Origin of the sequence: Microcoleus sp. EPA2 (assembly GCA_020882975.1) — a bacterium.
Taxonomy (GTDB): Bacteria; Cyanobacteriota; Cyanobacteriia; order Cyanobacteriales; family Microcoleaceae; genus Microcoleus.
Window position 1 is genome coordinate 1 of the sequence record JAHRFD010000005.1, and the last position, 53,170, is coordinate 53,170.

Annotated in this window: 45 protein-coding genes, 1 pseudogene and 1 riboswitch; of the genes and pseudogenes, 22 read left to right on the forward strand and 24 right to left on the reverse strand. The window is 44.9% G+C overall.

Annotated elements, in window-relative coordinates:
• Positions 1-458 (reverse strand): annotated as a pseudogene (locus AAFP14_RS06895) (ATP-binding protein); the annotation flags it as partial.
• 239 nt (positions 459-697) lie between these two features.
• Complete coding sequence (locus AAFP14_RS06900; protein WP_341731556.1) at positions 698-1,777, reverse strand: ATP-binding protein; 1,080 nt, start codon at positions 1,775-1,777, stop codon at positions 698-700.
• Positions 1,778-1,935: 158 nt separating this feature from the next.
• Between AAFP14_RS06900 and AAFP14_RS06905 the strand changes: the two genes are divergently transcribed.
• Complete coding sequence (locus AAFP14_RS06905; protein ID WP_341731557.1) at positions 1,936-2,205, forward strand: hypothetical protein; 270 nt, start codon at positions 1,936-1,938, stop codon at positions 2,203-2,205.
• Between the two features lie 172 nt (positions 2,206-2,377).
• On the opposite strand, the gene AAFP14_RS06910 is transcribed toward AAFP14_RS06905, so the two are convergent.
• The 3 genes from AAFP14_RS06910 to lepA form a co-directional block, all read right to left on the reverse strand.
• A complete protein-coding gene (locus AAFP14_RS06910; RefSeq protein ID WP_341731558.1) occupies positions 2,378-3,001 on the reverse strand; it encodes a hypothetical protein in 624 nt (207 codons plus the stop codon).
• An 82-nt stretch (positions 3,002-3,083) separates the two neighbouring features.
• On the reverse strand, positions 3,084-3,323 hold the full coding sequence (locus AAFP14_RS06915; protein ID WP_341731559.1) for a type II toxin-antitoxin system VapC family toxin: 240 nt from the start codon (positions 3,321-3,323) through the stop codon (positions 3,084-3,086).
• A gap of 135 nt (positions 3,324-3,458) precedes the next feature.
• Complete coding sequence (lepA, locus tag AAFP14_RS06920; RefSeq protein WP_341731560.1) at positions 3,459-5,273, reverse strand: translation elongation factor 4; 1,815 nt, start codon at positions 5,271-5,273, stop codon at positions 3,459-3,461.
• 405 nt (positions 5,274-5,678) lie between these two features.
• Between lepA and AAFP14_RS06925 the strand changes: the two genes are divergently transcribed.
• From AAFP14_RS06925 to AAFP14_RS06935, 3 genes are all read left to right on the forward strand, one after another.
• The gene (locus AAFP14_RS06925) at positions 5,679-5,906 is read left to right on the forward strand and encodes a hypothetical protein (protein WP_341731561.1); all 228 of its coding nucleotides are present in this window, start codon (positions 5,679-5,681) and stop codon (positions 5,904-5,906) included.
• Between the two features lie 523 nt (positions 5,907-6,429).
• Entirely contained in the window at positions 6,430-8,307 is a 1,878-nt protein-coding gene (locus AAFP14_RS06930; protein WP_341731562.1) for a GAF domain-containing sensor histidine kinase, read from the forward strand.
• A 555-nt stretch (positions 8,308-8,862) separates the two neighbouring features.
• Positions 8,863-9,672 carry a GAF domain-containing protein gene (locus AAFP14_RS06935; protein WP_341731563.1) on the forward strand — a complete coding sequence of 270 codons (810 nt, stop codon included), beginning with the start codon at positions 8,863-8,865 and terminating at the stop codon, positions 9,670-9,672.
• Positions 9,673-9,829: 157 nt separating this feature from the next.
• On the opposite strand, the gene AAFP14_RS06940 is transcribed toward AAFP14_RS06935, so the two are convergent.
• Positions 9,830-11,362: a PAS domain S-box protein gene (locus tag AAFP14_RS06940; protein ID WP_341731564.1), complete on the reverse strand. Its 1,533-nt coding sequence runs from the start codon at positions 11,360-11,362 to the stop codon at positions 9,830-9,832.
• Between the two features lie 305 nt (positions 11,363-11,667).
• Here AAFP14_RS06940 and AAFP14_RS06945 point away from each other — a divergent pair, with 305 nt between their 5' ends.
• From AAFP14_RS06945 to AAFP14_RS06975, 7 genes are all read left to right on the forward strand, one after another.
• Positions 11,668-12,318: a DUF3386 domain-containing protein gene (locus AAFP14_RS06945; protein ID WP_341731565.1), complete on the forward strand. Its 651-nt coding sequence runs from the start codon at positions 11,668-11,670 to the stop codon at positions 12,316-12,318.
• A gap of 134 nt (positions 12,319-12,452) precedes the next feature.
• Positions 12,453-12,689: a NifU family protein gene (locus AAFP14_RS06950; RefSeq protein ID WP_333069956.1), complete on the forward strand. Its 237-nt coding sequence runs from the start codon at positions 12,453-12,455 to the stop codon at positions 12,687-12,689.
• A 410-nt stretch (positions 12,690-13,099) separates the two neighbouring features.
• Positions 13,100-15,346 carry a glycoside hydrolase family 57 protein gene (locus tag AAFP14_RS06955; RefSeq protein WP_341731566.1) on the forward strand — a complete coding sequence of 749 codons (2,247 nt, stop codon included), beginning with the start codon at positions 13,100-13,102 and terminating at the stop codon, positions 15,344-15,346.
• Positions 15,347-15,499: 153 nt separating this feature from the next.
• Complete coding sequence (locus AAFP14_RS06960) at positions 15,500-18,025, forward strand: PAS domain S-box protein (RefSeq protein WP_341731567.1); 2,526 nt, start codon at positions 15,500-15,502, stop codon at positions 18,023-18,025.
• Between the two features lie 170 nt (positions 18,026-18,195).
• Positions 18,196-18,588, forward strand: a complete 393-nt coding sequence (locus AAFP14_RS06965) for a response regulator (RefSeq protein ID WP_341731568.1) — start codon at positions 18,196-18,198, stop codon at positions 18,586-18,588.
• Between the two features lie 201 nt (positions 18,589-18,789).
• Positions 18,790-19,008, forward strand: a complete 219-nt coding sequence (locus tag AAFP14_RS06970) for a hypothetical protein (protein WP_341731569.1) — start codon at positions 18,790-18,792, stop codon at positions 19,006-19,008.
• Between the two features lie 208 nt (positions 19,009-19,216).
• Positions 19,217-19,339 carry a hypothetical protein gene (locus tag AAFP14_RS06975; RefSeq protein ID WP_341731570.1) on the forward strand — a complete coding sequence of 41 codons (123 nt, stop codon included), beginning with the start codon at positions 19,217-19,219 and terminating at the stop codon, positions 19,337-19,339.
• 159 nt (positions 19,340-19,498) lie between these two features.
• Here the strand turns inward: AAFP14_RS06975 and AAFP14_RS06980 are convergent, their stop codons facing one another.
• Positions 19,499-19,642: a chlorophyll a/b-binding protein gene (locus AAFP14_RS06980; protein WP_332960203.1), complete on the reverse strand. Its 144-nt coding sequence runs from the start codon at positions 19,640-19,642 to the stop codon at positions 19,499-19,501.
• 658 nt (positions 19,643-20,300) lie between these two features.
• On the opposite strand from AAFP14_RS06980, the gene AAFP14_RS06985 reads away from it, so the two are divergent.
• Together AAFP14_RS06985 and rnc are read left to right on the forward strand one after the other, a co-directional pair.
• Positions 20,301-20,831 carry an NYN domain-containing protein gene (locus tag AAFP14_RS06985; RefSeq protein WP_341731571.1) on the forward strand — a complete coding sequence of 177 codons (531 nt, stop codon included), beginning with the start codon at positions 20,301-20,303 and terminating at the stop codon, positions 20,829-20,831.
• A gap of 236 nt (positions 20,832-21,067) precedes the next feature.
• Positions 21,068-21,748, forward strand: coding sequence for a ribonuclease III (gene rnc / locus AAFP14_RS06990; protein ID WP_341731572.1), 681 nt, complete (start codon positions 21,068-21,070; stop codon positions 21,746-21,748).
• 19 nt (positions 21,749-21,767) lie between these two features.
• Here rnc and AAFP14_RS06995 read toward each other — a convergent pair whose 3' ends face one another.
• Positions 21,768-22,703: a polysaccharide deacetylase family protein gene (locus AAFP14_RS06995; RefSeq protein WP_341731573.1), complete on the reverse strand. Its 936-nt coding sequence runs from the start codon at positions 22,701-22,703 to the stop codon at positions 21,768-21,770.
• A 277-nt stretch (positions 22,704-22,980) separates the two neighbouring features.
• Here AAFP14_RS06995 and AAFP14_RS07000 point away from each other — a divergent pair, with 277 nt between their 5' ends.
• Positions 22,981-23,406, forward strand: a complete 426-nt coding sequence (locus AAFP14_RS07000; RefSeq protein WP_341731574.1) for a DUF1824 family protein — start codon at positions 22,981-22,983, stop codon at positions 23,404-23,406.
• Between the two features lie 87 nt (positions 23,407-23,493).
• Here AAFP14_RS07000 and glgA read toward each other — a convergent pair whose 3' ends face one another.
• Positions 23,494-24,918, reverse strand: coding sequence for a glycogen synthase GlgA (gene glgA, locus AAFP14_RS07005; protein WP_341731575.1), 1,425 nt, complete (start codon positions 24,916-24,918; stop codon positions 23,494-23,496).
• Between the two features lie 259 nt (positions 24,919-25,177).
• Here glgA and AAFP14_RS07010 point away from each other — a divergent pair, with 259 nt between their 5' ends.
• Both AAFP14_RS07010 and AAFP14_RS07015 read left to right on the forward strand, forming a co-directional pair.
• The gene (locus AAFP14_RS07010) at positions 25,178-27,445 is read left to right on the forward strand and encodes a S9 family peptidase (protein ID WP_341731576.1); all 2,268 of its coding nucleotides are present in this window, start codon (positions 25,178-25,180) and stop codon (positions 27,443-27,445) included.
• Between the two features lie 425 nt (positions 27,446-27,870).
• The gene (locus AAFP14_RS07015; protein ID WP_341731743.1) at positions 27,871-28,095 is read left to right on the forward strand and encodes a hypothetical protein; all 225 of its coding nucleotides are present in this window, start codon (positions 27,871-27,873) and stop codon (positions 28,093-28,095) included.
• An 80-nt stretch (positions 28,096-28,175) separates the two neighbouring features.
• On the opposite strand, the gene AAFP14_RS07020 is transcribed toward AAFP14_RS07015, so the two are convergent.
• The 4 genes from AAFP14_RS07020 to AAFP14_RS07035 all read right to left on the reverse strand — a co-directional run bounded on the left by AAFP14_RS07020 (position 28,176) and on the right by AAFP14_RS07035 (position 33,436).
• Positions 28,176-29,015 carry an ABC transporter ATP-binding protein gene (locus tag AAFP14_RS07020; protein ID WP_341731577.1) on the reverse strand — a complete coding sequence of 280 codons (840 nt, stop codon included), beginning with the start codon at positions 29,013-29,015 and terminating at the stop codon, positions 28,176-28,178.
• A gap of 153 nt (positions 29,016-29,168) precedes the next feature.
• A complete protein-coding gene (locus AAFP14_RS07025) occupies positions 29,169-30,599 on the reverse strand; it encodes an ABC transporter substrate-binding protein (RefSeq protein WP_341731578.1) in 1,431 nt (476 codons plus the stop codon).
• 142 nt (positions 30,600-30,741) lie between these two features.
• Positions 30,742-31,587, reverse strand: coding sequence for a nitrate ABC transporter permease (gene ntrB / locus AAFP14_RS07030; protein ID WP_341731579.1), 846 nt, complete (start codon positions 31,585-31,587; stop codon positions 30,742-30,744).
• Positions 31,588-31,689: 102 nt separating this feature from the next.
• Positions 31,690-31,874: riboswitch (cyclic di-AMP (ydaO/yuaA leader) on the reverse strand.
• Between the two features lie 224 nt (positions 31,875-32,098).
• A complete protein-coding gene (locus AAFP14_RS07035) occupies positions 32,099-33,436 on the reverse strand; it encodes an ArsB/NhaD family transporter (RefSeq protein WP_341731580.1) in 1,338 nt (445 codons plus the stop codon).
• Positions 33,437-33,543: 107 nt separating this feature from the next.
• Between AAFP14_RS07035 and AAFP14_RS07040 the strand changes: the two genes are divergently transcribed.
• Both AAFP14_RS07040 and bchD read left to right on the forward strand, forming a co-directional pair.
• Entirely contained in the window at positions 33,544-34,929 is a 1,386-nt protein-coding gene (locus AAFP14_RS07040) for a sensor histidine kinase (RefSeq protein ID WP_341731581.1), read from the forward strand.
• 52 nt (positions 34,930-34,981) lie between these two features.
• Positions 34,982-37,135 (forward strand): magnesium chelatase ATPase subunit D, encoded by a 2,154-nt coding sequence (bchD, locus tag AAFP14_RS07045; protein WP_341731582.1) that lies wholly within the window; start codon positions 34,982-34,984, stop codon positions 37,133-37,135.
• Between the two features lie 46 nt (positions 37,136-37,181).
• Here bchD and AAFP14_RS07050 read toward each other — a convergent pair whose 3' ends face one another.
• Complete coding sequence (locus tag AAFP14_RS07050; RefSeq protein ID WP_341731583.1) at positions 37,182-37,481, reverse strand: PEP-CTERM sorting domain-containing protein; 300 nt, start codon at positions 37,479-37,481, stop codon at positions 37,182-37,184.
• Positions 37,482-37,865: 384 nt separating this feature from the next.
• Here AAFP14_RS07050 and AAFP14_RS07055 point away from each other — a divergent pair, with 384 nt between their 5' ends.
• Positions 37,866-38,594, forward strand: coding sequence for a Bax inhibitor-1/YccA family protein (locus tag AAFP14_RS07055; protein WP_341731584.1), 729 nt, complete (start codon positions 37,866-37,868; stop codon positions 38,592-38,594).
• A gap of 134 nt (positions 38,595-38,728) precedes the next feature.
• Positions 38,729-40,312: a tetratricopeptide repeat protein gene (locus AAFP14_RS07060; RefSeq protein WP_341731585.1), complete on the forward strand. Its 1,584-nt coding sequence runs from the start codon at positions 38,729-38,731 to the stop codon at positions 40,310-40,312.
• 179 nt (positions 40,313-40,491) lie between these two features.
• Here AAFP14_RS07060 and AAFP14_RS07065 read toward each other — a convergent pair whose 3' ends face one another.
• On the reverse strand, positions 40,492-41,217 hold the full coding sequence (locus AAFP14_RS07065) for a Uma2 family endonuclease (RefSeq protein WP_341731586.1): 726 nt from the start codon (positions 41,215-41,217) through the stop codon (positions 40,492-40,494).
• 247 nt (positions 41,218-41,464) lie between these two features.
• Here AAFP14_RS07065 and prfB point away from each other — a divergent pair.
• Positions 41,465-42,578 (forward strand): peptide chain release factor 2 gene (prfB, locus tag AAFP14_RS07070; RefSeq protein ID WP_341731587.1). Its coding sequence is split into 2 segments (ribosomal slippage): positions 41,465-41,536 and positions 41,538-42,578, totalling 1,113 coding nucleotides; the frame shifts between segments, so codons are not numbered across the junction.
• 159 nt (positions 42,579-42,737) lie between these two features.
• Complete coding sequence (rpsU, locus tag AAFP14_RS07075) at positions 42,738-42,932, forward strand: 30S ribosomal protein S21 (protein ID WP_006632476.1); 195 nt, start codon at positions 42,738-42,740, stop codon at positions 42,930-42,932.
• Between the two features lie 2 nt (positions 42,933-42,934).
• Here the strand turns inward: rpsU and AAFP14_RS07080 are convergent, their stop codons facing one another.
• The 9 genes from AAFP14_RS07080 to AAFP14_RS07120 form a co-directional block, all read right to left on the reverse strand.
• Positions 42,935-44,398, reverse strand: a complete 1,464-nt coding sequence (locus AAFP14_RS07080; protein ID WP_341731588.1) for an AtzE family amidohydrolase — start codon at positions 44,396-44,398, stop codon at positions 42,935-42,937.
• A gap of 14 nt (positions 44,399-44,412) precedes the next feature.
• Positions 44,413-44,589 carry a DUF4089 domain-containing protein gene (locus AAFP14_RS07085; protein WP_341731589.1) on the reverse strand — a complete coding sequence of 59 codons (177 nt, stop codon included), beginning with the start codon at positions 44,587-44,589 and terminating at the stop codon, positions 44,413-44,415.
• A gap of 117 nt (positions 44,590-44,706) precedes the next feature.
• A complete protein-coding gene (locus tag AAFP14_RS07090) occupies positions 44,707-45,165 on the reverse strand; it encodes a KGK domain-containing protein (protein WP_341731590.1) in 459 nt (152 codons plus the stop codon).
• Between the two features lie 322 nt (positions 45,166-45,487).
• Positions 45,488-46,405, reverse strand: a complete 918-nt coding sequence (locus tag AAFP14_RS07095) for an FkbM family methyltransferase (RefSeq protein WP_341731591.1) — start codon at positions 46,403-46,405, stop codon at positions 45,488-45,490.
• Between the two features lie 198 nt (positions 46,406-46,603).
• Complete coding sequence (locus AAFP14_RS07100; RefSeq protein WP_341731744.1) at positions 46,604-47,098, reverse strand: ureidoglycolate lyase; 495 nt, start codon at positions 47,096-47,098, stop codon at positions 46,604-46,606.
• Between the two features lie 88 nt (positions 47,099-47,186).
• Positions 47,187-48,713 carry a cobyrinate a,c-diamide synthase gene (locus AAFP14_RS07105; RefSeq protein WP_341731592.1) on the reverse strand — a complete coding sequence of 509 codons (1,527 nt, stop codon included), beginning with the start codon at positions 48,711-48,713 and terminating at the stop codon, positions 47,187-47,189.
• Positions 48,714-48,988: 275 nt separating this feature from the next.
• A complete protein-coding gene (opcA, locus tag AAFP14_RS07110; RefSeq protein ID WP_341731593.1) occupies positions 48,989-50,353 on the reverse strand; it encodes a glucose-6-phosphate dehydrogenase assembly protein OpcA in 1,365 nt (454 codons plus the stop codon).
• A 265-nt stretch (positions 50,354-50,618) separates the two neighbouring features.
• Positions 50,619-52,148 carry a glucose-6-phosphate dehydrogenase gene (gene zwf / locus AAFP14_RS07115; protein ID WP_341731594.1) on the reverse strand — a complete coding sequence of 510 codons (1,530 nt, stop codon included), beginning with the start codon at positions 52,146-52,148 and terminating at the stop codon, positions 50,619-50,621.
• A gap of 4 nt (positions 52,149-52,152) precedes the next feature.
• Positions 52,153-52,959, reverse strand: coding sequence for a hypothetical protein (locus tag AAFP14_RS07120; protein WP_341731595.1), 807 nt, complete (start codon positions 52,957-52,959; stop codon positions 52,153-52,155).
• Positions 52,960-53,170 lie beyond the last annotated feature (211 nt).

A 53,170-nucleotide genomic window follows, 5' to 3' on the forward strand; every position in this document is an offset into this window, starting at 1 on the left:
AGGGTAAACGGTACAGCGAAAAGCCAATTTTCAGGACGTGTCAACGCCACGCCCCACGCCACGCCCCACGCCACGCCGGACGCCACGCCCCACGCCACGCCCCACGCCACGCCCCACGCCACGCCCAACGCCACGCCCAACCAACGGATAGGAACGCCTATTTGTTCAAGAAGTATATTAAAACCTATAGGAATAACAATGATTAATACCAAGGCTTGTAGAATTAACTGACGCTGCACTGAATTGTGACGCAACCATTCCCACACCTCTCGCCAGGTTTGGGCATTTTTTAAACTAGATTCACCCCCAAAGGTAGACTCATACCACCGCAAAGCTTGAGGAAAGTAAAACACCCAATATAACAATCGCAGGTAGTCTAAAGGATTCCACAAAGAAAGAGGGCGCTTCAGTTTGGGAGCTAAATCTAAGCGAGGAATAGGGGGATGGTTTTGACTCATAAATAGGTGGGGATGAATAAACAAGACTTAGGCACGGGTAGTCAGAAACCGGGTTTTTACGAAAAGACTCGTTACGGCGCGAAATTTGCGAAAAACCCGGTTTCTTGAGTCGTAGCGCGTAAATTTCGACTCACATAACTTATCGTCACAACCAAAGAAACCGGGTTTTTACCGAATCTGCTGGCTACAACGAAATATTTTCGTAAAAAACCCGGTTTCTGGGCACCCATGTGTAAATCCTAGTTGATATAACGATCGTAAGTTTTGTAGCACAATTGCATCAATTTCTGAGGATAGCCACCACTTTCAGCAATTAACCCCGCAATTTCATCCTCAGTAAAATTCACGGGTTTGTCAATAGGTGTTAACCAGTCAGCCTGGAGGCGACTAGCAATAAATTTGTGGCAGATTTCATCGTCCCATTGCTTCAGGGGTTCCTCAATGCAAATCCCTTTGAAAGGAGATGTCATATTTTTGTCTTGACTGTCAGGAAACAGGGTATCGAGAGATGTGCCGGCGGCAACAACTAAACGCAAAGGTGCATTACTTCCCTCTGCCAAACCCCGCAATTGCCCGCGCACTTGATTAGTAAATCCATCCCAGTTTATTTTCTCGACTTCATCTAAAAGCAACAGCAATCGGTGCGATGCTAAAGCCCGTTGTAGTTGATATCCTTTCGCTGTTTCGATACCTGCTTCGTGGCATAAAGCACCGTAAAAGTCATCTTCATCGCAAACATTGTGTAAATCGAGGTAAATCGGTTGGCGCGGATGACGGAGTTGAGTTGGTGCTTGTCGGTAAATGGCTTGTAGCAGAGAACTTTTGCCGATCGCCCTTTCGCCTATAATTGCTACACTACTGCCGCTATTCAGCGTCTCGAATACCCGCCGCATTTCCCGTTCTCTGCCAAAGAAAAATCGCCGATCGTCAATCTTACCATGTTGGGGAATAAAGGGATTGTTGTGGTTGGAATTATCGAGTTCGACCAAAGAAACCGGGTTTTTCACCGAATCTACGGGCTGCAACGAAGTATTTTCGTGAAAAAACCCGGTTTCTGGGCCCCGCGTAGTTGCATTGGGATTTGTAATGTCTTGCCAATTTAATCCTAAAGCCTTGCAAATTGCTACAAAATACTGCGGCTTGATACCCCTACAGTTGAAAAAACTGTTAACTGTTTGAATACTGATACCTGTCGTTTGCTTTTTGCCTTCCACCACTACGCAACTGGCTAAGTCTTCGCGACTCCAGCCTTTATCTATGAGAGCTATTTTTGCTTTTTCGATTCCTGCCTCAGATGCTGTGAGTTTTGGTTGTGGCATACCTAAATTACAAACCTTTTAAGTATTATAGCGGGCGATGCCAACCAAACGCATCTTAAACGCCTATCAAACTCATAGTAACTGAAACCCATACACAGTTTGATTTTCAAGGTTGGGATCTTTATGATTAAAACATCACCAATCAAAAGGTAGCAATTATGAAAGCTCAACCCAAATCTACTAAAATGACTCGTAAAAACATTCCTCCTCAGCCTCCCTCTCCTTTCGAGTATGTCTTCGCAACTGTTGTCTGTATTACCTTCTTGTCTGGAGGGATGTCTTTCTGGATTAGCACAGAAGTTCAGCTATCTCCCCAACGTGAAAGGATTTTTGAGAATTGCAATCGCACTTGGAATATGGGTGTCGGTGCGATTTTCGGAATTTTAAGTAGTAAAGTAGTTCAAGACGAGCAGGATGATGATGAGTAATCTCTGATGGTTTATTTGGTAAAAGTGCGATCGCCCTTAATGTCCAAAAGTGCGATCGACCTTCATCCCATCCAACTACAATATTTTGGTAGTCATAATAGTAAATCCAAGTAACAATTCTATTTTTAATTAGCACCGATAGTAAATTCGGTTATGATACCCTGTTAATCTCTTACTCACCCATTTCTAATTTTCCTAAAACAATTAAATTTTCTAAATCTTCCACGGCATCAGGAAGGAAATCTTGTACCGCCCTTCTTACCAACCGCAAAGCAGTTTCGTCAGCCCCTCCCAACATCCGCGTTAAATCACCTATATCTATACCGCGACTAGCTTGTAGTTTCATCAAAACCAGATAAGGTAATCCGATAATTGGCAACCCATCGGGGGCATTATTTGGATTTCTAATTGCCTCTCGTACCCAATAATCGCTTGATTCAATTACATCCAAATAAGTACCGTCAGGCAATTCCCAAGTGCTGCCCCCAATGCTAAGTTCTCCCGTTTTCCTGCTACCAGATTGCTCTAATTCTCGATAAAGATTAGCAGCATCCTGAGTTAACACTAAAATATCCACGTCATCGGTCATTCGTTCAGGCATATAGAGGCGAGTAGCAATGCCCCCTACTACGACAAAAAGAGTCTTTTGAATAATCGTTTTAATGTTTGTCACGGGATGATTCCAGGTTCTTTTATTCAGAAACTCTCGACTGCTGCCACTACCGGGACGACATCTACGCAGTGCAATTTCAATGTAAAGTTTTCGCCTTTGTTCGGGAAGCTTTAGATTTAGCATAATTATACAATAACTGTTATAGGTGATTGGCGGGGAATGAAACGGCGATCGGGCGATCGCTCTTCATCTCTCACCCGACTCCTCAAATTGTCCAATCTTCAAACCTCAAGCCCGGTACTCGCTCAAAATCCCGCCGGTTTCGCGTCACCAGAATAGCATTTCTTGACATCACAATAGCAGCAATCCGTAAATCTTTTGTGCCGATGCGAATCTTTTGACGCACCAAATCTGTATAGCAATTGTAAGCATCGCGATCGAACTTCAACACATTAACACTGTTGAAATACTCTACTCCATCCTGAAATCCCTTATAAAAAAACATTCGGCAAGCGGAAAACTCTGAGTCTTTAGACCTGAGATGCAAGCGGCACGGGCGGTTTCAACCGCCGGGTCATTTTTGGTGCAAAAGTGCGATCGCCCTTAAAGACGATCGCACCTACAGACAAATACAGACAAATTACGAATCGCGATCGAGCTTCAGCACAGCCATAAAAGCTTCCTGCGGTACATCCACAGTACCCACAGACTTCATCCGCTTCTTACCCTTCGCCTGCTTTTGCAGCAGCTTCTTCTTCCGCGAAATATCGCCACCGTAACACTTCGCCAACACATCCTTCCGCAAAGCCGGAATGTGCTCGGAAGCAATCACCTTCGCGCCAATCGTCGCTTGAATGGGAACTTTAAATTGGTGGCGAGGAATCAACTCCTTGAGCTTTTCCGTCAAGCCGCGGCCGACATTATAGGCCTTATCGCGGTGTACAATCATTGCTAAAGCATCTACTGGATCGCCATTAATTAAAATGTCCAATTTCACCAACGGATTTTCGCGATAACCGATGATGTGATACTCCATACTCGCATAACCGCGCGATCGCGATTTCATCTGATCGAAAAAGTCAGTCACTACTTCCGCCAAAGGCAACTCATAAATCAATGTAGTCCGGCCTTGACTGAGATATTTCATATCTTTAAAAATGCCCCGCCGACTCTGAGATAATTCCATCAAAGTCCCCACATATGTTTCGGGCGATAGCATTTCTACTTGCACGTAAGGCTCCTCAATTTTATCACGATACTGAGGGTCTGGCAAGTGGCTGGGATTGTCAATTGTTAGCACTTCTCCCTTAATTGTCGTGACTTGATAAACCACGGAAGGGGCAGTCACAATTAAGTCCAAATTGTATTCTCGCTCCAGTCTTTCTTGCACGATTTCCATGTGCAGCAAACCTAAGAAACCGCAGCGGAAACCAAATCCCATCGCACTGGATGTTTCTGGTTCGTAGGAAAGGGCCGCATCGTTAAGTTCGAGTTTTTCCAAGGCTTCCCGCAAGTCTGGAAATTGGTCAGCATCGATCGGGAATAAGCCACAAAACACCATCGGTTTCGCCTCAGTATAACCAGGCCAAGGCTCCGGTGCGGGCTTTTTGACCAAAGTAATTGTATCTCCCACGCGAGCATCTGCTACTGCCTTAATCGCTGCGCCTAGATAACCTACTTCTCCGGCGTGGAGTTCATCTACTGGGATTTGAGTTGGTGAAAGTATGCCTAATTCATCGATGACATATTCCTTGCCCGAAACCATCAATAACACTCGATCGCCTTTTTTGACACTGCCATCCATCACCCGGAAATAAACAATTACTCCACGATAAGCATCGTAATAACTATCAAAAATTAGCGCCCTGAGTGGTCGATCGACGGTATCCTGTGGTGGTGGCACCTTTTCGACGATCGCCTCCAAAATATCATCAATACCGATACCTTCCTTCGCAGAAGCCAGAATCGCGTCGCTACAGTCGAGTCCGACAATCTCTTCAATTTCCCCTTTTACCCGTTCTGGTTCCGCCCCCGGTAGGTCAATTTTATTTAAAACAGTAATAATTTCTAAATCGTTTGCCAAAGCTAGGTAGACATTTGCCAAGGTTTGTGCTTCCACACCTTGAGATGCGTCAACTACCAGCAGCGCACCTTCACAAGCAGCTAGCGATCGCGATACCTCGTAGGAGAAGTCTACGTGTCCAGGAGTGTCGATCAGGTTAAGCACATAGTCCTGACCGTCCTTAGCGGTATAATTCATCCGAGCAGCTTGCAGCTTGATCGTAATCCCACGCTCGCGTTCGAGCTCCATGTTGTCTAAAAACTGCTCTTTCATCTCCCGTGCTTGGACTGTCCCAGTCGCCTGCAACAGGCGATCGGCCAAAGTCGATTTTCCGTGATCGATGTGAGCAATAATCGAAAAATTGCGAATGCGAGATACAGGGACGTTAGTCATATTTTTTGTGAAAGACCTAATCGGCAAAGGATACTTTTTGTTGTATGATTACACAAGCAAGACTACAGTGCCTGCTTAAACCTCTGATTGGGGATTGAAATCAAACCACCAATCAGTAACTCAATCTAAACACTCCCTCCCTTGTCAAAGCGATCTCCCTGAAAGGAAAAACTCAAAAGTGTGAAGATCTCCCACCCTGTCCTATCAACCCAGGAAACCCAACCAGAAAAAACTTCCCTCTGTCCCTCTGTCCCTCTGTCCTTGTCGGTGTCTCTATCCCCCTCCTCCTCTGTGTGTCCCTCTCTCTGTGCTTCTCCCCCTCCAGTCAGGTGCTGGTGCACCAGACACTAACTCAAACAATTAAGCCATTGAAACTTAAGAATTAAAACTAGGATTTTTTTAACTATGAGCGAGTCAAGCATACCTTCCCACGCGGCATCAGAAAAAGTGGAATTATCCATCCACATAGATCCTGAACTTTTAGACCAAATTCAGCACTTGACAAATGACCCTAGCAAAGTTATTGAAACTGCAATTAGGCAGTGGTTAAGGGGCGATCGCCGTGAAGACGAGTTGGCTCTGAGCTTGCGTCGCAACCCCCCAGTTCCGCCTCGTGGTGAGTGGAACGACTGAGGGTCGATCGCGAATTCCGGCGTTAATCTGTTGGCTGTGAAATTTGCGATCGCCCACAAGCTATCATCACAGGCAGATTTCGCTACAAAAGCATAAATTTTTTACCATAAATTTACCTAAATAATAATCACGTAATGCTGAAAAGTGAGAGACAAAATGGGATGGTTAGTCATCAGTTTCAGGGCCTGACAGCATCAAATATTTTAGGGATTTTTAAGCCAGATAATTAATCGGCGAACGAACATTTCTAAATATTAAATATTAGCGATCGAAATCAAACACAATAACTGACAACAAATAGTTTCGAGTCTGAGGTGCTAGATTTAAAAAAGAGTATTTTTTGAGTTTATTAATAACAATTCTAAAATTAATGGTAGCATCCAAAAATAGTTGATAGTTTTAAGTTGGGAATTTTGAATAACAAAGTATTGAACAATTAAACTATTGAACGATTAAACTATTTAACTATTTAACTATTTAACTCCCAAATCAAAAACCAAAACTACTTTTATCTGCTATTCTGATGGACTCTAACACAGATTTTCGGCGATCGAGCCTGGCCTCTACAGCCTTTTTCCAAGAGTTAGGGGCAGAATTAATATTTACCCAAGACAGAAACGGTCAATATCTATCTTTTTATTGGCAACAAGGCGAGGAGTACAATCTTACAGTAGAACAAATTGTCGATGGTGGGGCGATCGACAACTTTCCACCTGTTCCGGCGAAACCATACCTCCATCGCCTGCAACGAATCCTCGAAACCCTAACACCAGAAAGGTTTAGCTATCCGTTTAGTCCCGGCGAAACCTATTTACTCTTCGATTTGACAGTCGCTCCCATTATCACCTCAAACGGCAAAGCTACAACAGTTTTAGTAATGGGACGCTTACTGTCAGACAAACCCACATACCAGAAGCTAAATTCTGACGCCTTGGACTCACAGTTTCAGCAACAACAGCTACTCCCAGAAACCTGTATCCCTGCTACTTCCCTCCCTCCCTACTCCGAAATCAATCGCCAAATCATCTCCCAAATAGCTCAAAACCTCCACCGAACCCTGGACTTAGAGACAATTTGGCAGCAAACAGCCAACAGTCTCGGTCAAGTTTTAAATGCCAGCCGCTGTATCATCTGTCCCTACAAACAAACAACCGAAATTTTCAAATCCTCTCCATTCATTCCCCCGAAAAATATCGAAAATTCCGATACTGGGGAATCGGACTTGACCCTGCCCATTGCCCAAGACCCTCCATTTACTTCACATCCTCCCCTTCCTATCGAACATTTCCAATCAAAAACCCTGAAAGTCGTCGCAGAGTACCGTCAAGAACCTTACTCAGCCATGCTGGGATTAGAATTGCAAGTCGCCGAACAGCCGGGGTGGATTAAAACTTTAGCTACCCTCAAGCCAGTAGCTGTTGAGTCTGCCTATCCTGCCAATGACCCTTTCCAGCGACACTCGGTGCTGGTAGCCGCTACTTCCTATCAAGGAGAACCCAATGCACTCATAGCTTTGCACCGCTGCGGAGATTCCCCCCAGTGGAGTCCTCTGGAACTAGAATTCGCCCGCGAATTGGTGGCTCAAGTCGGAAGCGCGATCGCCCATGCTACTCTCTATCAAGAACTAGAACAGGCCCGCGCCGAAGCCGTTGCCCTTTCCCAGCTTAAAAGTCAGTTTTTGGCTAATACTTCTCACGAACTTCGCACCCCCCTCAACGGTATTCTTGGCTTTCTGAAATTACTGATGGACGGCATGGCAGATGACCCAGAAGAAGCCCGTGAATTTATCCTGGAAGCTCATCGTTCTGCCGTACTTTTGTTCAACGTCATCGACGATATTTTGGATGTCGCTAAAATCGAAGCTGGCAAAATGCAGTTAGACCTCGCTCCTGTCAAACTAGGTGAAGTTTTGCAGCAGGTTGAGTCTTTGACGCGGGTGCAGGTGGAAGAGAAGCGATTGCAATTTCAAGTCCAAACCCTATCTGCGGAGGAGGAAATTATTGTGTATGGCAATTACCGACGTCTGCTTCAAATTATTTTGAATCTGACTGGCAATGCGATTAAATTTACAAACGAAGGTGGCATTCGTATTAGTACCGAAACAATTAAGAAAAAAGTTACTTTTCAGAATCAGCAGTTTCCTGGTCTGATCAAAATCCGAGTTGCTGATACTGGGATTGGGGTGTCTCTTGACAAACAAGATAAATTGTTTGAGTCTTTTTTTCAGGTAGATGGCGATCGTACCAGAAAATATGGTGGCACCGGTTTGGGATTGGCTATTACTCAAAAATTGGTAGAAGCAATGGGGGGTACTGTCAATTTTTACAGCATGGGGGAAGGACTCGGATCTACGGTTACTTTCACTGTCTTACTTTACCAAGAACCATTATTTTCTCAATAATTAATCGTCATTAGTTAGTATTCATTAGTTAGTAGCGGTGCAGCCTGCGGAGTCTAAGGGTAGTCGAAGAGTCCTTAGTTAGCAGTCATTATTGGAATTGAGCGAATTCCCGAAAAATGTATTAATTATTACTCTCCTCTTCTCCTTGCTCCCTCTTTTTACCACTTTAGACTGATGGCGATCGTCCCGCAGTTGTTTTTCCGCGGCTAGACCCAACAGGTACTTGGGGATGTAGGTATCAAACCCCCTCTCATTTTCCGTAAAACCATTGAGAATGCAACGTATTTATAGGGATGTTGAGGCCCGATCGAGCTGGGTCTGAACGTAATATAAATAAAATTTACAAAAACTTGACAAAACTGATTAAGTATGAGAAGTATAATGTTACTATAGAAATAATTACAGTTAGCTAGTAATTTTTGAAAGCCTGTGGGAACATTTAAGTGTAATTACGGAAGTCAGAAATTCGACAGTCTGCATTTGGCAAATTCAGTAAATTCCTCCTCTGTTGGCGGAGTGGTAAAATTTTGCCATTCCAGTAGAAAAGGGGTTGCTATGAATCAGCAGATATCAGCTCAATCGCAAAAACTTTTACTGCAAATTGGCAGAAAGATTCGTAAAACTCTGGATCTAAATGGCATTTGGCAGCAAACAGTTAACAGTCTAGGGCCTACCCTTGGTGCGAGCCGATGTATCATTTGCCCCTATGAAAGTTCTAGCCTACAAGTTAAAGTCGCAGCCGAATACTGTCAGGAGCGATTTTTACCCATGCTCGGAGTAGAACTTTCCTTAACAGAAACGCCTCATTTTATGGAGGCGATCGCCACCCTAGAACCTGTGGTATTTGACTCCTTTGCCGACGATGACCCTTTCGGCAGACAGTCGGTGTTAGTCGTGGCTACAGCCTATCAAGAGCAAGCTAACGGCATTATTAGTTTGCACCGATGCGGTCAGGATAATTTAGGAAACAATATAGGCGATCGACCTTGGACTCAGTGCCAAATCGAATTCGCCCAAGAACTTGCCGATCAAGTAGGAAGCGCCATCGCCCTCGCCACCCTCTATCAAGAGCGTAGCGATCGAGTCACAGAACTTTCCCACCTCAAAAAGCAGTTCATGTTGAAAGCGTCCCACGAACTCCGCACGCCCCTAAATCACATTATCGGTTATCTACAACTAACTGTAGATGATATGGCCGACGATCCCATAGAAGAGAGGGCTTTTATTCAAGAAGCTCACCGTTCTGCTCTCCACCTTTCTAAGGTAATTGGTAATGTCTTGGATTTCATTCAGTTAAGCGATGCTTGTCAGACTCATGCAGACCTCGCTGCCATCAGAAGTCAGGAGAAATCTTCCGATGACTAAATAGTTAAATCCCCCATCGATCCATTAGGGTTTTCTACAACTAACCAGATCAACTGTTTCCAACTATTTATTTTTAAATATTTATTAACTAAATTAATTAAACCTAAGATATTGGTGACTAAAAAGCTTTGCATATCATGATTGTGCCCCCTTGCTTCTACTTGTTTTTTTTATTATTTGTTGGAGGAGTAATATAACGCGCCCAAAAGGGTTCTTCCATATTTTGTAGCCCTACAAGTTTTTGGCGCTCTGACTCTATGCGCTTGCGTTCTGAAAGGTCAGAAAAGATTTTTATGCAGCCCCTGGTCTGGCCACTGGCATCTTGCACTGGTGCGGCGAATAGCCAAAGATCGATCGAGCCACCGTCTTTCTTTAACAGAGACACTTCACAACCGTTCTGTACCTTGCCATTGAACATCGACTTGAGTATAGCCTGAAAATCTTGCTCTTTGCCTTCGGGAATATTAGGCTCAATTTGCTCCAAAACTTGTTTAGCACTCCAACCAAAAATTTTTTCTGCCATGGGGTTCCAGACAGTTACTTTGCCCTTGGTATCAGTACAAATTATGGCCAGTGGCGCAGATTCTATTTGTGCTTGTAGGAGTTCCTTAGCCAATTGTAGTTGTACTTCTACTTGCTTGCGATCGGTAATTTCCTGACAAGCGCCCCACAAACGCACAATCCGTCCCTCAGTTTTGTCCCAAACAGCTTGCCAGGAATCTCGCACCCAGCGCACTTCACCTTTTTTATTCAGAATACGATACTCATTCTTCCCCGTGCGAATGGAAGTACAGTCTGTTAATTGTTCCAGTAGCATTTTTCTGTCGTCGGGATGGGCTAACTCTAAACTCCACCAACCCCCAGCAGTCAATTCTTCAGGCAAGCGGCCAGTACAGCGTGCAAAAGCTTCCGTTACCCACTCACAGACAAACTTACCATCGGCTCCAACCCTAAAAGAATAAGCAAAATCTGAAGTAATTTGGGACATAATTCTGTAGTGAAATTCCGACTCCCGCACGGCAATTTCTGCTTGCTTGCGTTCCCCGATTTCCCGCGAACTAATTACAATTCCGTGGACATTAGAATCTTGCAGTAAACTATTACCGATCGCCTCCATATATACCCAAGTACCGTTTGCGTGGCGGTTCCTATATTCGATGGGACTAGCAACTCCAGGATGTTCTAGCAACTTGCCAAAATACGCTTGCCAAGCCAGCAAATCCTCTGGATGGATCAACTCCCCATGAACTTTCCCAATTCTTTCTTGGGTCTTATAACCCAAAACCCTTTCCAGGGCGGGGCTATGGTATCTAACTCGTCCATCCGGCTCTATAATGCTAATGAGATCGGGAGAATTTCGGATCGCATTTTGTAGTTTCGCTTCATTTTTAATCAGGGCTTGATTATCTAAGCGATACTGACGTATCTCTTTTTGTAACTCTTCTTGCAACCGTCTCATTTGAGAAGCTTGTTGCGCCACCATGCGTTCTAAAAGACGATTGGATTTTTCCAATTCTACCAGCTTAGCAGCATTGTTGGTAGCACTTTCAAACACGCGACTAGCAGCCAATTCTTGCAAAGAGTTAGACAGATTTTCTAAATTTTGTGTTAAACTTGCCTGCTGTGCCTGTGGAAGTTCACTGACTTGTAATTGTAAATTTTTTAGGTATTGAAAAGTTTTTTCTAGCATTTTAAATTTTGAGTAACGGAGAAACTCCATATTAGTAAGGTGTCTCAGGTTCAGTTCCAAAACCCCTAAAAATTGTTCCAAAAACGATAACCAATAACCAATAACCAAATTTAATTGCTATGAAACTTTAACAGCGATTGCCTTTGACTAGGGAATTTGTTAATTTGCTGGGTATGGAGGCGTTTTTATTTAATCATAGCAAGGGGAAAACCGAACTGCAAACTACGGTACACCAGCCCGAAGGAGCAGTGTAGACCTTGCCGATGTTAGGGTAAACTAAATGGGTGTATAGACAAAGAGGATTTATGACAGAGCAAGGGAACGCTCGCGATTTATTTCGCGCTGCCTACGAACACCGCTACACTTGGGATTCTAACTTTCCCGGTTACACTGCCGACATCGAACTCAAGCAAGGCGACGAAGTATACACAGGTCAAGTTGCCATTAAACCAGACATGACCGTGGAAGTGAGCGGCATTGCAGACGAGGAAGTGCAGCAAAGCGTCTACACTCAAATGCGCGATATTGTCACCCACCGCAAACGCTCGTCCTTTGAAAAATCTCACGGCAAAAATAGCTTCACCCTCGGCGAAAAAGACAGCACCGATGCTGTGGACATCTTGGTTTCTGGCGACTCTATGGGCTCGAATTATAAAATCCGAGGTTTGTCAATTTGTCAAGTCAGCCGGGTGATGGGCCGCATGGCTTTCGTCATTGACACCCACAAAACCCTAGAAACACCCGAAGGTTCTTTGGCGACTCATTACGATGCTGTTTTCCGCAACCCCCAAACAGATGAAATCATCCGAGAACTGGAATTTGAAGATACCTTTGAGAAAGTAGGTGACTATTATGTTATGACCAAACAAGTAGTGCGAGCGAAAGAAAAAGGTCAAGAGACAACCACCGAATTCAACTACTCCAACGTCAAACTGCTAGAACCAGCAGTAGTTTAGAGCGAATCGAAAAACCTCATTTCCTAAATAAAACAGGTTTTTCGATTATCATAATCAGCATCAACAGCAAGTAATTGTGCGATCGAACTCCAGTAAACATCAACTCTAGTAAATAATTTGGAAGGTTAAATACCATGACACTAGCACTAACAAGAGATAACGTCGAAACAGTTCTCGATGAAATGCGCCCCTACCTGATATCCGATGGCGGCAACGTGGAACTGGTAGAAATAGACGGCCCCGTGGTACATCTGCGACTGCAAGGAGCTTGTGGTTCTTGCCCCAGCTCTACCATGACCCTGAGAATGGGCATAGAACGTCGCCTGCGCGAAGCAATCCCAGAAATCTCCGAAGTTGAACAGGTAATGTAATTAGTCATTAGTCAGTAGTCATTAGTCATTAGTTAGCAGTCATTAGGAAATTAACCGACTAAATTTATTCATTAGTCTGAAGTCATCAGTAACAAGTAAATAAAGCAACTAATGACTGACTAAATCATACTGCCGATTAATGACTGCTGACTACTGACTGCCGATTAATGACTGCCGATTAATGACTGCTAACTAATGACTAACGACTAAGGACTAATGACTAAGGACTAATGACTAAGGACTAATGACTAAGGACTAATGACTAAGGACTAATGACTAAGGACTAATGACTAAGGACTAATGACTGAGGACTAAGGACTAAGGACTAATGACTAAGGACTAATGACTAAGGACTAAGGACTAATGACTGCTGACTAATGACTGCTAACTAATGACTAAGGACTAGAGTAATGTCTCACCCCCTATATGTAGCCTTCATTTGGCATCAACACCAACCGCTCTATAAATCCAGAGTAGCTGCTAAGGAAACAGAGGCTCAATATCGATTGCCTTGGGTGCGCTTGCACGGAGTTAAAGACTATTTGGATTTAGTGCTACTTCTGGCAAAATATCCGAAACTGCATCAAACTGTAAATCTCGTTCCATCCTTGATTTTGCAGATAGAAGATTGCATCGCAGACCGAGCATTAGACCCCTATTTGGCTGCGACTCTCAAGCCCACTGAAGATTTAAACATATCAGAAAAAGAATTTATTTGTCAGCACTTTTTTGATGCCAATTACCACACCCTAATTCAACCCCATCCCCGCTACAATCAACTCTACACTCAGCATCAGGAAAAAGGTATTCAGTGGTGTGTGCACAATTGGAATCAACAGGATTTTAGCGACTTGCTGGCTTGGCACAATTTAGCTTGGATTGACCCGCTGTTTTGGGATGACCCGGAAATTGCCGGGTGGCTGAAACAAGGACAAAATTTTAGTTTAGCCGATCGCCACAAAATCTACTCCAAACAAAAACAAATCCTAGCCAAAATCATTCCCCAGCACCGAAAAATGCAAGCTGAGGGACAATTAGAAGTCTCCACAACCCCCCATACACACCCGATATTACCGCTGCTTGCTGATACGAATTGCGGTCGCATAGCTATTCCCAACATGACCCTGCCACAACATCGGTTTCAGTGGGCAGAAGATATTCCCCGACACCTCCGAAAATCCTGGGAAATGTATCAAGATAGGTTTGATTGCGAACCTCGCGGTTTGTGGCCGTCGGAACAGGCAGTTAGCCCAGAAATCTTGCCCTATATTGCCAAACAAGGGTTTAAATGGATAGTCTCCGACGAAGCTGTATTGGGGTGGACAATTAAACACTTTTTTCACCGCGATGGGGCTGGGAATGTCTGGGAACCAGAATTGTTATATCGCCCTTACCGTCTAGAAACTCCTCACGGGGATTTGGCGATCGTCTTTCGAGACCACCGATTGTCAGATTTGATCGGATTTACCTACGGTTCGATGGCACCGAAAACAGCAGCATCAGATTTAGTCGGACACCTAGAGGCGATCGCCCGCACTCTCAAACACCGACAGTCTGGTGGTGGCACATCCTTAGAAAATCCCTGGTTAGTTACCATCGCCCTAGATGGCGAAAATTGCTGGGAATTCTATCCCCAAGACGGCAAACCCTTCCTAGAATCCCTCTATGAAACCCTCAGCCTCGACCCAGATATTAAACTCGTAACAGTCTCCGAATTCCTTGACAAATTCCCCCCAACAGCCACAATTGAGTCAACCCAACTCCACACCGGTTCTTGGGTTGATGGTTCCCTCACAACTTGGATCGGCGATCCGGCGAAAAATCGCGCTTGGGATTTGTTAAGCCAGGCCAGACAAATGCTGGCCAACCATCCAGAGGCTACGGAAGAAACTAATCCCGAAGCTTGGGAAGCACTCTACGCCGCCGAAGGTTCCGACTGGTTTTGGTGGTTTGGCGAAGGTCACACCTCTAACCAAGATGCCATGTTTGACCAGCTATTCCGGGAACACGTAGCAGCAATTTACGAAGCTCTCAACGAGCCAGTACCTCCCCAAGTGCGCCAACAAGTAGAGGCCCACCAAGCTCAAGGCGACCATCAACCGCTGAGCTTTATTCACCCGGTGATTGACGGTATCGGTAATGAACAGGATTGGGACAAGGCTGGACGGATTGAAGTTGGGGGAGCGAGGGGGACAATGCACCGCAGTTCTGCAATTCAGCGGCTTTGGTACGGGGTAGATCACTTGAATTTTTACCTTCGTGCTGACTTTAAGGCGGGTATTCGGCCCGGAATTGATTGCCCGCCGGAGTTGAATTTGTTATGGTTTTATCCCGATCGCACTATGCACAACAGTCTGATTCCACTGTTAGATTTGCCTGATACTGAACCGCTGAACTATCGATTCCACCATCAGTTAGGGATTAATTTGCTAACTAAATCGATTAGGTTTCAGGAGGCTGGAGAACGGGATGAGTGGCATCCTCGCATCAGCCGCGCTCAAGTAGGGTTGGATAAATGTCTGGAGGTAGCAGTACCTTGGGCAGATTTGCAGATTATGCCAGACTGGTCACTGAGGCTGATTGCGGTGTTATCGGAAGGGGAGCGTTACTGTAGCTGTTTGCCGTTCGATTCTTCGATCGCGATCGGAATGCCTTAAAGAGTTATTAGTTATTGGTTCTTAGTTATGAGTTATTAGTTATTCGTTAGGAGCCGGAGCTAACAAATAACTAATCACCAACAACAAATGAAAACACATAACTAATAACAAACAACCCACAAAAAATCACCAATAACTAATCACAAACAACCAATGAGCCGGATTTTGGTTTTGCTCGATCGCCACCAACAACCTTTGCCGATACAATGCCTCAACAGCAAACACGAGGTGTTTGCACCCGATCGCGCGACCAGCGCCAACTCTCCTGCCGACATGGGCAACATCCCTTTTGACTTGTGCATTCTAGACGAGTCAAATTTCGCTCGCATCGGCTCCCTTGTCGCCACCTTAAAAACCGCATCCGCACCAGTATTTTTACCCTTTTTGCTGGTTAGCAAAGGCAGAAATTCTGCCGATCCAGATTCGCCATTTGTCCTTACCCCAGAACAACTAGAAGGCAGAATCGATGATTTGCTCCTTAGTCCCTTCCCTCCCACAGAACTCCACTTGCGGGTGGAAAATTTGTTAGCCCGTCGCCAGTTGTCCCTAGAACTCCACAACATTCAAGAAGTAGTTCAAGAACGGAATTTGGCTGAAAATGTGTTGATTGCCTCTGGGCAAGCAAGCAACGAAAATCTGCAACAGGAAATCTACAAGCGGGTAGAGGTAGAAGCCACTCTGCGATCGAATTCCTATCTGGATTCTCTGATGAATGCCATGCCAGATATTGTCTGTTTCAAAGATGCCGAGGGCAGATGGCAAGAGGCAAATCAAGCAATACTGGAACTGTTCCAGCTTTCCCGCGATGAATATCGCGGACTCAAAGACTCTCAGCTAGGAGAACTCAGCACCTTTTATCGGGAAGCTTTGGCAGCCTGTGAAGTTAGCGATCGAGAAGCATGGCATAAAGGTAGCGTTTCTAGGGGTGAAGAAGTGATTCCCCGATCGGACGGTACGATTAAAATCTACGACGTGATTAAAATACCCTTATTTTACCCAGACGGCAAGCGCAAAAGTCTTGTGATTTTGGGCCGGGATATCACCGAACACAAACAAGCTAGAGATGAACTCGTCCGCTTGGCATCTATAGTTGAGTCCTCTGACGATGGCATTATCGGCAAATCCCCCACCGGGACGATTATGAGCTGGAATGCAGGAGCAGAAAAGATTTATGGCTACGCCGCAACGGAAGTCAAGGGAGAGTCGATCGAGATTTTAGCCATACCCTCACGCCCCAACGAAATGTCACAAATTCTGGCAAACATTCGGGCGGGAGCCACCATCGACCATTATGAAACCCTTCATTTACGCAAAGACGGCAAAGAAATAGATGTTTCTCTGACTATTTCTCCGATTAAAGATACCACAGGAACCATCACCGGCGTCTCCACTATTGCCAGAGATATCAGCGACAGTAAGCGAGTTGAAAAAGCCCTGGAACAACTCCGCCATCAAAATGAATTGATTCTTTTCTCCGCAGGAGAAGGTATTTGCGGATTGAATAAAGAGGGAAAAGTTACTTTTGTCAATCCCGCAGCGGTGAGAATGGCTGGCTGCGAATCCAAGCAACTGATCGATCGACCGCTTTATCAAACCATACATCCGAGACAGGAGGAATGCCCACAGGCGATCGACCACAATTTATCTACGCAAATCAATGCGACTTCTAAATTTCCCACCTCCACTACACCAACTTTGGATCGACTGCTTCCCAATCAAACAAACAGTCAAATTATCGCCACCTTGCAAGACGGAGAGGCGCGCCGCGTCACTAACGAGGTGTTTTGTCGCCGAGATGGCACGAGTTTTCCGGTTGAGTACGTCGTGGCTCCCATGCGAGAACAAGGCAAAATCATCGGGGCTGTGGTGACATTCAAGGATATCACCGATCGCCTTGCTGTCGAACGGATGAAAGATGAATTCATTTCCGTTGTCAGCCACGAACTGCGGACACCCATGACTTCGATTCACGGTGCCCTGGCCCTCCTCAACAGCGGTGTCCTCGACAATGAACCGGAAAAAGCCAAACGAATGCGATCGATTGCCGTGACTAACACAGAACGTTTGGTACGCTTAATCAATGACATCCTCGATTTAGAACGAATGGAGTCTAGTTATCACAAAGCGGTTAAGCAAACTTGCAATGTGGCCGAACTGATGCTTCAAGCTGTAGACGAGATGCAGGGAATGGCTGACCAGGCTGGAATTATACTTTCCGTAGTCCCTGTGAGTGCTCCTTTGCGGGCTGTTCCCGATCGCATAATTCAAACTTTGACTAATTTGCTCAGCAATGCTATAAAATTTTCCTCCGAGGGCGCTACCATTTGGTTCAGTGCCCAATTGCGACCAAATCACGATGGGGCAAAAAAAGCTGGGTTCAAGTCAGTTTCGTCTCCTGATTGTGCGATCGGCGATGGGGACTTACCCATATCCTCACAGGAAATCCTGATTGCGGTGAAAGACCGAGGTCGGGGAATTCCCGCAGATAAACTAGAAATGATCTTTGAACGCTTCCAACAGGTTGATGCTTCAGATTCTCGACAAAAGGGTGGTACTGGTTTGGGTCTGGCTATTTGTCGCAGCATCGTGCAACAACACGGTGGCAGAATTTGGGTAGACAGCGTTTTGGGGGAGGGCAGCACTTTTTTCTTAACTTTCCCAGTTTTAACAGATGCATAAAGTCCCAGGAAGGTAGAAAATAAAAGATAGAAAATTTAGGGTAAAATCTTTATATTTCAGCATAAATACGTAGAATTAAAAATAATGAATTTTTTTAAATAGCACTCCGTGCTTTACACAAAATTCATATTTAAGTTCTAGTCTCAGATCAGTTCTTAATTTAAAAAAAAATGTTTATTGTGGCAGCAAAACGCATATTGATTATTGATGATGCCGAAGATATTCGGGAAGTCGCTCAAGTCAGTCTCGAAGTTGTAGGAGGCTGGGAAGTCCTGACAGCTAGTTCTGGTATCGAGGGTGTGGCTAAGGCAGTCGCCCAACAGCCTGATGCTATTCTTTTAGACGTGATGATGCCAGACCAAGACGGACCTACTACTTTTTTACAATTGCAAGCCAATAGTGCTACGCAGCACATTCCCGTAATTTTACTGACGGCGAAGGCTTTGGCAGGGGATAGGCGGATGTTTGCGGATTTAGGAGTAGTAAGTGTAATTGCTAAGCCTTTTGAACCGATGTCTTTAGCAAGTCAGGTGGCTAAAGTTTTGGGATGGGATCGCTCCTAGGGCGATCGGACATTGAGCTTTGTAGCCTCGACAACAAATTATTCCTGCTTAGTTGGAAAAAGAATATAAACTGGCAGGAGTATTTGACTTTTTGTGAATTCTTGTCGGTCTTCATCAGTTCTTCAGGTTTTAGTTTTAAGTTTAAACCATGCGTCAGGGATCACCCCTGAATTTTGACAAACACCTTGGGAGATGACGACTATGCCTTCAGCCTACATTTTACTACTGATAGTTTCTCTAGTCGCCATCTGGGTCTATTGGCAAACCTCTCAAGATATTTTTGTCCTTGTGGCCTTGGCTGGACTCGGCTGTTTTATTTGGGGTTTCTCTTGTGCTCCTTGGCTCGTTCAACTTCTCATCGTCTTGCTACTCTTGGGCTTCCAAAAGCTTTACTTCGGACAGAATAAAAGTTGGGAGTGAAACCAGCTTGTAGTAAATGCGTCGGGACTTAGGACGACCTGAGCATTAGTATGGAATCAATTGTCGGTCTACTTGTTAAAAATTGTCGGTCTACTTGTTAAAAAAGGTTTAAAAAATCATGAATAGTTGCCCTTGTTGCTCATCTCAATTACTCAGACACGCTCGCCACAATCGCGTTTACTGGTTTTGCTCCCACTGTTGGGAAGAAATGCCAGCTCTTTCAGAGATGATTTTAGGTAACAGACAGCGGACTAGCAAAATCGACAGTTTAGTGAAAATCTCTGCTTTGAGACCAAAATTGACAGTTTTGGCATCCGTAGAAATTGCTTAGTTGTTTTCGAATTCTCAGCATTAAAAATTAGTAAAATAATTTTTTTAGTAGTTGTCTAGGCTAATTATTTTTAATAAAGATTTAAAAACCTCCTTCCGCATTGGTGAAGGAGGCTTTTCGATGGGGCGATACAGGCCAGAACTAAATATTTAGGTCTGATTACATCAAACCGATTTGAGACAGAATACCTTGACCCGTGAGATATTCGGTAGCTAAGCCAATAACAAAGCCAAGCATCGCCAAACGGCCGTTCCAGGTTTCAGCAAACTCAGTGAAGCCAACTTTTGCATCTTTGTTTTCCATGACTAGAAGCCTCGTTTAATTTCAACCTTATGTAAACTAATGTAACAGCTCGCTCAAAAAAATGCAACATATTTTTACAATTTATTTTGAGAACTTACCTGTGGGAGCCAGAAACCGGGTTTTTGCGACAATACTTCGTTACAACCGACAGATTCTGAAAAAACCCGGTTTCTTTAGTTGTAATGCGTAAGTCCTGTCTGAAAAAAATCAGGTAAATGTACCACTAGCACTTGACGTCCCATACTTAAACGGTTATGTTGGAGCCGTACAGCTCAGATAGACACCCGCATTCAAAAGCAAAAAGTGTCGGTTAAGTCGTCTCAGCGGTAGGATGTGCAGATTTCGGGTAAGCGCCCTAAGCCCCCGTTGATATAGACATTCAAGTTAATGTCGTTTCAACTGGAATCCATAGGTTAGTTGGCACCACATTTGTTTGAATTTCTATATCAACGGGTTTTTACGACGCCTGTCCGAAATCTGCACATCCTATCGCTGAGACGCTAACCAAGCAAGCACACACTAAATTAATAGTGAGTCAGTCAAGATTTTTGTTCCATGGAAAACCTCAATTTTGAGCGCAGCCACAGACAATCTTTCCTTGACTAAATGCGTAATTTATCGATGCTGTCCTTCAAACCTAGTTTTAGGACACATAAAAATGATGAACGATCATTTAGCAATTGGCAAACAAAAAAAACAGTCTCAGCCTTTAGCTGCTCTTTATTGCGATATTCAGAATGTCCACTTAACGCAAAAACAAGCTAAATTGTTGCTTGATTTTGCTCAATCAAAATGGCGTTTAGATTGTTTCAAAGCGTACTATAATTCGCATTGTAAAAATCAATTGCTCGCTAAAAATAAATTAGAAGAGCTGGGTTTTCAGGGAGTTGATGTTCTCTCCAAAGACAAAAACAGTGCAGATAAACAATTGATATTTGACTGCCTTAAACGAGTTGCCATTAAACCTTATCCTGACATAATTATCATAGTTTCAGGAGATAGGGATTTTGCACCTTTAATCAGTCTGCTGCTGGCTGTTGGCAAAACAATCATCGTTTTTGCACAGCGCTATAGTGCCAGCAAAAAACTGATTAACCTAGTTGGTGACGATCAGTTTCATTATATAGACGATCTGCCTAGCTTGTTTGCAGGGAATACTCAGAATAAAGCAGACAGATTATCTGCATAAAGTTGCACAGTCCGCCAGGGGTTAAAACCCCTGGCGGACTGTCGGACTAACGAACTAATAGCAGAACACCAAGACATCTGTTAAAATGCACATTGCCCAGATAGCAAAAATCTAGTTTATTTGATAAACTAGATTCTCCTAACTAACTGCTATCTGTGGCTCTTTCATGTCCACATCCTAACACCAACCATTCTCAAAATTTCATTGAATTAACTAACCAAACAACAGCAACACAAATGAGCCTACCCGAATTCCACAATCAAAAACTATTGCGCCAAGCGCTCACTCACCGTTCCTACGTCAACGAAAACCCCACATCCCGCGAAGAAGATAACGAACGCTTAGAATTTCTCGGCGATGCTTTGCTGACTTTTCTCAGTGGCGAATATCTTTATCAGCGTCACCCAGAAATGGGAGAAGACCAACTTACTCGCCGACGTTCAGCCCTAGTAGATGAAAAACAACTAGCCAGATTTGCTAAAGAAATAGATTTAGACTTAAAAATGCGACTCGGAAAAGGAGCCTATCGAGAAGGTGGTATTACTAATCCTAATTTGCTTAGCAGCACTTTTGAAGCATTTATTGGTGCTTACTATCTCGATACACAAGACATGGATAAAGTTCGCAAATTTGTGTGGGAATTGTTTGATTCAGTGCCGGAAAATGTAGTCGAAACGCGATCGAGTGTAGACTCAAAAAACCGCTTTCAAGAATGGGTACAAGCCAACGGTGACACCACTCCTCCCAAATACGTGACAATCCAAGCAGGAGGCGCACCTCACGCTCCTGAATTTCTTGCTAAAGTTTATGTCGCAGATAAACCCTATGGAGAAGGTAAAGGTAAAAGTAAAAAAGATGCTGAAAAAAATGCAGCCGAAGATGCACTAGCCAAACTGAAAAAACGGGGGCTAATCTAAACTTTAACTCGTCTTTTGACTAAAACCACCTTTTTTTTCTTAAAGTAGAAGCTTTTTCAGCTATCCTAATTAAATCGGTCGGCGACATATCCTTGCTCACTGTCATGCGAGAAATGCGATAGTTATTTCTCAATCGGCTGACTCTTAACAAATTGTCATCGTACAAAAACCCAGTTAAATGATATTTAGGTAAAATGCTTTCCACTTCTCTATCTGATGCACCGTAGGGATAGGCTATGTGAGCACCGACAAATTTATTTTTGTCTAAATTGCTCATACATTTTCTCAAAATTAATTTGGATTTAGAAATTTCTAATTCTAAATTCTTGCCATTCAGGGTAGTTAAATTTTTGTGGCTGAAGCCGTGAGATTGAATATCATAAAAACCCTTTTTGTATCCGTCTCTTAAATCGTTGCAGCTAGTATGAGGTAAAAATTCTCCACCCATATCCACACCCAAAAAGCGTGGATTGACAAACAGCACAAATTTACCCTTTTCTTTATAAATAAATGACAGTTTTTCGATCAGGGGTAGTGCATTTGTATGAACGCCTTTGTAGCCGTCGTCAAAGGTAATCATAATTGGTTTTTGACCTTTATGTTGAGGTGGTATTGGCTTGGATTTTTCTATAAAATATAGATACAAGTCTTGAGATGATAAAAACCAGTAATTTTCTTCAACTAAGTATTCTAAGAACACTGCCAAATCTTGTTTCGTGTAGTCCGTTGAAAAAGCGTTTCTGTTAGGTGGCAATTCGGCGGGATTTTGAATGTCTACAATATCGTGAAAGCCCAGAATGGGAATTCTGACGAAATAAGATTCTACAGTCCATCCAGAAATGCCGATACTGATTAAAAATATCAGCACTAAATAAATAATTTGGGTTTTGTGTAGCAGTCGAAAAAGAAAGTTTAGCGGAATCTTTCCCTGCTTTAGCAATTGTTCTTTATTCATCGTCTCCTCACCAGTCTATTGATTATTCATATTTACCATCAATGCAGCCAAATTCAGTAATATTAAGATAGTTTTTCCCGTTTTTTTCTAATTTAGCTAGACTTGGAAATACAGCCGATCGCACAATGGTATAATCAACTGTGAACTCTCAACTGCCTGCCCGCTCAGCTTCGTCGAAGAGTCGAAGGACTCTGCGACGCTTCCCACGCGCCTACCGCCGCCTACTGGAAGGGTCTAAGGGTCAAACCTCAACCTTAAACTATCAACCATATAATTAATGTCTACTCCAAACCCGACTACCCTCTCCCTGGAAGAAGCACAACAAATTCTCAAAAATTTCACTTGTCTGGATATGCAATCTTTAGCATCGCCACTCCAAAAACAAGAACTCCGTCAAGCTATTTTGCTGGTAGCGAGTTTGTCAGATTATCAAATGCTAGGAGTTTGCGCCTCTTCGACAGATGAAGGCTTTTTGGCTTTAAAAACTTATTTGACAGCTTTGGGATATCAACCTGTTTTAGACCCCAACTCTGTTACTTCATTTACCAGCTCTGTTTATATTAAGTTTAATACTTTGAAAGGTTCCTATTATGTTGACAGCTATACGGGAACTTACCGCGGCGTTTTGGTTTCCTGTCAATCTGCTTCGGAATCAGGAATTAGCGAGACTTACGGTCATTTACCTCTCGATTTATTTGCTTAATTGGAAATTGGAAATTTGGCATGGGGCATGGGAACAAACCAACAATTAACAGTTAACAATTGACTGTTAACTGTTAATTGTTAATTGTCAACTCTCAACGGTCAATTCTAGCTGTTCTTCCGGTGCAGATTCTTCCGGCGGTAGTCCCAAAACATCCCTGTACAACTGGACATATTTTTTGGCAGAAATATCCCAGCTAAAATCTTCTCTCATGCCGCGCTGTTGCAGTTCTTTCCACTTATCTTTATAGCGGAAACCTTCCCAAGTTCGGATCATGCAGGTGAACAAGTCTAGGGGTTCGTAGCGATCGAAACAGTAACCAGTACCTGTATTATCGATCGGGTTGTTGTGCGACACCGTATCCACTAAACCGCCGGTACGACGTACCATCGGCACACATCCATAGCGCAGCGCCAGCATTTGACTGATACCACAGGGCTCGAAACGACTCGGCATCAGGAAGGTGTCGCAGCCTGCGTAAACGCGACGGGAGAGGGCTTCGTTGTAGAGTAATTGGGTGGACATCCGGCCTGGATAACGGGCTGTCATTTGCCAGAGTTGGGTTTCGTAGTAGCGATCGCCCGTTCCCAGTACAATAAATTGAGCGTCGGTATAGGCCATGAAGCGATCGAGCATTTGGATAATTAAATCCAGCCCCTTCTGTTCCACCAGGCGAGTAACCATCCCAATTAAAAAGGCATTTTTATTCACTTCCAAACCGACTTCTTCTTGCAGCGCAATTTTGTTGGGATAGCGCTTTTCAATAGTATCAGCACTGAATTGTTGAGGAATGTACTTATCAGTTTCTGGGTTGTAGGATTCAGTATCAATCCCATTCAAAATTCCCGATACTTTCCCACCCAAAAAAGACAACAAGCCTTCCAATCCTTCCCCATAAGTAGGGGTTTTGATTTGATCGGCATAAGTCGGTGACACTGTATTTACGCGATTTGCAAACTGTACGGCCGCGGCCATTGTATTATGACCTTGCATATACCAAGGACACCAAGTCATCTGCTCCAAACGCCAGCGCCACGGCCCTTGATAAGCTAAATTGTGAATAGTAAAAACCGTGCTGATATCAGGGTCTTGGTGCATCCAAACAGGTATCATTCCCGTATGCCAGTCGTGACAATGGATAATTTGTGGCTTCCAGTAATTCCAAGCAAATTCCGCAGCACCATTAGCAAAGAAAGTAAACTTCCAATCTTCATCAACACCACCATAAATGCGGCGAGTTGAGAAAGATGGATGTTTAAATAAATATAAAGGAACATCAGTTCCCGGCAAAACAGTTTCAAAGATGGAGAAGCTTTGGAACATGGCATCACCTTTCCAAACAGCTTCTGTGGGCACATCCATTTTGTCCGGGATGAAGCCGTAATAGGGCATGAAGATGCGGACATCGTGACCCATGCGTCGCAGGAATTTAGGCAAAGCACCGACGACATCCCCCATACCGCCTACCTTGGCTAGGGGTGCTGCTTCGGCGGATACAAATAAAATTCGCATTATTTTTTTTGCGTTCCTTAAGATAGTTAGTCTAGATTAAGTTTAAATGGGTAGCGACACAATATTAACATGGAGCCGAAAAACAACTAAGTCAACCCATCTAATTAAACAGAATACTCACCGCCCCGACAACTGCTGCGAAAATCGGGACTCTCACAAAAGAGGGTGGGGCGAGCGATCGTGTAAAATATTGTTACAAAATTAATGTAAAGTAAAAATATAAGTTTATTTGTTCTAGAAATACAACAGCCTCAACTACATGAACACCATATCAACTTACGGCTCTTGGAAGTCGCCCATTACCTCCGATTTAATTGTTTCGGGAACTGTAGGACTCGGACAAATTGCGATGGACGGCGAGGATATTTACTGGGTGGAAGCAAGACCTTCTGAAGCAGGCAGAAACGTCATCGTGCGACGCACTCCTGACGGAAAAATCAGCGATATCACACCCCAACCTTTTAATGTTCGCACTCGCGTTCATGAATACGGAGGTGCTTCCTTTGTGGTGGCTAGCGGTGTGGTCTATTTTTCTCATTTTGCCGACGGGCGCATTTATTATCAAAAATTAGATTCTCAGCCCCTAGCTTTAACACCCGTAGTTAATTGTCGGTACGCCGATGGCATTGTTGACAAGCAAAGAAATCGCCTGATTTGCGTTCGCGAAGACCATACACGAGAAAGTGAAGTTGTCAATACTATTGTTAGTATTAATTTAGACAACGGGGAAGATATTCAAATTTTAACCCAGGGTGAAGATTTTTATGCTTCCCCCCGTTTGAGCCCTGACGGTTCTCAGATTTCTTGGATTAGTTGGAATCATCCAAATATGCCTTGGGATGGCACAGAATTATGGATAGCGAAAATTCATCCTGACGGTTATTTAGGGGAAAAATATTTAGTTGCCGGTGGTTTAGAAGAGTCGATTTTTCAACCGGAATGGTCGCCGGATGGAGTCTTATATTTTGTTTCGGATAAGTCTAATTGGTGGAATCTTTATAGAACCCCCCTCAATCCCCCCTTGGTAAGGGGGGAAGCAGGAATAGAAGATTCCCCTTTGGTAAGGCCGGAAGCAGGAATAGAAGATTCCCCCTTGGTAAGGCCGGAAGCAGGAATAGAAGATTCCCCCTTGGTAAGGCCGGAAGCAGGAATAGAAGATTCCCCCTTGGTAAGGCCGGAAGCAGGAATAGAAGATTCCCCATTGGTAGGGGGGGAAGCAGGAATAGAAGATTCCCCTTTGGTAAGGCCGGAAGCAGGAATAGAAGATTCCCCCTTGGTAAGGCCGGAAGCAGGAATAGAAGATTCCCCTTTGGTAGGGGGAGAAATAAATACAGAACCCCCCTTGGTAAGGGGGGCTGGGGGGATCGAACCTCTGTACGAAATGGCGGCAGAATTCGGACTACCTCAGTGGGTGTTTGGGATGTCTACTTATGCTGTTGTTTCCGAAGATAAAATTATTTGCACCTATACTCAACAAGGTAGCTGGTATTTAGCAACTATCGATTTAGTCACCAAACAGTTGAGCCAAATTGATACACCTTACAGTGATATTTCTTCACTAAAAGCGCAAGGTGAAAAAGTAGTTTTCCTGGCTGGTTGTCCGACGGAATCCTCTGGTATTGTACAACTAGATTTAGGCACAAGTCAACTAGAAGTATTGCGCAGCGCCAGCAATTTAAGCCTGGATGCTGGTTATCTTTCTGTACCGCAATCCATCGAATTTCCCACGGAAAATGGTTTGACTGCTTTTGCTTTCTTTTATCCACCAACAAATCAAGATTTTGCAGCACCAGCAGGTGAAAAACCCCCCTTAGTTGTCAAAAGTCACGGCGGTCCGACGGCGGCTACTTCTAGTAGTATGAATTTAAAGATTCAATACTGGACAAGTCGCGGTTTTGCTGTCTTGGATGTGAATTATGGTGGTAGCACTGGTTATGGTCGAGAATACAGAAATAGGCTACAAGATAGTTGGGGTATTGTGGATGTTGATGACTGCGCTAATGGTGCTCAATATTTAGCCAAAAGAGGTTTAGTTGACAGTGCCAAAATGGCGATCGCTGGTGGTAGCGCCGGAGGCTATACTACTCTGTGCGCTCTTACTTTCCGAGATGTTTTCAAGGCGGGAGCGAGCTATTATGGAGTTAGCGATTTATCAGCTTTGGCAACGGATACCCACAAGTTTGAATCGCGCTATCTGGATGGATTAATCGGACCTTATCCTGAAAGACAAGATTTGTATTTAGAACGATCGCCTATTCATGCTGCGGCTAATTTATCTTGTCCTATCATCTTCTTTCAAGGATTGGAAGATAAAGTGGTTCCTCCCAATCAAGCAGAAATGATGGTGGAAATCTTAAAAGCAAAGGGTTTACCTGTTGCTTACGTTGCTTATGAAGGGGAACAGCACGGTTTTCGGCGGGCTGAAAATATCAAAAAGACTCTGGATGGTGAATTATATTTCTATTCAAGAGTGTTTAAGTTTGAATTAGCTGAATCGGTGGTCCCAGTGCTGATTTACAATCTTTAGCTGAAACTCTGTTTGCAGTAAGTACCGTAGCGGCTATATTGTGTGGTGTTAATTAAATCCACTTAATTAAACGTAAAATACGGATGACCGAAAAGCTGACTACATAAGTCTTCTTCACATCGATCTTCTTCCTTCTACTTAGTTGGTAGTTTCAGTCGCTGCGAGATATGGGATAGAACTTGCTGATTTACGGATGGCGACGCATTTTACGGACGTCGCCAGATTTGGTTTACCATCATAGGGAATGTGATTTAATTCACAAATCCGCTGGTTTTTTATCACAAATTTGGGTGTTTATTATCACAAGTTTTTGATGTTTGCTGTCACATATTTTTAGACAATAAGATAGCAAAAATAGTAGGGTGCGATCGCCTTCTCTGAACACAGAAAACCTCGATCGCTCGTCGAGTTCAGATTTAATAGCTATGGAAACTCCTGTCCATCTTATTCCATCTGCTTTGGGCGAGTTGTTTGCCGAAGTCAATCATCATAGGTATATTACCCTGGCCGATCGCTACGGTTTGATGGCTGCTATTTTTGACGAAACTTTGACAGAGGAAGAAAAACGCTCGATCGATCGCCTATTGCGCGCCGTGTACCGAGGCAAAATAAAATTAGTTAATCAACTTTCTATGGTGAACGGATTATAGATTTTGATGTGAGATTAAATAATTCAATAAATCAACAATTTAGCCCACGGATCGAGCCGTGGGCTAGAGTTTGTTGACAATTACTCGTCTTGGGTAAAGTAGCGATCGAGAAAATTCAAAGCATAGTTACGAAGTTCGTAATACTCCTTCGTTTCCCGCAACTCTTGGCGATCGCGCGGATGAGCAAAAGGTACTGACAAAATCTCTCCGATAGTCGCCGCCGGGCCATTTGTCATCAACACAATGCGATCGGACATATAGATAGCCTCATCCACATCGTGAGTAATCATCATGGCAGCTTGTCTGTGATTTTCCCAGATATCCAATACCTGTTTTTGCAATTTGCCGCGAGTCAAAGCATCCAAAGCCCCAAAGGGTTCATCCATTAATAACATTTTAGGGCGAATTGCCAGAGCGCGGGCAATTCCTACTCGCTGTTTCATCCCTCCTGAAATTTCATCGGGGTATTTGTCCGCCGCCGCTGTCAAGTTTACCATTGCTAGGTGTTCGTTGACCAGACTAATCTTCTCGGGGCGACTAAGATTTTGCAATACTTCATCAACTGCTAGCCGAATATTCTCCCGCACTGTCAGCCAAGGTAGCAATCCATAGTGCTGAAACACCATCATGCGATCGGCGCCTGGTTTGCGAATTTCTTTACCTTCTAGCCGCACCATTCCCGCACTTTGTTTTTCTAAACCAGCCACTATTTTCAGCAGCGTTGATTTCCCACACCCGGAGTGACCGATAATCGAAATAAATTCATTTTCTCCAATATTTAAGTTGATATTTTCCAGGACGCTAAATTCCTTACCATCACCAGTTTTGTAGGACTTGAACAAATTGTCTATTTGCAGAAATAGGCCCTCGCTATTGACTGACTTCTGAGTAGTCGTAGAAGTAGAAGTGTATTGACTCACGGTATTCTCCTAAAAAGTAGTAAAGTGTTAATTGAATTTGCTTGCACTTGCCTAAATCCTAAAATATTGCAGTCGGTTTCAACCGACTGTCTTCTATCAGCCAGGGACTTAAGTCCCTGGCGGGATGGTATAACCAGCGAAAAATCTCAAAATTTAAGACATGAAAAAAGATTGAGGACGGTTAGCTCTAATTTCAAAACTATTGAGATAACCTACCGGATCGCTAGGATCGAATCTTTTTTTATCGATAAACAATTCCCCTGGTTCCACCTGATAATCTTCCACTGGACAATTGATTCCCATTTCCGCCACAATCTTGCGGTAAATATCGGTTCTCCAAGCTTTTTTGGCTAACTCTTCAGCATTTTTGGGAACCTCTTTAATATGTCCCCACCGAGCAGATTGAGTCATCAACCAAATACTCTGAGATTGCCACAGAAATGTGGAATGATTCCCTAATATTTGAGGTAAGTTGGCGGGGATATCAAAGAAAATAGTTGTATCCTCCGATCGCACTGTACGGTCTTTTTCATCAAACCCACCGTAGTTGTAGTCTCCCACAATTGCCGGCCGCGTAAATTTATCGATCGGTCCTTTTTTGGGTTTGGCCCCGGTAAACGATCGCTCTGTCAACAGCAGTGCTATTTCGTCCCGATTTTCCGGCCTGCTACAATACTGGCAAGCTTCCACCATTGCCTTCACGAGTGAGTAATAAGTCTTCGGATTTTCGTCAATGAACGATTGCATTACTCCCAAAACGCGATCGGGATGGCCTTGCCAAACTTCCTTCCCTTGTGCGAAGGTAAAACCCACACCCAAATTACCTTGAATTGCCCGCGTATTCCAAGGTTCTGCCACCATGTAAGCCTGCATCGCACCGATTCTCATATTAGTTACCATTTGAGGAGGTGGCACAATAATTACCCGAAATTCTTTGAACGGATCGACACCAGCAGCGGCGGATATATAGCGCACAAAGTATTCGTAAATAGCGGAACTAAGAACTACTGCCCAGACTTTATTTTCTACTGGTTGACTGTCAAAAAAAGCTCGAAATTGTTTGCCAAATTCTTCTAAATTGCCATTATATTCGCGCCAGGGGCGCAACCCAAAATCCCACATCGCTTTGCTCATTGTCATCGCGTTACCGTGGCGGTGAATTGTCATTGCCGCGCACAGGGGTGCGTGACGCGCTCCTTCGGCACCAATGCGGGCGTTGGTGACAGCACCGGATACGACAGGAGAAGCGTCGAGACGCCCGAAAATTATGCCGTCACGGGATGTCGCCCAGCTTGCTTCGCGGTTGAGTTTGACGTTTAAACCGTATTTGCGGAAAAAGCCTTTCTTCCAGGCGATCGCAAATGGTGCACAATCATTAACTGGCACATATCCTATCGTTAAATTCGGTTTTTCTAAGCTTTGGGAATTGACAATCGGTGTGACAGCTAAAGCCTCTTCAGTAAGTCCTTTTGCCGATCGATCCGCGTTAATTCCACATCCAGATAAAGTCATTCCCACCGCCGCCGAGCCCATTCGTTGCAAAAACTCTCGCCGGTTCCAATCCTGAAAAAAACGATCGCTCATATTTAATTCTCAATTTGCGACTAATTGCTATTAGATATTTAGTCAATTTCTGGAAACCCTCTTCCATCTTCCCTCTTCCCTCTTCCTGAATTTCCCCCCTTGGGGGGGGCAGGGGGGGGTGACTTCTTCCTTCTTCCTTCTACTAACTATTCACCGATCTATGTGTCACCAATTCTTGAATTTTGCCAACAGCCCAGTCAAGCAGCAACCCAGTCAAACCAATGACGAACACTGCTAAAAATACCGAACTCAGATTCAAACGACTCCACTCATCCCACACAAAAAAGCCAATTCCCACGCCACCTGTCAGCATTTCTACCGCCACAATCACCAACCAAGCAATCCCCAAACTAATTCGCAAACCTGTAAAAATATAAGGCAAACTTGCCGGCAAAATTATTTTGGTAATCCGTCGCCACTGTGGCATTTCTAACACTCGCGCCACATCCAGATAATCTTTGGAAACGCTAGAAACTCCCAGGGCTGTGTTAATAATTGTCGGCCACAAAGACGTGATGAAGATGACAAAAATCGCCGAGGGGTCTGCTAGATTAAAAATCGATAGGGCGATGGGCAACCAAGCTAGTGGCGATACTGGTTTGAAGATTTGAATCAGCGGATTTAGCGCCATCATGGCTGGTTTCGACATCCCGATCAGAAATCCTACTGGAATCGCTACCAATGCACCCAGTGTAAATCCTAGTAACACCCGTCGCAAACTTGCTATCAACAACCAGCCAATCCCTAAATCTCCAGGGCCGCGCTGGTAAAATGGATGCAATATGTAATCCCCATTAGCGATTAACGCCTGGTAGGGAGTGGGAATCAAATCGCTTTTGAAGCTGGCAACAATCCACCACAGAATCAAAATACCTAAAAAACCTGCACCAGGCAACAACACAGTATCTCGGAGCATCATTGGTTTTGCCCGCTTCCAAGCTGCAACTCCTGCAACTGCGATCGCCGATAAGTTAAGTTGAATAAACATTACAAATTTCCTCAGAGTCAGGGGAAGGTACAAGAAATCTTGAACAATACCAACCGGAGACACCGATGAGGCAAAACTATCTCGTTAAAGAAAGTTGACTCTTCAGTCTCTACTCAATGCCTGCGAAGTTAGCTGACGGGCTAGGACTGAGAGATGTCCTTCTCTTCCCGAATTAAAAATCAAAAATTACAATCTTTATTTTGAATTTTTGCTCTGAATTCTGTAGAGATTCGCCCCGAAAATTGGTTCCTCCGCTCCAGTGACACGAATTTGTGCGATCGTGTAACACTTGATTAGGCTTGACTTGTTAATTTCATCTTCATAATTTTAAGCCTAATGCTAGCACTTTGTCAATACGTCTTGAGAAATAGATATTTTTCACCAGCCCTGCTCAAATCTGGGAAAACTCCTAAAATTTAATTAACTAAGACCCAATAAAAAAACATCATACCCACATACCCCCAGCGCTTTCATAAGTTTCGACTCCCTATCCCTTAGCGAACTTACTTCTTTAAATCAGAAACCGAATAGTTACATAGATAGCAGCCGTTACCAATTGCAATAACATCACAGGAATTCCATAACGCAGAAAAGTTTGAAAAGAAATCCGCCTGCCATGCAATTCAGAAATTCCTGCTGCGACTATATTAGAAGAAGCTCCTACCAAAGTGCCATTTCCTCCCAAAGTTGCCCCGTACATCATCGCATAAAACAGCGGTAAAACTTCCACAGGAAACTGCCCTGCAAAATCCGGCGCTAGCACTTCCCCAGGGGCTAAGCCAACGTTAACAACATACTGTTTGAGCAAGGGAACCATCGCCACTACTAGCGGAATGTTCGGCACCACGCTCGACATTAAACCCACAAAAAATAACAAAACTAGGGAACCCCAAAAAATATTCTTACCCAAAACAACTGCTAGAATTCCCGATATACTGTTAATGACTCCGGTTTTTTCTAAACCCCCAATCAGTACAAAAATAGACATAAAAAATAGCAGCGTACTCCAATCTAAATCCCGCAATATATTATTCACGGAATCTATTTTAGATTGATGAGCTAATAGCATGGACAAGGCAGCCCCCAACAAAGCAATGGCTGCTGGTGAAATTGGCACCGGTAGCGACTCTCCCACTACAAAAAATACCAGCACGAAAGCTATAATTAAACCGCCGACTGCTAAAATTCGTGGATGATTAATTTTGGGATGTGGCAAGTCTGCCAAATCGTCTAATTCTTTGTGCCAGATTTCGGGGAACAACCACGGCAGAATAATGACTATTACTCCTACTGCCAGTGCGCCGCCCAAACTTAATTTCATTAGGTAATCGGCAAAGCTCATATTAATCGCATCACCGACAATAAATGTCGCCGGATCTCCTACTATTGTCAGCAGTCCCGAACTGTTAGCTACAAATACCATTAAAATTAGTAATGGTACAAAATCTACACCCACTTCTTGTGCCATGGGCGGAATTAATGGTGCTAGCAGCATGACTGTGGTAGCATTGGGCAAAACTGCACAAATCGGGGTAGTAATGGCCACAATCCCCAGCAACAGATTTTTGCCTTTCCCTTTCGCCAACAGCACCATTTGAGTTGCCAAATATTCAAATATTTTGGTAGGTTCAAAAGACCTGACCATTACCATAACTCCGAAGAATAATCCCAAGGTTCCATGACTGCGACCAATATATTCGATCGCATCATTTAAAGTCATAACGTGGGTAAAAACTAGGATCAGCGCTCCCAAAAAAGCTGCAACTGTTAGGTGTATCCACTCGGTCATTACTAACAAAATTACACCGATAAAAGTTGCCGTGGCGATCGCAGCTTGCAGGTTTTCCATTTAGTCTCCTGACAAAATTCAAAATTTTAAATTTAACATGATTATGCCACCCCAGAAATCTACTACATCCCGGTAATTTTGTCAATACCTTTAAGAGGTATTTTGTAGTGATAAATACTCTGAATCACCTCATTGACAGAGATAGCAGAGTCCAAAAATCACCAAAAAACTACTTCTTTTGGCAGGGTAGCGATCGCCAAAAATTTGGTATGTTAATCGGGCGATCGCTCGACTACAATAAGACAATACCAATATCTGTCAGACTCCACCCCCACGCAGACATCATGGATTACAGCCAACTGCTCACCGACAAAACCGACACTATCCTCCAAAACTGGATTGAAGCAGTTAGCCAGGATCGGAAAATAGAAAGTGCTGACACCTTACCGCGCTCAGCCATCAAAAATCATATTCCTCACCTGCTGGCGGCCATGGCAACAGTGCTTTCTGAATATCAAAACAGCGAAATAGGAATCATCATCAAAGCCAGTTTAGATCACGGCTTCCTGCGAGCAGAACAAGGCTACGATCCAGCAGAAGTAGCGCGGGAATACCATTTACTTCGTCAAGTCATATTCTCCCATATCGAAGCAGAATTACTAGCAGGAACCACCACAGAAGTAGTCAGAGCTTTTCGACTCATAGACTCCGTAGTAGACGAAGCAATTGCCCAGTGTTTTAACAGTTATGTTGCTCAGCGCTTGAACGAACTCCAACAAATCCAAACTCAGTTAACACTCACCAATCAAGAGCTCAATCGCCTCGTCAGCACCCACCAAGACAATCTTTCCTATTTAGCCCACGAACTCAAAACACCACTCAACTCAATCATCGGTTATTCTGAACTGTTTTTGCGTCAAGGAAAAAAGCAACCCGAAATCAAAGATACTCTCCCCGGCATCGAACACATAGAGCGAGTATTGCGTAACGGCAGACAACTATTACGCCTAATTAACGATGCCCTAGAACTTGCCCGTGCCGATGCCGGAAAAATCCAACTTCAATTAAGACCAACTAATGTAAAAGCTCTCATTAATACAGTAGTAGAAATAATGCAGCCCATGGCTGACGCCAAGGGATTAAAGCTCCTCATCACTAGCGACAGCGCTCCAAAACAAGTAATCGCCGACTCCCAGCGATTGCAACAAATTATCACAAATCTGCTGAGCAATGCTATTCGCTATACAGAAACTGGTAGCATCAAATTAGATTGTCGTCAAGTCGGAACCGAAAATTGGACGATCGTCATTACAGACACCGGCATTGGCATCTCCCCCGCCGATAAAAATCGCATTTTTGAGCCTTTCTTTCAAGCAGGAGAACCTAGCAAACAACAATTTTCACCAGAGAGCACAGGCTTGGGATTAGCCATAGTATCGCGACTGGTAAAACTATTGCAAGGCAACATAGAGTTAATATCAGAAATTGGAGTAGGCTCGACATTCACCGTCATTTTACCGCTAGAAGTTAAAACTTTACAAGAAGTGCTTTAAGAGTTAATATATGATAAGTATATCAAAGCATCTTTAACAAAAGATTATTTCCATGTCCGCCCTCTATGCAACCCCTACCGTGACAGCCTTTCCCCTAACAGCCGTTGTCGGCCAAGAAGCAATTAAATTAGCCCTGCTTTTAGCAGCAGTCGATCCCGGACTGGGAGGAGTTGCGATCGCAGGTCGTCGCGGTACAGCAAAATCAGTAATGGCCCGTGCCTTGCATTCTCTCCTACCCCCCATAGAAATTGTCAAAGACTCTTTCTGCAACGCCTCTCCAGAAGAACCCTTTGTAGAAGAGCTATCGGGCTTGTCATCAGAAAATCACGGGCAAGATATCTTAACAGAAAATCATCAGCAAGAGACCCTGACCACAAATACTAATCTCAACACCGCAATTATTCCCACACCCTTCATCCAAATTCCCTTGGGTGTCACCGAAGATAGACTCTTAGGTTCAGTCGATGTCGAACAATCAGTAAAATTCGGCGAAACAGTATTTCAACCAGGACTGCTAGCCCAAGCAAATCGAGGCGTACTTTATGTAGACGAAATCAACCTTCTAGACGACAACATTTCCAACCAATTACTCACAGTATTAACAGAAGGCAGAAATCAAATAGAACGAGAAGGCATCAGCTTTCAACATCCATGCAAACCCCTATTTATTGCCACCTATAACCCCGAAGAAGGCCCACTCCGAGAACATTTACTAGACAGAATCGCCATCGCCCTTTCCGCCGACGCCGTACTCCAATTAGAAGAAAGAGTCCAAGCCGTAGACCAAGCCCTATCCTACTCCAGCTCACCCCAACAATTTCTCAACCAATATGCAGAAGACACCGACAACCTCAAAACCCAAATCATCCTAGCCAGAGAATGGCTCAAAGATGTCACCATCAAACGCGAACAAATTAGCTACCTAGTAGAAGAAGCCATCCGCGGCGCAGTACAAGGACACCGCGCCGAAATATTCGCAGTCAGAGTCGCCAAAGCAGCAGCAGCCATCGAAGGACGCACCGAAGTTAACGCCGAAGATTTGCGTCGCGCCGTCGAATTAGTCATCGTCCCCCGCGCCACCGTCATCCAAACTCCCCCAGACGAAAACAATCCTCCTCCTCCCCCTCCCCCGCCGCCACCACCCCAAAACGAACAAGAACAAGAACAGGAAGAGGAAGAAGACGAAGAAGACAAACCAGAAGAACCCCCCGAAGAACAAGAAGAAACCAACATTCCCGAAGAATTTCTATTCGACCCCGAAGGAGTTATTCTCGACCCCAGCGTCCTTTTCTTCGCCCAAAATGCCAGCCGCCAAGGCAAATCGGGAAGCCGTAGCGTCATTTTTTCCGAAGATAGAGGCCGTTACATCAAGCCAGTCTTACCCAAAGGCCCCGTCCGTCGCATCGCCGTTGACGCCACCCTCAGAGCCGCCGCACCCTATCAAAAAGCCCGCCGCGACAGGAATGCTAACCCCCCCCAACTCAGGGCGGGCACAGGGGCACCGCCCCTACAATCGGGGGGGAAGCAGCCAAATCATGACGAAGGGAAGCGTCGTGTATTTGTCGAACAGGGAGATATTCGGGCGAAGCGACTGGCTAGAAAAGCTGGGGCTCTAGTGATATTTGTTGTTGATGCTTCCGGCTCCATGGCTCTCAATCGGATGCAGTCGGCCAAAGGTGCTGTCATGCAGCTACTCACAGAAGCTTATCAAAGCCGCGACCAAGTTGCTCTCATTCCCTTTCGCGGAGAACAAGCAGAAGTGCTGTTACCGCCTACGCGCTCGATAGCTTTAGCCCGCAAGCGTTTGGAAAGGTTGCCCTGTGGTGGCGGTTCCCCCCTAGCCCACGGTTTGACCCAAGCCGTGCGGGTGGGAGTCAACGCGCGGCAATCGGGAGATATCGGTCAAGTTGCGATTGTCGCCATTACCGACGGGCGCGGGAATATTCCTCTGGCTCGTTCTTTGGGTGAACCGATTTTAGATGGAGAAAAGCCAGATATTAAGGGTGAATTGTTGGAAATTGCTGCTAAAATTCGCGGGCTAGGGATGCAGTTGCTGGTGATAGATACCGAAAGCAAGTTTATTTCTACTGGTTTTGCTAAGGAATTAGCCAAGACGTCAGGCGGGAAATACTATCATTTGCCCAAAGCTACCGAACAGGCGATCGCAGCCATGACTAAAAACGCTCTCCGCGACGCGATCGGCTAAAATAAGTAGAGCCGCAGCTATCAGTATTTATCTGCGGTTCCAAACTCTAATTTTTACATCGGCGCCGACTACGAGTCACCACCAGAGAACCCACCACTAAACCCAGCCCACCTAGCATCGAAGGCTCAGGAATTTTCACCGGCAGAGGCACCGGGCTGGCTATTCCCCCAGGCGGGTTCGAGCAACTTCTACAGGGGGTTGATTGAACAACCTGAGCCAACAGCAAATTTTGAGGTTCTGCTGGGACGCGGGCCACCCCTGATTGACCTCCGCAGACAACAGTTGCTAAAGCTAATACAATTCCAGCCGTAGGCTTGAAAAAAAATTTCGGAAAAAAAGTAGGCATTACACATTACCTGTTTGGTATTTCATTGTTAGATTTAGATATTTTCACGATTAATTTTTTGCATACCCTGTCTACACCTTTGAACATTCAAATCGAAGCGTATTAAAATTTGAGGGTTGAGGTCTTGGGTAAGTTAGGTTTCCCACCCTAGGAGCAAATTTTACACTTCAACTTGGCTGGTGGTGTGAGACAGTCTCGCTCCCAAGGTGAGAGGGATAAAGAATATACTCATATTTTACAAATAATAAACCATCGCTCCCATCTCGTACATAATATGCTCCTAGTCTTTATCAAATCTTTAAACTTTGAGAGATTTTGCAAACTCATTGTTACAAATGTCAAAATAATAGATAGCCATTTTGTACTGAAATCAGGTCAAACCTCGTGAGCAACACCAGCAATTTCCGCGAAGCCCTGCGCGAGGCCAAAAACCACGCGCTGGTAGGCCCTAACGTCATCGCCAACGCCCTCCCCTTTGTCGGCGGTGGCCTCGTCTTAACCGCCATCGGCACCTATGGCGGCCTGGGAGTCATCCACAACTATCCCGGAATCTTCTTTCCCACATTCATCGCTGCGATCGTCCTAGAATTAATTCTATTCTTCGTCGCTCGTGGGGCCGCCGAACAAGGCAACAAAAACACGGCCTTGCCCCTCCTAGCTACCTACAGCCTGCTTTCCGGCTACACCCTCAGCGGATTGGTATTTACAGCCCTCAGAACCCAAGGCGTCGGCATCGCCGGTATCGGTTTTGCAGCCCTAGGTTGCGGCATTACCTTCATCGCCGCCCGCCAAATCGGTTCCAACTTGTCCGAAACAGATGGCATGGCCCTCACCAAAACTATCAGTTTGGGCGTCATTGCTTTGTTAGTTGTGGTTGGCGTTCAATTTCTGCTATCTCTATTCGGTATCTACACCCCAACTTGGCTGGAAATTGGCATTTCCGGCATCGGTGTATTTCTGTTCGCCGGCGCTGCAATTGTAGACTTTTACATTCTGCCCCGCAGCTACCGCGATGACCAGTATTTGCCCGCTGCTTTGTCGATGTATCTTACTTACATCAACTTGTTTATTTTTATTCTGCGACTGCTGATTGCCATTAACAGCCGGGATTAATTGAAACCGTACCTTAAAAACCGCGGCTTGATTTTTACAAGCCGCGGTTTTTAATGTTTATTAAGCTGGGGAACTAAGATAGAGAGCGTCGCGTCTGTTTTCAGAATTAATAAAAAATCAATCGGGAAAAAGTCATGTACTTAAAGTATGAAGATATCAGAAGAGTCAGCGTAGAGATTACCTCCCGATGCAATGCAGCTTGTCCGCAATGTCCCCGCACTGACAACCCGATTTTACCGATGGCAGAATTAAAGATGGAGGATATTGAGAGAATTTTCCCCAAAGAGTTTTGCTCTCAGTTGGATTTGGTATATATGTGCGGCAATTACGGCGATGCTATGACTAGCAATACTACCATTGGGGCGATCGAATATTGGCACCGCATGGGCGTTCCTCAAATCGGGCTTTATACTAACGGTAGCGGACGTAATCCCCAATGGTGGCAAGCCCTGGCAAAGGCGATGACGGGAGTAAACGACAGCGTAACTTTTAGTATCGATGGCTTGGCAGATACTAACAGCATTTACCGCAAAAATACTAACTGGGATAAGATAATGCAGTCGGTTAATGCCTTTATTCAAGCTGGTGGCAAAGCTGTCTGGCATTACTTGATTTTTGAGCACAACCAACATCAAGTAGAATCGGCTCGCGCTTTAGCTGAAGAATTAGGGTTTGCCGAGTTTGTACCGAAAGCTACCTCTCGTTTTGTGGCGAAAGAACTTTATGAAAAAGATTCTGCAATTCCACAAAATCGGCCGGTAGAAAACTCTCAAGTAGATGCTAATAATTTTCACCCAAATCCACCAGCAACAACTAAGGTGTCAGCCCCTCAAAATCAAGCACAGACGGCTGTTGAGTTGCACCAACAAGCGGAGGACTGTTTGAGACAAGGACAGCTCTCAGAGGCGATCGCCGCCAGCCAACAAGCCCTAAAAATTCAACCCAATTTTGCAGCAGCCTACAAAACTTTAGGCAATGCTGTTCAAGGTTTGGGACGGATGCAAGCAGCAGCAGACTGTTATTCTAAAGCTCTGCAAATTCAGCCTAATTTTCCAGAAGTTTATGCTAATGTTGGCAGTCTTTATGCTCAACAGCAACAGTGGCAGCCAGCTAGTGCTTATTACCAAAAGGCGATCGAGCTTAAACCCAATTTTGCCGGAGCTTATCGCAATTTAGCTAAAGTTTTGACGCAGTTGGGACAACCAGAAAAAGCAAATTATGCTTGGTATCAAGCTATAGCGATCGAAACCTCTCAAGCATCCGAACCAATTCAGCCTGTGCCTTCAAAGCCAGCCAGCGAAGAACTTCAACCCCCATCCCTAGAACAATATCAAAATCCACAGGGGGCCGAATTTCTGAAAGTTGTAGAAAGCTACGGTGGCTTAAACAATTACTACCGCAATGTAGAAATTAGCTGCCAAACTCAAGCCAGTAAAGATATTTTCATCAGCTTTGAAGCGGAACTCTGGCCTTGCTGTTGGGTCAGCCATACTAAATACGCTGTATATAACCACACTTACAGGCCGCAGATGTTGGCTTTACTTGAAAAGTACGGAGAGGGTTTTAATTCTCTCAGAACTCAATCTGTGAAAGATGCGCTGGAAAGTGATTGGTTTCGCCAAGATCTCACAGCGAGTTTTTCCTGTTCTAAAAGGTTGGATGTCTGCGCTCATGAATGCGGTAAAACTTTTAATTCCACAGGTTCGCAGTATATTTAAGAAGTGATTAGTCATTAGTTATTAGTGATTAGTCATTAGTTATCAGTCATCAGGAAGAATGCGGTGAAGCGATCGCATTTCAGGTTATACCATTTCTCTAAAATCGTGCAACAATCTTTGACCCCCCCTTATAAAGGGGAGGGAAAAGACTACTGTTGCATTCTTTTTTAAAATTGGTATTACGATTCAGGCAGGTTATCGGGATCGATACCTTGCGATCGCAAATACTCAGCTAGCCGATCGGCTCGCTCTCGTTCAACCCTCAACTGCTGCCGCATCTCCCCAGCCACTGCATCCGGCAGGGGATAGATATTTCCAGATTCGTCGTACCACATCAGAACTTCTTGCTGGATACCCCCAATAAGTTGCCCAGAGCGTCCCATACCCAGTCCCACTTCTGGCATCCAATAGGGCTCGCCAATCTGCTGCCGGTATTGCCCGTCCATCAGCTTGTAGGCTTCAAACGGTTGATGCCGATCGCGCCGCCAAAATTCCGGGTTGTAAATAATGTAGTACAAAACTCCTAACCCGGCATAAATCGACATTTTCTCGTCGTATTCCCCGCCGGGTTTGTGAGAGACCATTTCCAATGCTACGATCGGCACAACCTCGTTTTCTTCCCACACAGCATAGCTGCGGCGAGATTTGCCCCCTTTTCTGCGCTCCACCCCCAAACTGAGAAACCCGTCGGGCACTACAGGCACTTTGGGACTGATTCCCGTCGTATGATACACCGCCATATCCACCCCAAAGTACCAATCCATGCGATCGAACCAAATACCTGTCAGCACAAACAACAATAGGTTGGGTAGCAGATTCTGGTCTTCGTTATCCACAGGCGTATCGTCGGAACAGGGCAGGTCTTCGGTGGAGGGCAAGCTTGATTTGAGTTCTGGGGAAATCATGGCAGTTAACTTCGATCGCAATCGTTAACCTGATTTTAGATTCTAGCAACTTTTTGGGAATTTTTAATTCAACGGGGTTTGCAGTATATCTAATCAGGAAGTTCGGCAACGGATTTGCTCAAGGGATTTAATGGATGGAATTCTCAAGGGAACCCCCGACTCAATTAGTCGATCGTCAAACAAATTATTCAAATATCCCCATTTCAGTTATAATAAACAAGACACTTCAAAACCACGAGGACTAATAGTGGAAATTCTAGATATCAAACACAACATCGAAACATTGTCCGATCGCCTGGGTAAAACCCAGGACTATCTTTGACATCCCCGCACTATCCGCAAAAATCCAAGATTTAGAGCAAATAGCCGCTCAACCAGCATTCTGGGACGACCAAAATCAAGCCCAAGAAACTCTCCAAGAACTTAACGACCTCAAATCTCACTTAGAGCAATATCACGGTTGGCAAACTAGCTTGGAAGACGCTAGAGCAGTTTTAGAATTGCTAGAGTTAGAAGCTGATGAATCCCTATTCCAAGAAGCCACATCCAGTCTTTTTCAGTTAAGCCACGAACTCGATTCCTGGGAACTGCAACAGTTACTATCGGGGCCCTACGACCAAAGCGGCGCTGTTTTGACAATTAACGCTGGCGCCGGCGGTACCGATGCTCAAGATTGGGCCGAAATGCTGATGCGGATGTACACGCGCTGGGGAGAAAGTCAAGGTTACAAAGTACATTTAACCGAAATTTCTGAAGGAGAAGAAGCAGGCATAAAATCTGCAACTTTGGAAATTGCCGGCCGCTACGCTTACGGTTATTTGCGATCGGAAAAAGGCACTCACAGGTTGGTCAGAATTTCGCCTTTCAATGCTAACGACAAGCGTCAAACCAGTTTTGCCGGTGTCGAAGTGATGCCAATACTCGATCGCTCAGTACAATTAGACATCCCCGAAAAAGACCTGGAAATCACCACTTCCCGCGCAGGTGGCAAGGGCGGGCAAAATGTTAACAAGGTAGAAACGGCCGTGCGTATTGTTCACCTTCCCACCGGTTTAGCCGTGCGCTGTACCGAAGAACGCAGTCAGTTGCAAAATAAGGAAAAAGCCCTCGCCTTGCTTAAATCCAGGCTGTTGGTGATTGCGAAGGAACAGCGGGCCTCGGAAATTGCCGAAATTCGGGGCGACATCGTGGAGGCGGCTTGGGGCCAGCAAATTCGCAACTATGTTTTTCACCCCTATCAAATGGTCAAGGATGTGCGGACTGGCGTGGAAACAACTGCGATCCAAGATGTGATGAACGGTGAATTAGACCCATTTATTCAAGCTTACCTCCGCCAGGAAAATCAGTTGGTCGAAAATTAACCCGCCGAATCAATTCGGGCCTACACAACCAAAGTCCGCCTCCGCAGACTAAAGAGTGGTAATAGCAACATATTTGGTATAATGTTGGGGTTTTGGGCGATCGCGCGGCGAAAACCTTGATATGATAAAAATCGATCTCACAAACACTAAGGAGAAAGAATGACCCAAGTTGTAATCGGCGAAAACGAAGGGATTGAGTCAGCCCTACGACGGTTCAAGCGACAAGTTTCCAAAGCGGGAATTTTCCCTGACATGAGAAAGCACCGCCACTTTGAAACCCCCTTGGAAAAGCAAAAGCGCAAAGCGATTGCTAGAAGAACAAAAAGACGCTTCCACCGCAACAACAAGCCCTAGAATTACGGGCTAATTGATTCGGCAGATATAATTCCTTGGGATTCTAGTACCGCAGCGACTCGGAGAATCACCGCTTCGCTGTAGGGAGCACCAATAATTTGCACCCCCAAGGGCAAAGCCCCTGGGCGCTTAACGGGCACGCAAAGTACCGGCAAGCCAATAAATGATAGGGGTTGGGTGAAGATTCCCAGATTGGGACGCACTCTTGTTTCTTGTCCGGCTATTACCATTTTCTCGATGCCAATTAAAGGGGCAGTAATCGGAGTGGCGGGCGCGAGAATAATATCTATTTGTTGCCATATTTCGCGCAGGCGATCGCGATACCAATGTCTGAATCTCTGCGCTTGCAAGTACCAAGCTGCCGGGATTAGAGCTCCAGCTAAAAAACGATCGCGCGTCGCCGGATCGAAATCTTGAGGGCGCGATCGCAAATTCTCTAAATGCAAATTTGCCCCTTCACAGGCGGTAATCATAAATGCAGCAGCCCGCGCGCGATCGGATTCCGGTATGCTGACAGTCGCAAGCCCCCCAATTTTCGGGGGGTTTGTTGTTGTTTTTACTGTCTCTTTACCACAATTAAGCACATTTGTCAAGGCTTGGGCAACTATTTCTACTGCATCCAATGCTTCCGGTTCGGCCCCTGTAGTGAAATACCCATCAGCAACCGCAATTCGCAATCCGGCAATTCCTCGATCTAACTGCGGCAAACAAAGTTCCGGGGGGCGTTTGGTGCAAACCGGGTCATCGGCATCGGGCCCCTGCATGATATCGTACAGCAGCGCCATGTCTCGGAGCGATCGCCCAAAGGGCCCCACGCAATCCAAACTGCTAGAAAACAAATAAGCGCCAGCCCTTGACAAACGACCGTAAGTAGGCTTAAACCCAAAAACACCGCACAAAGCAGCCGGTACGCGGATGGAACCGTTAGTATCCGAGCCCAAAGTGATGGGTACTAAACCCCCAGCTACGGCGGCGGCGGAACCGCCACTGGAACCGCCAGCAATCCGCGCAGTATCGTGGGGATTGCGCGTGGGCCCGTAGTGGCTGTTTTCGGTGACAAAACCGTAGGCGTACTCATCCATGTTAAGAGTACCTAGGAGTACCGCACCCGCTTGTCTGAGTCTAGCTACCGCCGCCGCGTCACGGGTAGCCGGAGGGTTGTCAGCATTGATTTTTGAGCCTGCTAGGGTGGTAATTCCGCCGATGTCGAAGAGGTTTTTGACAGCGAAGGGTACACCTGCTAACGGGCCTGGATTTTCGTTATTTGCGATCGCACTATCTATTTTTTCAGCATCCGCCAGCGCGCGATCGGCCATCACATTAGTAAAACAGTTAAAAGTTCGATCGGCAACAGCAATCCGTTCCAAAGCAGCACTAACCGCCGCTGTAGCCGTAATCTTACCGCTTTTAACCGCTGCTGCCGTAGCAACCGCATCCGCCTTATCTAAAAAAACATCTGCATTCATCTGCGGTTTAAAATCTAAGGTTCAAACACTGGCGCTGCTTCTATTTCTGGAGGTAAAGGGAATTCTGTAACGAGTTGGGCAATTTCCACTATCCTCTCGAAGTTTACCACAACACCGGGCCGATGTTCTGGGTCTAAGGGCAAGTTTATCAGTTCGGCAGTGCGATCGACATATTCTTCTATATTTATCATAGTCCATCCTAAAAACATCAGCGTTCATCCGCGTACATCCGCCCTCATCTGCGGTTGAAAATCTAAGATTCAGATATAGGTGCGATCGATTATTGTATTGTAAGGGCGATCGGGCTGTCAGTTATTATTGCTCAGTTTTTTGTATTCCTCAGATTGTCTGATATCATCTAGAGGCGATTTTTGTTCGGGTGGTTCATCAGGACAAAATTTTATAGATGTCTGCGTTTGCGCCGAATGGAAACTTCTATTAACTTCTATTTTAAGCTTTCCTTTTTGCCAACCTCTTGAACCTATCTTGAGAATTTGACAATCAATTCCTTCTTGAGGCGATTTCCAGTTTATATCCCCTGCACGAATTTTTGTTTCTTCGTTAATCGACAGAGATTGCATCCAATAATATATTGATTGCTTGCGAGACTCCTTTTCTGCTTCCAGATAAAATAGCATATAATCAAACTTGCTAGCTGCTAGCTCTTTCAAGTGACGAACAGTAAAAGTAGCTTGACCCAATAACAAAACATCATCATCGCCGTCTAGTGTCTCATAGCTTCTATTGATTGCAACTTTTTCGTCCATTTTATTTCACAAATTTCTGCTTTATATTTGATACCATTTCAAGCTATCTGAGTCAAGCTAGTTAACAAAACAAATTGACTCTCGCACTTTTCCCACTCAAACACTGACAGTTTCCCGCAACTTCTCAACAGCCACATCCAGCGGAGGCAAATCAAAATCCTCAGCATCCATCAATTCCTTAACCTTCTCAAAAATCTCAACCTCCACCTCTTCCTGGTCGGTTAGCTTATCATAAAAATATTAGCAATACAACGAATTTTCATAACTTGATTAGCTACAGATTTTTAGAGGCTGTTTCGCGAGCGTACAAATGCCCAATGCCCTATACCATCCACTGTCTGAGGCGATCGCATAAAGGACTCTCAGAATGCAGCCAAACCACATCATCAGTCGTGTTTCCTACTTGCGCCTTAGACAATTTTAGCCGATCGCCAAAACCATGCCGTTGCACCTCCAAATTCAAACCTTCATAGCCAAAACCACCCATCACAGAGAAAAGTTCTGCCACACTAGAACCAGCCCGTTCCAGATGACTTCCTACAACTTCCGTCAACACCCCAGGGCAAAATTTTTGCAGCGTTTGGGAGAAACCTTTAATCACATTCACCTCAAACCCCTCCACATCAATTTTAATAAAAGTAGCACCAGGAAGATTATCAGGCAACATCTCATCTCCGCGATACACTGGTACTCGATACTGATTGGAAATCAAACTGCGATCTTTTGCCGGAAGTTCAGCAAAAGTACCCAAACCAGTAACATCTGTAGGCACTGTCAGTGTTAGTTCAGTTTCCTCATCAGAAAGGCCACACTGGTGCAGAAAAACTTGCTGCAATTCATTATCTGTTACCGCAGCTTGCAATTGTTGAAATGCCAGAGGATTTGGTTCAAAAGCGTGTACGCATCCCGCTGTTCCTGTATGATACGCAGCCAAAAGAGTAATCATACCTGTATTCGCGCCCGCATCAATAAAGCTGTCCCCAGGCTGTACAGAATTTTGGATTAAAAGTTGTGTTGGCAAATCATAATAACGACCCAAAAAATAGCTCATGCGATCATTCCACTTGGAAAGATCCATCGCCATCCGATAACCGTGTAACTTCCCTCGCATCTCCCGTATAGGAGCATTTTTCCACCAATCGTCCTGGTATAGCCCGATCAGACTCATCAGTTTTCCCCATCCAGGGAGTTCTAATCGCGTATAGGGTAAAATCAAAAGAGAATACAGTGGATAATTCATATAAAATCCTCTCTTCATTGGAATTATTAAACTCTCTCTTCTCTTGCTTCGCGTACTTCGCGCCTTCGCGGTTAAATCATTCAGATACAACCGGAATTGATATCATAGATATTAAACCTCCCCAAAATATTCAAAATCCTGAAACAGCTAGCTCAAAGCTATTTGAGATAATATCAAAGCCAGAGCATATTTTTTGACTCAACAGATAATTTCAAAATCCAGCTTGTGACTTTTAACAAAATCATAGCTAAAATGGTCAACTATATTAGTATCGATCAATTCCAGATTATAAAAATCAATAAAATCCCCCTCAAAATACGGCCCCGCGTGCCAAGTTCCCACTTCCAACTTAATAAAACAATTACCAGGAACCTGAAAAGCAGCTAGCTCCTCCAAACTAGGTCGATCGCCCTTACAAGGAGGTGCCACAGCAATCAACCAATCCTTCCCTTCCAGAGAACCCAAACACTGCGTACATTCAACGTGTCGCGTAATTTTACCAAACTTGCGACCTGGATTTTGCAGTCGCATAATATAGAATCTAGGAATGCCATTTTGCAAATTCAACAGAGCATCCCCAGCATCAAAAGACTTACCATCAAAACTCGCAGAAATAACTTGACCATAACTGCGAAAATTCTCCGGAGTCACCCATTGTGCAAACAACTGCTTAGTCGAAATTGATTCGCTCATAAATCCCAACATCCCCTCACTCATTTCATCAACAATATAATACAAATACTCCTCCCTCCCTTCTCTGTGTTCTCTGCGCCCTCTGTGGTTAAAGAAAAAAATCTAAATCACTTTCTCCATCCCCCAAAACACCCTTACCATCAAACTCAGCACACCGCTGCAAAAACCGAGCCGGAATATCAGGCCTCGCCCCCCAATGCAAGTGCAAATAAGAAGCATGAACTCCATTAACTCCCCAACCTTCACCAACCTGCTCAACTTGACCGCGCTTCCCGTATCTCCAACTATGATAAACTGGCTCACTCGGTTCCACAGTCAAGTGCGATCGATGAAACTCATGCCCGCAAACCAGATCTCCCGAACTTAACACCGAACTATCTCTCACCACCACAGTTTCTCGATATCCCAAAGTCAAACGCTTTCCCATCTCAGCAGTAGACGGCAACACTCCCACCCCTTCCCAAGAATTGCCATCAAAGTCTACAATCGAATCGCACAAATACATCAACCCCCCACATTCGGCATAAGTCGGCATTCCCGCAACGATCGCACTTTTTACCGCCTTTCTAATCACCACATTATCGCTCAATTCCTGGGCAAAAACTTCAGGAAAACCGCCCCCAAAATATAACCCTTGAATATCATCAGGAAACACAGCATCATCAAGGGGGCTCCAAAAGACCAACTCCGCACCCAACTGGGCCAATAAATCCAGATTGTCCTGATAGTAAAAATTAAAAGCCCGATCGCGCGCCACCGCAATCCTCACTCCAAATTGTTTTCCCAAACTATTGACACAATCATTTTTTTTAGTTAAGATTGAGTGAGGGAGACTGTATCTACCCAAAAGTTGCTCAGACCCCTCACCCCCCTCATCAGAAGTAGCAGCCAGCATTGGCAACAGTTTTTCCCAGTCAAAAGCCACAGCAGCCAAATCAGCCAACTTGTCGATCGCAGCCTCCAGATTCGGCAACTCCTCAGCAGGAATCAGGCCTAAATGGCGATCGGGAATAGTCACCGCCTCATCCCGTCGCAACACTCCCAAAACAGGTAAATTTAGGGGTTCGAGAGCATCTGTAAGCAACTCCAAATGTCGATCGCTCGCCACCCGATTCAACACTAAACCAGCAAAATTCAGGTTTTTGTCAAAAGAGCGAAAACCGTGGGCGATCGCAGCCACAGAGCCCGAAAGTCTACTGCAATCTATCACCAGCAATACCGGCAAATTCAGCAAAGAAGCAACATGAGCCGTAGAAGCAAACGAAAAATCATAATTGAACTCTTCTTTTCCTTCTTCCTTCTTCTTTCTTCCTTCTTCCTTCTTCCTTCGATTCACCCCATCAAATAACCCCATTACCCCTTCCACCAAGGCACAATTCACATCTTGAATATGGCGGTAAAAACACTCCTGCACGTAAGATTCAGACGTTAATATTGCATCTAAATTCCGACAGGGGCGACCGGTAACAAAAGCATGAAACATCGGATCGATGTAGTCCGGGCCTACCTTAAAAGATTGAACATTCAAGCCGCGGCGGATTAAATAAGCTAAAAGGGCGATCGTTACAGTAGTCTTCCCGGCACCACTGCGTTCGCCCGCAATTACTAAAGCCATAACCCTAGATTAATCATAAAAAATACTGACAATTGATAATCGATCAAATTCTGATATCTAATTCATCTCTCTTTTCTCTCTCTGCGTTCTCTGTGTTCTCTGCGGTTTAATTATTTCTATGCAATCATAATTCATCTGAGTATTCCCCATCGAATAATATCTATTAGACGAACCGCAAAGACGCAAAGAACACGAAGGAAGAAAAGAAAAGCAGGGCAGGCAACGTCTGCCCCACTAAATCTTAACTAATACATTGCCCGTTGCCGAACTTGTTTTTACCGCTGAGCTAATTTCAGCAATTGAGCCGTCACAGCCAAACTTTCTTCGTACAGCACATCTCGGCCCCAACTCTGCAAGTGCTGGCCCAGCAACTGTTCCGTCACTTGATCGAACAGGGGTGTCACCTGGTTAAATCGATCGGTTTGAGCGCCACCATGAGTTTCCATCCGCATACAGCCACCGGTTTCGGAACACAGCACCGTACCGCAGTCAGCATTCGGGTTAGTAGAATTCAAGCGCAAAGCAATCAAATCCCCAGGGACATCACCCGTATCCGCAGTCGGAATCGCAGCTAACTCTGCCTCTACAACCCTTCCATCAGCACCTGCGAACTGAATCCGCTTGATTTTGTAGTCACCATCCTCTTGTTTATAGGCCACAGGATGCCACTGAAGTCGGCTGGCTAGCCAACCCAAATACATCAGCGCTTGAGTCGAATTATCTTGTTCGTAATCGATTGTCACCCGATCGATTTCCCGAATTGCCGCGCGACGTTCCGGTGGATCGAAAGCCTCAGCGGCCAATTCCTGCCACGCAGCTAACCTGCGCCAATTGAGATCCGCGATCGGAATTCCCTCTTCAATCAGGCTTTGCATCAACAGCAATTCGGCTTCGGGTTCGGCAAAGCAACTGGAATCGATAATTACAGAGCTACTGGTGGCTGCCAATTTTTGGAAAAAATGTCGATCGGCATCGGGCGTTGCCTTCCACCACAATAATTTCGGCAAATCCGCAATCATCAGCGCTGTCACCACACCGCTCACTCGTTCCAGAGCAGCTTCGGTACCCCGGAGCGTAATGTACTCACAGCAGACCAAATTGCCCGTACCACCTTTGTGAACCGGACAATAAGCAGCGACTTGAGCCTGTACGCCCGTATCTTCTCCCAGCATCGGGCACAGAGCAATAATCCGGCAGGGATTAGCAGCGACTATCGCGTCAGCTACAGCGGAACCTCCTGAACCGAAACCCGTTGGACCTAATTTGCTGCCATTGGAATTTTTACGGGCTACTTCTTCCCGCAAAGTGGCGAGCAATTCAGCATTAGGTTTGCCTGTTCTCGGCAAGCCGTAGGCTTTTTGAGCAGCTCTGATGCTAGATGCCGTCATCGGCCCGGTGATGCCATCAATCGGCCCGTCGTAAAAGCCCAGATCGGCTAATAGCTGCTGAGTTTCTTCGGGTTCGTAGACTACAAACGTAAATGTTGTCGCTCTAGTGGCGATCGGAAAATCGCCGTTTGACCCCGATTCTCTGTAACTTTCCCAAATTTTAGCTAATTCGGCTTCTATTTGGTCGATCGAAACATCTTTAGGAGTTTGTAGCGAAACTAGAGGTGGAGCTTTCAGCGGTGTCATAGTCATCGGTTTTTTCTCCTTTTTTATTAGTCATTAGTCATTAGTCATTAGTCATTAGTCATTAGTCATTAGTCATTAGTTAGGAATGAAAATTTAATAATTTCAGCATCTTTACGCCCGCTAGCTTTGCAGGCAAGGATTGAAAGATCGAGATTGTTTAAGTTATTAAATTGCCATTCCTTAGCAGTTCTTAGTTAGCAGTTCTTAGCTAATCGCTAATGACTGGTGCTGACCAATAAACTAATGACTAATGACTGCTGACTAATGACTATTACAGTCTGCGCCACTTACGGCCGTCTCGATTAATTAGCAATTCTGCCTCGGCGGGTTCCCAGGTACCTGCTTCATACTGAGGCACTAGGGCGGGATCGCTCGGTGCTTCCCAGGCCATGAGTGCTGGTGTGACAACCCGCCAAGCTTCTTCTACTTCATCAGAACGGGTGAACAAAGTTTGGTCGCCCAACATACAGTCAATCAAAAGTCGATCGTAAGCGTCCGAGGAAGTAACCCCAAAGGAAGAACCATAACTGAAATCCATATCCACCGTCCGCGTTCTTAAATCAGGTCCTGGCATTTTCGCCTCAAACCTTAGTGAAATCCCCTCATTGGGATGGACGCGCATCGTCAACACGTTAGGAGTGGTTTGTTGAGCAGCAGACTGAAAAATTAACAGTGGCACTTCGCGGAACTGAATCGCTATTTCGCTGACTTTTTTGGGCAATCGTTTGCCGGTGCGTAGGTAAAAAGGTACTCCCTGCCAGCGCCAGTTGTCGATCGCAAACTTCATCGCCACAAAAGTAGGTGTCATTGAGTTAGGATTGACTCCTGGTTCGGTGCGATATCCGGGCACTGGCTTGCCTTTCATCCAGCCGGCGGAATACTGTCCGCGAATTGCAGAATTCTCTAAGTTATGCAAGTCAGCTAACCGTGTTGCTTGCAAAACTTTCATCTTTTCGGTGCGGATGCTGTCAGCGTCTAGGGAGTTTGGCGGTTCCATCGCTGTCAGACAAAAAATCTGCATCAAATGGTTTTGGAGCATATCCCGTAAAGCCCCAGAGGATTCGTAGTAACCGGCTCGGTCTTCTACCCCTACTGTTTCTGCCACTGTAATTTGTACGTGATCGACAAATTGGCGGTTCCACAGTGGCTCGAAAATTGCATTCGCAAACCGGAACACCATCAGATTTTGAACTGTTTCTTTGCCCAAATAGTGGTCGATTCGGTACACTTGCTGTTCTTGACAAACCTGCTGCACTACTCGATTGAGAGCTTTTGCCGAACTTAAATCGCGGCCGAAGGGTTTTTCAATTACTAAGCGGTGCTTCAGGGGGTCTGTGAGCATTTTGGCTGCCCCCAGTTGCCGAATTGCTTCGGGAAAGAAGTTGGGGGAAACGGAAAGATAAAATATATGGTTGCCGCGGGTTCTCCTTTGTTGGTCAAGTTCCCCTAAAAAAGCTTTCAGTTTTTGATAGCTTTCGGGGTTATCAATATCGCCTGGACAGTAGAACAAACCTTGAGCAAAATCTTGCCAAAATTCTTCATTGGCAATGCCACCACCAAATTCTTCAACGCCTTCCCGCATTTGCTCTCGGAAGTAATCGTGACTCCAAGGGCGGCGTGCCACTCCCACCACGGTAGTTTCTGGTGGCAGGCGTCGATCGCGCTTCATCTGATAAATTGCTGGTACGAGTTTGCGCTGGGTGAGATCCCCGGAAGCTCCGAAGATTACCAGAATTTGCGGTTCCGGCACTCGTTCTTTTCGCAAACCTACCCGCAGCGGGTTTTCAAGTATTGTTACCATGTTTCTATTTTGCTCCTTCTAATGCTGTGAGTCTTGCGAGTACAGCTTGATAATTGTTTGTCATTTCTGCTAGTTGTTCGGTCAGGGAGTTAATCTGTCCTTCGTATTCTGCCTTGAGTTCAGCTCTAACTTCTTCTCGAATTTTTCTTCTCTCAACCGCCAGACGGACTTCCCAATCTCGATCGCGCTGTAGCAATTCAGCTTTCAACTGCCTGTTTTCGGCTCGCAGTTGCTCCATTTCCCACGCCACAGCAGCAGCACGCCGATCCCTCTCTCTGTTTTGTTCTCGGATTTCCTCTCTAAGCCGCTTATTGTCCGATCGCAATTTCTCCAGTTCAGAATCAGTATCTTTAGGCGTTCGCCCGCTTCCTAATGATGGAAATCGCTGGTCAACCAAGCGCTGAACTGCTGCACCAGTAGGCATACCATTCGGCGATGATTCTAATGCCTCTTGCCAAATTTCGAGTTGCTGTTCAGGCGATAATCCTGCTAGAGGACGGACTTGGCGCTCGTGGGCTGGAATTTTGACACCCATGGGTGTCAAATTTTCGATTACCCGTGCCGCTCCTATCAATCTATCTGCTGTCCGTCTTACTATGCCCCACTTATCCTGACAATAAGCTTCAAAACTTTTTTGGCTTTCCCTGTACAGTTTCTGTTCTCGAATCTCGTCAAGGGCTTTACCCACTTCGTAAAAAGTTTGAAGTCCATTTTCTACAATCGATTCCAGTTTTTGAAGCCTAGCCCGTTCATTGGCATCAAGTTGGTCGGTTGGATACTCGCTTTTTAGTAAGGTATTGGTATTTGGCATAGCAATTTCTCAGCGGCTGTAGATGGAAAATTGGAGTTAGATTTTCTGGGGAGAGTCGTGCTAGAGGATCGACTAGATTTTTCTTTTTGAGATTTTTGAGACCCATGGGTCTCACTTTTCCCGGTTCGGGATTCAAAACTCAGGATTGAGGAACCAAAATCATAGTTGATTTTTCTTTTTGGGATTTTTGAGACCCATGGGTCTCACTTTT

Coding starts and splice junctions, on each gene's coding strand:
- AAFP14_RS06900 (WP_341731556.1), bottom strand. CDS start 1,777: ATGCCACAACCAAAACTCACAGCATCTGAGGCAGGAATCGAAAAAGCA.
- AAFP14_RS06905 (WP_341731557.1), top strand. CDS start 1,936: ATGAAAGCTCAACCCAAATCTACTAAAATGACTCGTAAAAACATTCCT.
- AAFP14_RS06910 (WP_341731558.1), bottom strand. CDS start 3,001: ATGCTAAATCTAAAGCTTCCCGAACAAAGGCGAAAACTTTACATTGAA.
- AAFP14_RS06915 (WP_341731559.1), bottom strand. CDS start 3,323: ATGTTTTTTTATAAGGGATTTCAGGATGGAGTAGAGTATTTCAACAGT.
- lepA (WP_341731560.1), bottom strand. CDS start 5,273: ATGACTAACGTCCCTGTATCTCGCATTCGCAATTTTTCGATTATTGCT.
- AAFP14_RS06925 (WP_341731561.1), top strand. CDS start 5,679: ATGAGCGAGTCAAGCATACCTTCCCACGCGGCATCAGAAAAAGTGGAA.
- AAFP14_RS06930 (WP_341731562.1), top strand. CDS start 6,430: ATGGACTCTAACACAGATTTTCGGCGATCGAGCCTGGCCTCTACAGCC.
- AAFP14_RS06935 (WP_341731563.1), top strand. CDS start 8,863: ATGAATCAGCAGATATCAGCTCAATCGCAAAAACTTTTACTGCAAATT.
- AAFP14_RS06940 (WP_341731564.1), bottom strand. CDS start 11,362: ATGCTAGAAAAAACTTTTCAATACCTAAAAAATTTACAATTACAAGTC.
- AAFP14_RS06945 (WP_341731565.1), top strand. CDS start 11,668: ATGACAGAGCAAGGGAACGCTCGCGATTTATTTCGCGCTGCCTACGAA.
- AAFP14_RS06950 (WP_333069956.1), top strand. CDS start 12,453: ATGACACTAGCACTAACAAGAGATAACGTCGAAACAGTTCTCGATGAA.
- AAFP14_RS06955 (WP_341731566.1), top strand. CDS start 13,100: ATGTCTCACCCCCTATATGTAGCCTTCATTTGGCATCAACACCAACCG.
- AAFP14_RS06960 (WP_341731567.1), top strand. CDS start 15,500: ATGAGCCGGATTTTGGTTTTGCTCGATCGCCACCAACAACCTTTGCCG.
- AAFP14_RS06965 (WP_341731568.1), top strand. CDS start 18,196: ATGTTTATTGTGGCAGCAAAACGCATATTGATTATTGATGATGCCGAA.
- AAFP14_RS06970 (WP_341731569.1), top strand. CDS start 18,790: ATGCCTTCAGCCTACATTTTACTACTGATAGTTTCTCTAGTCGCCATC.
- AAFP14_RS06975 (WP_341731570.1), top strand. CDS start 19,217: ATGCCAGCTCTTTCAGAGATGATTTTAGGTAACAGACAGCGGACTAGC.
- AAFP14_RS06980 (WP_332960203.1), bottom strand. CDS start 19,642: ATGGAAAACAAAGATGCAAAAGTTGGCTTCACTGAGTTTGCTGAAACC.
- AAFP14_RS06985 (WP_341731571.1), top strand. CDS start 20,301: ATGATGAACGATCATTTAGCAATTGGCAAACAAAAAAAACAGTCTCAG.
- rnc (WP_341731572.1), top strand. CDS start 21,068: ATGAGCCTACCCGAATTCCACAATCAAAAACTATTGCGCCAAGCGCTC.
- AAFP14_RS06995 (WP_341731573.1), bottom strand. CDS start 22,703: ATGAATAAAGAACAATTGCTAAAGCAGGGAAAGATTCCGCTAAACTTT.
- AAFP14_RS07000 (WP_341731574.1), top strand. CDS start 22,981: ATGTCTACTCCAAACCCGACTACCCTCTCCCTGGAAGAAGCACAACAA.
- glgA (WP_341731575.1), bottom strand. CDS start 24,918: ATGCGAATTTTATTTGTATCCGCCGAAGCAGCACCCCTAGCCAAGGTA.
- AAFP14_RS07010 (WP_341731576.1), top strand. CDS start 25,178: ATGAACACCATATCAACTTACGGCTCTTGGAAGTCGCCCATTACCTCC.
- AAFP14_RS07015 (WP_341731743.1), top strand. CDS start 27,871: ATGGAAACTCCTGTCCATCTTATTCCATCTGCTTTGGGCGAGTTGTTT.
- AAFP14_RS07025 (WP_341731578.1), bottom strand. CDS start 30,599: ATGAGCGATCGTTTTTTTCAGGATTGGAACCGGCGAGAGTTTTTGCAA.
- ntrB (WP_341731579.1), bottom strand. CDS start 31,587: ATGTTTATTCAACTTAACTTATCGGCGATCGCAGTTGCAGGAGTTGCA.
- AAFP14_RS07035 (WP_341731580.1), bottom strand. CDS start 33,436: ATGGAAAACCTGCAAGCTGCGATCGCCACGGCAACTTTTATCGGTGTA.
- bchD (WP_341731582.1), top strand. CDS start 34,982: ATGTCCGCCCTCTATGCAACCCCTACCGTGACAGCCTTTCCCCTAACA.
- AAFP14_RS07050 (WP_341731583.1), bottom strand. CDS start 37,481: ATGCCTACTTTTTTTCCGAAATTTTTTTTCAAGCCTACGGCTGGAATT.
- AAFP14_RS07060 (WP_341731585.1), top strand. CDS start 38,729: ATGTACTTAAAGTATGAAGATATCAGAAGAGTCAGCGTAGAGATTACC.
- AAFP14_RS07065 (WP_341731586.1), bottom strand. CDS start 41,217: ATGATTTCCCCAGAACTCAAATCAAGCTTGCCCTCCACCGAAGACCTG.
- rpsU (WP_006632476.1), top strand. CDS start 42,738: ATGACCCAAGTTGTAATCGGCGAAAACGAAGGGATTGAGTCAGCCCTA.
- AAFP14_RS07080 (WP_341731588.1), bottom strand. CDS start 44,398: ATGAATGCAGATGTTTTTTTAGATAAGGCGGATGCGGTTGCTACGGCA.
- AAFP14_RS07085 (WP_341731589.1), bottom strand. CDS start 44,589: ATGATAAATATAGAAGAATATGTCGATCGCACTGCCGAACTGATAAAC.
- AAFP14_RS07090 (WP_341731590.1), bottom strand. CDS start 45,165: ATGGACGAAAAAGTTGCAATCAATAGAAGCTATGAGACACTAGACGGC.
- AAFP14_RS07095 (WP_341731591.1), bottom strand. CDS start 46,405: ATGAATTATCCACTGTATTCTCTTTTGATTTTACCCTATACGCGATTA.
- AAFP14_RS07100 (WP_341731744.1), bottom strand. CDS start 47,098: ATGAGCGAATCAATTTCGACTAAGCAGTTGTTTGCACAATGGGTGACT.
- AAFP14_RS07105 (WP_341731592.1), bottom strand. CDS start 48,713: ATGGCTTTAGTAATTGCGGGCGAACGCAGTGGTGCCGGGAAGACTACT.
- opcA (WP_341731593.1), bottom strand. CDS start 50,353: ATGACTATGACACCGCTGAAAGCTCCACCTCTAGTTTCGCTACAAACT.
- zwf (WP_341731594.1), bottom strand. CDS start 52,148: ATGGTAACAATACTTGAAAACCCGCTGCGGGTAGGTTTGCGAAAAGAA.
- AAFP14_RS07120 (WP_341731595.1), bottom strand. CDS start 52,959: ATGCCAAATACCAATACCTTACTAAAAAGCGAGTATCCAACCGACCAA.